The sequence below is a fragment of the Microbacterium longlingense genome (assembly GCF_058349825.2).
In genome coordinates, this window is sequence record NZ_JBYRJA020000001.1 from 563,615 (window position 1) to 621,285 (window position 57,671).

51 protein-coding genes (2 of these 51 running past the window's edge) are annotated in these 57,671 nt (G+C 71.2%); 22 read left to right on the forward strand and 29 right to left on the reverse strand.

Annotated features, from left to right (window positions below; all coding sequences use genetic code 11):
• The 4 genes from AC3RXY_RS02620 to recQ all read right to left on the reverse strand — a co-directional run.
• On the reverse strand, window positions 1-139 hold the start of the coding sequence (locus AC3RXY_RS02620; protein WP_498224357.1) for an Ig-like domain-containing protein. Its footprint begins 5,912 nt before the window's first position; 139 of the gene's 6,051 nt are visible here — the first part of the coding sequence; its start codon is at window positions 137-139; its stop codon lies beyond the left edge, outside the window.
• A 197-nt stretch (window positions 140-336) separates the two neighbouring features.
• Window positions 337-2,097, reverse strand: a complete 1,761-nt coding sequence (locus AC3RXY_RS02625; RefSeq protein WP_491509321.1) for a glycoside hydrolase family 3 protein — start codon at window positions 2,095-2,097, stop codon at window positions 337-339.
• A 209-nt stretch (window positions 2,098-2,306) separates the two neighbouring features.
• Window positions 2,307-4,331, reverse strand: coding sequence for an acyl-CoA dehydrogenase family protein (locus AC3RXY_RS02630; RefSeq protein WP_491509322.1), 2,025 nt, complete (start codon window positions 4,329-4,331; stop codon window positions 2,307-2,309).
• Window positions 4,332-4,715: 384 nt separating this feature from the next.
• Entirely contained in the window at window positions 4,716-6,776 is a 2,061-nt protein-coding gene (recQ, locus tag AC3RXY_RS02635; RefSeq protein WP_491509323.1) for a DNA helicase RecQ, read from the reverse strand.
• Window positions 6,777-6,939: 163 nt separating this feature from the next.
• On the opposite strand from recQ, the gene AC3RXY_RS02640 reads away from it, so the two are divergent.
• Both AC3RXY_RS02640 and AC3RXY_RS02645 read left to right on the forward strand, forming a co-directional pair.
• Window positions 6,940-7,242, forward strand: a complete 303-nt coding sequence (locus tag AC3RXY_RS02640; RefSeq protein WP_491509324.1) for a GNAT family N-acetyltransferase — start codon at window positions 6,940-6,942, stop codon at window positions 7,240-7,242.
• A gap of 3 nt (window positions 7,243-7,245) precedes the next feature.
• Window positions 7,246-8,166, forward strand: coding sequence for a pirin family protein (locus tag AC3RXY_RS02645; protein WP_491509325.1), 921 nt, complete (start codon window positions 7,246-7,248; stop codon window positions 8,164-8,166).
• A gap of 121 nt (window positions 8,167-8,287) precedes the next feature.
• On the opposite strand, the gene AC3RXY_RS02650 is transcribed toward AC3RXY_RS02645, so the two are convergent.
• Window positions 8,288-9,454: an acyl-CoA dehydrogenase family protein gene (locus tag AC3RXY_RS02650; RefSeq protein WP_491509326.1), complete on the reverse strand. Its 1,167-nt coding sequence runs from the start codon at window positions 9,452-9,454 to the stop codon at window positions 8,288-8,290.
• A 165-nt stretch (window positions 9,455-9,619) separates the two neighbouring features.
• Between AC3RXY_RS02650 and AC3RXY_RS02655 the strand changes: the two genes are divergently transcribed.
• On the forward strand, window positions 9,620-10,678 hold the full coding sequence (locus AC3RXY_RS02655) for an Rv2578c family radical SAM protein (protein ID WP_491509327.1): 1,059 nt from the start codon (window positions 9,620-9,622) through the stop codon (window positions 10,676-10,678).
• A gap of 46 nt (window positions 10,679-10,724) precedes the next feature.
• Here the strand turns inward: AC3RXY_RS02655 and AC3RXY_RS02660 are convergent, their stop codons facing one another.
• Window positions 10,725-11,366 (reverse strand): hypothetical protein, encoded by a 642-nt coding sequence (locus AC3RXY_RS02660; RefSeq protein ID WP_491509328.1) that lies wholly within the window; start codon window positions 11,364-11,366, stop codon window positions 10,725-10,727.
• A gap of 156 nt (window positions 11,367-11,522) precedes the next feature.
• Window positions 11,523-13,463: a DEAD/DEAH box helicase gene (locus AC3RXY_RS02665; RefSeq protein WP_491509329.1), complete on the reverse strand. Its 1,941-nt coding sequence runs from the start codon at window positions 13,461-13,463 to the stop codon at window positions 11,523-11,525.
• Window positions 13,464-13,744: 281 nt separating this feature from the next.
• Here AC3RXY_RS02665 and AC3RXY_RS02670 point away from each other — a divergent pair, with 281 nt between their 5' ends.
• Complete coding sequence (locus AC3RXY_RS02670) at window positions 13,745-14,686, forward strand: aldose 1-epimerase family protein (RefSeq protein WP_491509330.1); 942 nt, start codon at window positions 13,745-13,747, stop codon at window positions 14,684-14,686.
• Window positions 14,687-14,723: 37 nt separating this feature from the next.
• Here the strand turns inward: AC3RXY_RS02670 and AC3RXY_RS02675 are convergent, their stop codons facing one another.
• Window positions 14,724-17,909, reverse strand: a complete 3,186-nt coding sequence (locus AC3RXY_RS02675; RefSeq protein ID WP_491509331.1) for an efflux RND transporter permease subunit — start codon at window positions 17,907-17,909, stop codon at window positions 14,724-14,726.
• 47 nt (window positions 17,910-17,956) lie between these two features.
• Entirely contained in the window at window positions 17,957-18,550 is a 594-nt protein-coding gene (locus AC3RXY_RS02680) for a TetR/AcrR family transcriptional regulator (protein ID WP_491509332.1), read from the reverse strand.
• 63 nt (window positions 18,551-18,613) lie between these two features.
• Here AC3RXY_RS02680 and AC3RXY_RS02685 point away from each other — a divergent pair, with 63 nt between their 5' ends.
• Window positions 18,614-19,078: a YbaK/EbsC family protein gene (locus tag AC3RXY_RS02685; RefSeq protein ID WP_491509333.1), complete on the forward strand. Its 465-nt coding sequence runs from the start codon at window positions 18,614-18,616 to the stop codon at window positions 19,076-19,078.
• A 69-nt stretch (window positions 19,079-19,147) separates the two neighbouring features.
• On the opposite strand, the gene AC3RXY_RS02690 is transcribed toward AC3RXY_RS02685, so the two are convergent.
• Window positions 19,148-19,936 (reverse strand): MerR family transcriptional regulator, encoded by a 789-nt coding sequence (locus AC3RXY_RS02690; protein ID WP_491509334.1) that lies wholly within the window; start codon window positions 19,934-19,936, stop codon window positions 19,148-19,150.
• Between the two features lie 197 nt (window positions 19,937-20,133).
• Between AC3RXY_RS02690 and AC3RXY_RS02695 the strand changes: the two genes are divergently transcribed.
• Together AC3RXY_RS02695 and AC3RXY_RS02700 are read left to right on the forward strand one after the other, a co-directional pair.
• Entirely contained in the window at window positions 20,134-21,117 is a 984-nt protein-coding gene (locus tag AC3RXY_RS02695; protein WP_491509335.1) for a DUF4097 family beta strand repeat-containing protein, read from the forward strand.
• Window positions 21,114-21,728, forward strand: a complete 615-nt coding sequence (locus tag AC3RXY_RS02700; RefSeq protein ID WP_491509336.1) for a PadR family transcriptional regulator — start codon at window positions 21,114-21,116, stop codon at window positions 21,726-21,728. The genes AC3RXY_RS02695 and AC3RXY_RS02700 overlap by 4 nt, the downstream gene beginning before the upstream one ends.
• Window positions 21,729-21,822: 94 nt before the next feature.
• On the opposite strand, the gene AC3RXY_RS02705 is transcribed toward AC3RXY_RS02700, so the two are convergent.
• Entirely contained in the window at window positions 21,823-22,362 is a 540-nt protein-coding gene (locus tag AC3RXY_RS02705; RefSeq protein ID WP_491509337.1) for a universal stress protein, read from the reverse strand.
• A 153-nt stretch (window positions 22,363-22,515) separates the two neighbouring features.
• Between AC3RXY_RS02705 and AC3RXY_RS02710 the strand changes: the two genes are divergently transcribed.
• The gene (locus AC3RXY_RS02710; RefSeq protein ID WP_491509338.1) at window positions 22,516-22,704 is read left to right on the forward strand and encodes a DUF3073 domain-containing protein; all 189 of its coding nucleotides are present in this window, start codon (window positions 22,516-22,518) and stop codon (window positions 22,702-22,704) included.
• A gap of 152 nt (window positions 22,705-22,856) precedes the next feature.
• Here AC3RXY_RS02710 and AC3RXY_RS02715 read toward each other — a convergent pair whose 3' ends face one another.
• The 5 genes from AC3RXY_RS02715 to AC3RXY_RS02735 form a co-directional block, all read right to left on the reverse strand.
• Window positions 22,857-24,098, reverse strand: a complete 1,242-nt coding sequence (locus AC3RXY_RS02715) for an MFS transporter (RefSeq protein ID WP_491509339.1) — start codon at window positions 24,096-24,098, stop codon at window positions 22,857-22,859.
• Entirely contained in the window at window positions 24,095-25,570 is a 1,476-nt protein-coding gene (gene purF / locus AC3RXY_RS02720; RefSeq protein ID WP_491509340.1) for an amidophosphoribosyltransferase, read from the reverse strand. The genes AC3RXY_RS02715 and purF overlap by 4 nt, the downstream gene beginning before the upstream one ends.
• Before the next feature lie 6 nt (window positions 25,571-25,576).
• The gene (gene purM, locus AC3RXY_RS02725) at window positions 25,577-26,683 is read right to left on the reverse strand and encodes a phosphoribosylformylglycinamidine cyclo-ligase (protein WP_491509341.1); all 1,107 of its coding nucleotides are present in this window, start codon (window positions 26,681-26,683) and stop codon (window positions 25,577-25,579) included.
• A gap of 70 nt (window positions 26,684-26,753) precedes the next feature.
• Window positions 26,754-27,068 (reverse strand): potassium transporter Trk, encoded by a 315-nt coding sequence (locus AC3RXY_RS02730; protein WP_491509342.1) that lies wholly within the window; start codon window positions 27,066-27,068, stop codon window positions 26,754-26,756.
• A 126-nt stretch (window positions 27,069-27,194) separates the two neighbouring features.
• Entirely contained in the window at window positions 27,195-27,563 is a 369-nt protein-coding gene (locus tag AC3RXY_RS02735; protein WP_491509343.1) for a sterol carrier family protein, read from the reverse strand.
• 145 nt (window positions 27,564-27,708) lie between these two features.
• Between AC3RXY_RS02735 and AC3RXY_RS02740 the strand changes: the two genes are divergently transcribed.
• From AC3RXY_RS02740 to purD, 3 genes are read left to right on the forward strand one after another with little or no spacing between them, the layout of a single operon-like run.
• The gene (locus AC3RXY_RS02740; RefSeq protein ID WP_491509344.1) at window positions 27,709-28,605 is read left to right on the forward strand and encodes a ribokinase; all 897 of its coding nucleotides are present in this window, start codon (window positions 27,709-27,711) and stop codon (window positions 28,603-28,605) included.
• Window positions 28,606-28,661: 56 nt separating this feature from the next.
• Window positions 28,662-29,330: an NUDIX hydrolase gene (locus AC3RXY_RS02745; protein ID WP_491509345.1), complete on the forward strand. Its 669-nt coding sequence runs from the start codon at window positions 28,662-28,664 to the stop codon at window positions 29,328-29,330.
• A gap of 56 nt (window positions 29,331-29,386) precedes the next feature.
• A complete protein-coding gene (gene purD / locus AC3RXY_RS02750; protein WP_491509346.1) occupies window positions 29,387-30,670 on the forward strand; it encodes a phosphoribosylamine--glycine ligase in 1,284 nt (427 codons plus the stop codon).
• A gap of 179 nt (window positions 30,671-30,849) precedes the next feature.
• On the opposite strand, the gene AC3RXY_RS02755 is transcribed toward purD, so the two are convergent.
• The gene (locus AC3RXY_RS02755; protein ID WP_491509347.1) at window positions 30,850-32,370 is read right to left on the reverse strand and encodes a DHA2 family efflux MFS transporter permease subunit; all 1,521 of its coding nucleotides are present in this window, start codon (window positions 32,368-32,370) and stop codon (window positions 30,850-30,852) included.
• A 380-nt stretch (window positions 32,371-32,750) separates the two neighbouring features.
• On the opposite strand from AC3RXY_RS02755, the gene AC3RXY_RS02760 reads away from it, so the two are divergent.
• Together AC3RXY_RS02760 and AC3RXY_RS02765 are read left to right on the forward strand one after the other, a co-directional pair.
• Complete coding sequence (locus AC3RXY_RS02760; protein WP_491509348.1) at window positions 32,751-33,617, forward strand: phosphoribosylaminoimidazolesuccinocarboxamide synthase; 867 nt, start codon at window positions 32,751-32,753, stop codon at window positions 33,615-33,617.
• 196 nt (window positions 33,618-33,813) lie between these two features.
• Entirely contained in the window at window positions 33,814-35,151 is a 1,338-nt protein-coding gene (locus tag AC3RXY_RS02765) for a uracil-xanthine permease family protein (RefSeq protein ID WP_491509349.1), read from the forward strand.
• A gap of 147 nt (window positions 35,152-35,298) precedes the next feature.
• Here the strand turns inward: AC3RXY_RS02765 and AC3RXY_RS02770 are convergent, their stop codons facing one another.
• Complete coding sequence (locus tag AC3RXY_RS02770; protein ID WP_491509350.1) at window positions 35,299-36,711, reverse strand: GH1 family beta-glucosidase; 1,413 nt, start codon at window positions 36,709-36,711, stop codon at window positions 35,299-35,301.
• Window positions 36,712-36,819: 108 nt separating this feature from the next.
• Here AC3RXY_RS02770 and AC3RXY_RS02775 point away from each other — a divergent pair, with 108 nt between their 5' ends.
• The 8 genes from AC3RXY_RS02775 (at window position 36,820) to AC3RXY_RS02810 (ending at window position 46,251) form a co-directional block, all read left to right on the forward strand.
• On the forward strand, window positions 36,820-37,335 hold the full coding sequence (locus AC3RXY_RS02775) for an adenine phosphoribosyltransferase (RefSeq protein WP_491509351.1): 516 nt from the start codon (window positions 36,820-36,822) through the stop codon (window positions 37,333-37,335).
• 183 nt (window positions 37,336-37,518) lie between these two features.
• Window positions 37,519-37,767, forward strand: a complete 249-nt coding sequence (gene purS / locus AC3RXY_RS02780; RefSeq protein WP_491509352.1) for a phosphoribosylformylglycinamidine synthase subunit PurS — start codon at window positions 37,519-37,521, stop codon at window positions 37,765-37,767.
• Complete coding sequence (purQ, locus tag AC3RXY_RS02785) at window positions 37,764-38,471, forward strand: phosphoribosylformylglycinamidine synthase subunit PurQ (RefSeq protein ID WP_491509353.1); 708 nt, start codon at window positions 37,764-37,766, stop codon at window positions 38,469-38,471. Before purS ends, purQ begins: the two co-directional genes overlap by 4 nt.
• Window positions 38,472-38,735: 264 nt before the next feature.
• Entirely contained in the window at window positions 38,736-39,737 is a 1,002-nt protein-coding gene (locus tag AC3RXY_RS02790; protein ID WP_491509355.1) for a 2-hydroxyacid dehydrogenase, read from the forward strand.
• A gap of 69 nt (window positions 39,738-39,806) precedes the next feature.
• Window positions 39,807-41,462: a glycoside hydrolase family 13 protein gene (locus tag AC3RXY_RS02795; RefSeq protein WP_491509356.1), complete on the forward strand. Its 1,656-nt coding sequence runs from the start codon at window positions 39,807-39,809 to the stop codon at window positions 41,460-41,462.
• A 127-nt stretch (window positions 41,463-41,589) separates the two neighbouring features.
• Window positions 41,590-42,612, forward strand: coding sequence for a LacI family DNA-binding transcriptional regulator (locus tag AC3RXY_RS02800; RefSeq protein WP_491509357.1), 1,023 nt, complete (start codon window positions 41,590-41,592; stop codon window positions 42,610-42,612).
• A 137-nt stretch (window positions 42,613-42,749) separates the two neighbouring features.
• A complete protein-coding gene (locus tag AC3RXY_RS02805; RefSeq protein ID WP_491509358.1) occupies window positions 42,750-44,003 on the forward strand; it encodes an amidohydrolase in 1,254 nt (417 codons plus the stop codon).
• A 58-nt stretch (window positions 44,004-44,061) separates the two neighbouring features.
• Window positions 44,062-46,251 carry an MMPL family transporter gene (locus tag AC3RXY_RS02810; protein ID WP_491509359.1) on the forward strand — a complete coding sequence of 730 codons (2,190 nt, stop codon included), beginning with the start codon at window positions 44,062-44,064 and terminating at the stop codon, window positions 46,249-46,251.
• Window positions 46,252-46,327: 76 nt separating this feature from the next.
• On the opposite strand, the gene AC3RXY_RS02815 is transcribed toward AC3RXY_RS02810, so the two are convergent.
• Window positions 46,328-46,990, reverse strand: a complete 663-nt coding sequence (locus AC3RXY_RS02815) for a GTP pyrophosphokinase (RefSeq protein WP_491509360.1) — start codon at window positions 46,988-46,990, stop codon at window positions 46,328-46,330.
• Window positions 46,991-47,060: 70 nt separating this feature from the next.
• On the opposite strand from AC3RXY_RS02815, the gene AC3RXY_RS02820 reads away from it, so the two are divergent.
• Window positions 47,061-47,828, forward strand: coding sequence for a hypothetical protein (locus tag AC3RXY_RS02820; protein ID WP_491509361.1), 768 nt, complete (start codon window positions 47,061-47,063; stop codon window positions 47,826-47,828).
• Between the two features lie 217 nt (window positions 47,829-48,045).
• Here the strand turns inward: AC3RXY_RS02820 and AC3RXY_RS02825 are convergent, their stop codons facing one another.
• The 10 genes from AC3RXY_RS02825 to AC3RXY_RS02870 all read right to left on the reverse strand — a co-directional run.
• The gene (locus AC3RXY_RS02825; protein WP_491509362.1) at window positions 48,046-48,978 is read right to left on the reverse strand and encodes a siderophore-interacting protein; all 933 of its coding nucleotides are present in this window, start codon (window positions 48,976-48,978) and stop codon (window positions 48,046-48,048) included.
• Complete coding sequence (locus tag AC3RXY_RS02830) at window positions 48,968-49,768, reverse strand: ABC transporter ATP-binding protein (protein WP_491509363.1); 801 nt, start codon at window positions 49,766-49,768, stop codon at window positions 48,968-48,970. Before AC3RXY_RS02830 ends, AC3RXY_RS02825 begins: the two co-directional genes overlap by 11 nt.
• A complete protein-coding gene (locus tag AC3RXY_RS02835) occupies window positions 49,765-50,775 on the reverse strand; it encodes a FecCD family ABC transporter permease (protein WP_491509405.1) in 1,011 nt (336 codons plus the stop codon). Before AC3RXY_RS02835 ends, AC3RXY_RS02830 begins: the two co-directional genes overlap by 4 nt.
• Window positions 50,776-50,897: 122 nt before the next feature.
• Window positions 50,898-51,959 (reverse strand): FecCD family ABC transporter permease, encoded by a 1,062-nt coding sequence (locus tag AC3RXY_RS02840; RefSeq protein ID WP_491509364.1) that lies wholly within the window; start codon window positions 51,957-51,959, stop codon window positions 50,898-50,900.
• Between the two features lie 70 nt (window positions 51,960-52,029).
• Window positions 52,030-53,073 (reverse strand): iron-siderophore ABC transporter substrate-binding protein, encoded by a 1,044-nt coding sequence (locus tag AC3RXY_RS02845; protein ID WP_491509365.1) that lies wholly within the window; start codon window positions 53,071-53,073, stop codon window positions 52,030-52,032.
• A gap of 355 nt (window positions 53,074-53,428) precedes the next feature.
• A complete protein-coding gene (locus tag AC3RXY_RS02850) occupies window positions 53,429-54,238 on the reverse strand; it encodes an ABC transporter ATP-binding protein (RefSeq protein WP_491509366.1) in 810 nt (269 codons plus the stop codon).
• Entirely contained in the window at window positions 54,235-55,329 is a 1,095-nt protein-coding gene (locus AC3RXY_RS02855) for a FecCD family ABC transporter permease (protein ID WP_491509367.1), read from the reverse strand. The genes AC3RXY_RS02850 and AC3RXY_RS02855 overlap by 4 nt, the downstream gene beginning before the upstream one ends.
• On the reverse strand, window positions 55,326-56,369 hold the full coding sequence (locus tag AC3RXY_RS02860; RefSeq protein WP_491509368.1) for a FecCD family ABC transporter permease: 1,044 nt from the start codon (window positions 56,367-56,369) through the stop codon (window positions 55,326-55,328). Before AC3RXY_RS02860 ends, AC3RXY_RS02855 begins: the two co-directional genes overlap by 4 nt.
• 21 nt (window positions 56,370-56,390) lie before the next feature.
• Window positions 56,391-57,290, reverse strand: coding sequence for a siderophore-interacting protein (locus AC3RXY_RS02865; RefSeq protein WP_491509369.1), 900 nt, complete (start codon window positions 57,288-57,290; stop codon window positions 56,391-56,393).
• Window positions 57,287-57,671: the end of an ABC transporter substrate-binding protein gene (locus AC3RXY_RS02870; protein WP_491509370.1), read on the reverse strand. It continues 602 nt past the right edge of the window; 385 of the gene's 987 nt are visible here — the last part of the coding sequence; its start codon lies beyond the right edge, outside the window; its stop codon occupies window positions 57,287-57,289. The genes AC3RXY_RS02865 and AC3RXY_RS02870 overlap by 4 nt, the downstream gene beginning before the upstream one ends.

The window sequence follows — 57,671 nt, forward strand, 5'->3', positions numbered from 1 at the left end:
TCGTGACCCACACACCGCCGTCGTTCAGATCGAGCTCTGCGGTGGGGCGGCCCTCGTAGGCGAACGCGAGCGTGGTGAGCGCGACGGAGGCGACGACCACCCCGGCCGCGGATGCGAGAACACCCCTCCGGTTTCGCATCCACGCATACGCGTTCACAACGGGACCCCCCTCCCCGGCATGCATTGCCCCGGTGAGACCGGTCGCGTCGGCCCCGGAAGGGCGTCGGCAGGCGACAGACATGCCACCGGCCAGTATATCGACGCCGTTTCGGCGGCCTCGATGGGGAGTTGTCCCCATCGAGGCCGCCGTCCGCTCGGCCGCTCAGCCGAGTCGGGTCACAACGTCAGCCCGTGACCGAAGCGGAACAGCGGGTCCGCGGTGTCGAAGGGCACGTCGGGGCGCGAAGCCTCCACCGCCGCCGTCGAGCGCGGCACGTCGAACGGCAGCCGTCCGCGCGCGGGCGAAGCCCCCGAGAGCACATCCAGCAGCGCCTCGGCGCTCGCGCCCCAGTTGGCTGTCACCGCTGCGGCGACCGCGACGACGGGCGCGAGGATCGCCGGGCGGTCGAGGAACACGTCGACGATCGTCGGCACGTGCGATGCGATCTCACGGATGTGCGCGAGCTGCTCATCGGGGAAGTCGAGCGGACCGGCGTGGAAGAAGTTCTCGAACGCCGTCGCCCGCTGCTCATAGGGCGCGTGGATGCGGAGGATGGCGACGTCCGCCTCCGCCGCGGTGGCGACGGGCGTGCCGTAGGCGGACAGCGCCTCCGCCGCGACACCCTCGGCGTAGATCCGCATGCCGGGGCGCAGCGGCAGCACGCCGTCGTGCGAGAGCACGGCGATCGACGCCCGCTGAGCCTCCTCGCCGGCCGCCCGGAACGGCGCGGAGCCCACGATCTCGTCAGCGGCGTCCGCGTCGACGAAGGGGTCGTCGAACAACCCGAGCTCGAACTTCTCGCGCAGCAGGCGTCGCACCGACACGTCCAGGCGTTCCTCGGAGACCTGTCCCGTGCTGACCAACTCCACAAGCAGCTCAGGGCACGCCTCGCCGCCGAACTGGTCGACGCCGGCCTCGATGCCCTTGCGCATCCGCTCCGACGGGCTCAGGTGCTCGGCACCCCAGGCGCGGGCGACATGCATATCGCCCATCACGGCCTGGTCGGTGAGAAGCCCCCAGTCGGTGCAGACGATGCCGTCGAAGCCGAGGCGCTCGCGGAGGAGGCCGGTGATGACCGAGTGGTTCAGGCCGAAGCCGACCTCCTCGTACGGCGTTCCCACCGGCATCCCGTAATAGGGCATGATCTGGCGCGCGCCGGCGGCGAGCACGGGCCCGAACGGCAGCAGATGGTGCTCGAACATGCCGCCCGGGTACACCTGCTCCCTGCCATAGGGGAAGTGCGGGTCCTCGCCGTCCTTCTGCGGGCCGCCGCCGGGGAAGTGCTTGACCATCGTCGCCACCGCGGCCGGCCCGAACGAGCTGCCCTGCAGGCCGCGCACATACGCCGCCCCCAGGCGCCCGGACAGGTCTGCGTCCTCGCCGAAGGTCTGGAGCTGACGTGACCAGCGCGGCTCCGTCGCGAGGTCGACCTGCGGATGCAGCGCCACGCGGATCCCGACAGCCAGGTACTCCTGCCGGGCGATGTCGGCGAAGCGCTCAACGAGCGCCTCGTCACCGGTCGCGGCCAGGCCGAGCGGCTCCGGCCACTTCGAGAACGGCCCGGCGAACAGCGCGGCACCCGGGTTGTCGGAGAACGCATGCCGCGGATCGCTCGAGATGGTCACCGGGATGCCGAGCCTGGTCGAGCGCGCGAGCTCCTGAAGGCGGTTGTGCCAGCGGGCGATGTCCCCCGCTGCCTCCGGCACGGTCAGCAGGTTGAAGTGGGTCATATGCCTGCCGAGCACGTACTCCTCGGTCGGCGGCAGGCCGAAGGCCGGGTCGCCGGCGGAGAGCTCGGCGTCGGGGCCCATCGTGATCATCGTGTGGAAGAAGAGCCCGGCCTTCTCCGCGACGGTCATCTCCGCCAGCAGCAGCTCGATCCGCTCGGCAGGGGGGAGGGTGGCATCCAGCCACGGGCGTTCGGCGACTTCTGTCATGATGGCTCCTTCGCTATCGATCCCAGAGATCCTACGGGATTCGCGCGGGTCGCGGATGAGCCGCCGGATCGGCACGGGAACCGACCGGCGCGTGCCGCGAACGACGAAGAACCGCCGCGCGGGCCCTGATCCGGCCGGATCGGGGCGGTGCACGGCGGTTCTCGCCGGGCGGGCGGGGGAAGCGGTTCGGGTTCCGACGCCCGCTGGTGCTACTTCTTCGCCTTCTTCTTCAGCTCCTTCTCGTGGACGGGCGCGGTGCCCGATGCCACGAGGTCGGCGTAGTACGCCCGCGCCTCGTCCTGACGCGTGCGCTCGATACCGCTCGCGATGGGGGCGCGCACGTGCTCCGGCTCATAGCCGAACGCCTCGACCAGGTCCAGGGCGTGCGGGCGCAGCCGCACGCACAGCCGGTCGATGTAGCGCGAGACCGATGCCGCACGCTGCGTCGACAGCCGGCCGTTGATGAGGTACCACGCGAGATGCTTCTCGATCAGACCGAGGCCGAACAGGTCGCGCAGCCAGGTCAGCACCTCGCGGGTGCTCTCGTCCTCGACCTCGTGCACGGCGTCGGTGAAGGCCTCCCACTGCAGCAGCTCGCCGTGAGCGCGGGCCGCCTCGATCAGCTCCGCCTGGTTCTCGTTGAACAGGTCTGCGGCCTCCTGGGCGCCGAGCTTCGCCGCGGGGCGCAGCCGGCCGGCGATGTCGGCGACCATCTGCTGCACGCGCCCGGCGAGCAGCTCGTGCTGGTCGTCCTCGCGCAGGCCGAGCTCGACCGACCGGGCGGTCGAGCCGAAGTCGGCGACCGTCTGGCCGAGCCGGCGCAGACCGGCACCGTGGAACACCTTCCCCGCCGTCTGGCCGACCGCGTACGCGGCGAGCGCCGCGGTGTCCTTGCCCTTGAACTGCTTGGCGTAGTCGCCCAGCAGACGCTTGCCGACCAGCTGCAGGAGCACGTTGTTGTCGCCCTCGAAGGTGACGTAGATGTCGAGATCTGCGCGCAGCCCCACCAGGCGGTTCTCGAACATGAACCCGGCGCCACCACAGGCCTCGCGGCACTCCTGAAGCGTGTCCAGGGCATGCCAGGTCGACAGCGGCTTGAGGGCGGCGGCGAGGGTCTCCAGGTCCTCACGGTCCTGCGGGGTGTCGGTGCGCCCGGAGAAGACGCCGTCGAACTTCTGCAGGAAGACGTCGTGCGCGAACAGCTGCGCGTACGTCGTGGCCAGCCGCGGCAGCAGACGGCGCTGGTGCTTGCCGTAGTCGAGCAGCACGACCTCCTCGCCCGTCGGGCCGTCGAACTGGCGGCGCTGGGTCGCGTAGGTGATCGCGATGTACAGGCCGAGCGCGGACGCCCATGACGACGATCCGTCGAGCGAGATGCGCCCCTGCACCAGCGTGCCGAGCATGGTGAAGAAGCGGCGCCCCGGGCTGTCGATCGGGCTGGAGTAGGTGCCGTCGGGAGCGACGTCGCCGTAGCGGTTGAGCAGGTTCGTGCGCGGTACGCGCACGTGGTCGAAGCTCAGCCGGCCGTTGTCGATGCCGTTGAGGCCGCCCTTGAGGCCGTCGTCCTCGCGGCCGATGCCGGGGAGGTCGTTGCCGTCCTCATCGCGCAGCGGCACGTAGAAGCAGTGCACGCCGTGGTTGACGCCCTTGGTGATGAGCTGGGCGAACACCGTCGCCGCGATGCCGTGCAGCGCGGCGTTGCCCAGATACTCCTTCGTCGCCGCGCGGAACGGCGTGTTGATGACGAACTCCTCGGTCTCCGGGTCGTATGTCGCCGTCGTGCCGACCGCGGCGACATCGGAGCCGTGCCCGATCTCGGTCATCGCGAAGGCACCGGGGATGGTGAGGTCCATGATGCCGGGAAGCCACTTGTCGTGGTGCTCATCGGTGCCCAGCTGCAGCACCGCGGCGCCGAACAGGCCCCACTGCACCCCCGACTTGATCTGCATGCTGGGGTCGGCCACGACCAGCTCCTCGAACCCGGCGATGTTGGCGCCGTTGTTCTCCTGGCCGCCGAAGCGCCGGGGGAAGGCCCGGTTGTGCGCGTTCTTCTCGACGAGGAGCTTCAGCTGACCGAGCACGCGCTCGCGGTGCGCGTCCTTGCCGAGCTCGTCGTCGCGCCAGAAGACCGGATCCTTGATCATCTCGCGGGCCGTGCGGCGGGTGTCGCCCCAGGTGCCCATGAGCATGTCGTTCACACGGGCGATGTCGATACGGGGGTTCGAGGCTGCCATGTCGTTCCTCTCAGGGGATGCTGGTGCGCATCGGTGCGCGCCCGGGACCGTGGACGCCGTGGCATCGGGACAGGGTCACCGGGGTTGACTCTACGGTAGGAGTCCTCCAACGCTGACGAAAGTCGACTGTGGGTCTTCGCCAACACCGCGCCGCGCCGCGGCGGGCTCCGATTGTCGGGTCACCACAGGATCAGCACCCAGAGGACGACACTTAGTCTCGCTCCGAGCGGGACTAAGTTCCTCATTGCGCTGCACTCCTGGACAGATCCAACGCGTCCCGCGCCGCCGAGTCACCAGGATTTTCAGGTCGGCGCGCCGCGCGGAGCGCAACACGCCGACCTGAAAATCCTGGTGACTCGGCAGGGACGCGGAGCGCTGCCGGCACTACTCCGCGTCCGCGATCACGCGCAGCACGGCCTCCCCGTAGGCCTCCCGCTTGCGTGCGCCGATGCCGGTGATGCCGTCGAGCTGATCGAGCGTCGTCGGCCGATGCTCGGCCAGGGCGCGCAGCGTGGCATCCGCGAAGACCACATACGCCGGCACGCCCTGCTGCTTGGCCTCGGCGGCCCGCCACGATCGCAGCGCCTCGAACAGCGGCCGATCGGCCTCCGTGAGCGCGTCCGCGGCCGACTTCCGCGCCGCACCAGAGCCAGACCCGCCCCGCGCCGGCCGGGTGATGACATCGCGCCGCAGCCGCACCGGGGTCGAGCCACTGAGCACGCCGGCGCTCTGCTCGCTCAGCGCGAGCGTGCCGTACTCTCCCTGCGCAACCATGAGTCCCTGCGCCAACAGCTGGCGCACGACACTGCGCCACTGCGCGTCGGACAGGTCGTCTCCGATGCCGTAGGTAGCCAGCGCGTCGTGCTTCATGCGCCGGATGCGCTCGGTCGATGCCCCGCGCAGGATGTCGACGATGTGACCGGCCCCGAACGACTGCCCCCGCTCGCGCTGGAGGCGCACGACGGTGGAGAGGAGCTTCTGGGCGGGGATCGTGCCGTCCCACACCTCGGGCGGCGCCAGGCAGGTGTCGCAGTTGCCGCAGCGGTCGGAGAGCTGGCCGAAGTAGGCGAGGAGGTTCTGGCGGCGGCAGTCGACCGTCTCGCACAGCGCCAGCATCGCGTCGAGATGCTGGCCCTGACGACGCTTGGTGGCCGCGTCGCCATCGCCCTGCTGGATGAAGCGGCGCTGCTGCACCACGTCGCCAAGACCGTACGCCATCCACGCGACGGAGGGCTCGCCGTCGCGGCCGGCGCGGCCGGTCTCCTGGTAGTAGCCCTCGACGGACTTCGGCAGATCGATGTGGGCGACGAAGCGCACGTCCGGCTTGTCGATTCCCATGCCGAACGCGATCGTCGCCACGACGACCACGCCCTCCTCGCGCAGGAACCGCGCCTGATGCGCCGCCCGCACGCCGGCGTCGAGCCCCGCGTGATACGGGATCGCGTCGATTCCCTCGCCGCGCAGGTACTCGGCGGTCTGCTCGACCGAGGAACGACTCAGCGCGTAGACGATGCCAGCTGCCCCCTCCCCCTGCGTGCGGATGAAGGAGATGAGCTGGCGCCGCACGTCGACCTTCGGGTCGATGCGGTACTGGATGTTGGGCCGATCGAAGCTCGCGACGAAGTGCCGCGCCCGCTCGAGATGCAGGCGCTCGGTGATCTCGCGGTGGGTCTCGGCCGTGGCCGTGGCGGTGAGCGCCATCCGGGGGACGCCGGGGAAGTGCTGCGGCAGGTCGCCGAGGGTGAGGTAGTCGGGACGGAAATCGTGGCCCCACTGCGAGACGCAGTGCGCCTCGTCGATCGCGACGACGCTCAGCGCCCCCCGCTTGAGCAGCGCGAGCGTGCCGGGGTTGGACAGGCGTTCCGGGGCGACGTAGATCAGATCCAGCTCGCCGGCGAGATAGTCGCGCTCGACCTGAGCGCGCTCCGCCGCCGACTGGGTGGAGTTGAGGTAGGCCGCCCGCACGCCATTGGCGCGGAGGGCGTCGACCTGGTCGTGCATGAGCGCGATCAGCGGGGAGACGACCAGGCCGGTGCCCTCGCGCACGAGTGCGGGGATCTGGTAGCACAGGCTCTTGCCACCGCCGGTGGGCATGAGCACGATCGCGTCGCCGCCCGCGACGACGTGATCGACGATCTCGGCCTGGTCGCCGCGGAACGCCTCGTAGCCGTAGACCGTGCGCAGCGCCTCCGCCGGCGTGGCGTAGCGCGACGGCGCGGCCGCCGGAGCGACGGGCGGCGCGGCAGCCGCACCCCGGGCGCCGCCGGCGTCCTCCGGCCAGGGCGCACCTCCGCCGCCGGCGAAGTCCGCGTCGGCGGGGGGTTCCGCCGGCCACGGTTCATCCCCCCACGGGTCTTCGGGGGGCACGTCGTCCCACGGGTCACCGGCGGGGTGGGCGTCGGCCCACGGATCGGCGGGAGGCCCAGCGGGGCTGTCGTGCGGCATCCATCCAGCGTAGCCAGCCCATCCGACGCCGATGCCCCCGCGCTCCCGCAGCGGACGATGGGCGCACCCGCAGCTCGGGCCGGAGAGCGCCGCAGGAATGACGGAGCCGCGGCGTTCTGGCGGGCGTAGCCTGGCATCACACCCACCGATGCGAGGAGGCCTCATGCCCGAGATCACCGTGAACCGCGACGACGACGCATCCCGCTACGAGGCGTTCTCGGACGGGGAGCTGGCGGGGTTCATCGACGTCGTCCACGCCGACGGCGAACTGCGCTACACCCACACCGAGGTCTTCCCCGCGTTCCAGGGGCAGGGCATCGCGGGCCGCCTGGCCGCGTTCGCCCTCGCCGACGGCGCATCGACCGGAGAGACCCTCGTCCCCCTCTGCCCGTACGTGGAGAAGTACCTGCGCGAGCACCCGATGGACGGCGTCGCCGTGCGCTGGCCGGACCGCGGCGCGGAGTAGGCCGTGCACGGCCCGCGGTCGGTGATGCTGGCGCCGCGCACGGTGCCGCTCGGCGGGGTCCGCGCGATGGACGTGCGCCGCACGCTGCCCAGCCGCGACCTGCCCACCGTCGGAGCGTGGTGTTTCCTCGACCGCTTCGGCCCCGACCGGGTGCGGATGCGCGTGGAACCGCATCCGCACATCGGATTGCAGACGGTCACCTGGCCGCTCGTCGGCGAGATCCGCCATCGCGACACCGTCGGCAGCGACGTGACGCTCCGCCGCGGCGCCCTGAACCTCATGACCGCCGGCCGCGGGATCGCGCACTCCGAGTACTCCGTCGGCGAGGCGGAGGTCCCGCTCGACGCCCTGCAGTTCTGGGTGGCGCTTCCCGAGGAGGCCTGCCAGGGCGCGCCGTCGTTCGAGCAGCACGACGATCTGCCGCGCGTCGAGCTGCCCGCGCAGGACGGCCCGCCCGCGACGGCCACCGTGGTGCTTGGCGCGTTCGCCGGGGTCCGCTCCCCCGCCACCGTGCACACCCCGATCGTCGGCGCCGAGATCGCGCTCGCCCCCGGTTCCCGGGTGCTGCTGCCGCTGCACACGGCGTGGGAGCACGCGGTCCTGCTCGTCTCCGGCGAGGCCCATGTGGCGGCCGAACCGCTGAACGAGGGCGACCTGCTGTTCCTCGGCGACTCCCGCGACCGCGTGGAGGTGATCAGCGAGGAGGGCGCGACGCTCTTCCTCCTCGGCGGAGAGCCCTTCGCCGAGGATCTGGTGATGTGGTGGAACTTCGCCGCCCGCACGCACGAGGAGATCGCCCGTGCCCGCGAGGACTGGGAGGCAGACACCGCCCGCTTCGGCCATGTGCCGGGCCACGGCGCGGAGCGCGTCCCGGCGCCCCCGCTCCCCGGCGTGCGGCTGCTGCCGCGCCACCGCCGCATCTGATCCGCGCGCTCAGCCCGCGCCGGGCGGCGAAGCGGTCACGGCCCGCCCCGCCACGACCCACCAGGAAAGGCCGATGGCACCAGGAGGACCTGGCGCCATCGGAAGAGCATCGAGCAGGGTGTCAGCCCCGCTTGCCCGCGATCTGACGACCGACGATGTCGCGCATGATCTCGTTGGTGCCGCCGTAGATGCGGTGCACGCGGGCGTCCGTGAAGGCGCGCGCGATCGGGTACTCCATGATGTAGCCGTAGCCGCCGTGGAGCTGCACGCCCGTGTCGAGGACCTCCCACTCGCGCTCCGTCGCCCAGAACTTCACCTTCGCGGCGTCCTCGGCGGTCAGCTTGCTGTCCTTGTAGGCGAGCATCGCGCGATCGATGTACGCCCACATCGCGTCGACGGTGGCGGCCATGTCGGCGAGACGGAAACGCGTGTTCTGGAAATCGACGATCCGCTCGCCGAAGGCCTCGCGGTCCTTGGTGTAGGCGACGGTCCAGTCGAGGGCGGCCTGCGCGGCGGCCGCGGCAGCGACGCCGATCGACAGGCGCTCGAGGGGCAGGTTCATCATCAGCTGGATGAAGCCGAGGCCCTCCTTGCCTCCGATGAGGTTCTCCTCGGGGACGAAGACATCGCTGAAGCTGAGCTCAGCGGTGTCCCAGCCGTGGAAGCCCATCTTGTCGAGCTTCTTGCCCTGGTCGAAGCCCTCCATGCCCTTCTCGATGAGGAGCAGGCTGAACGCGTCGGGGCGGTTGCCCTCGCCAGTCTTGACGAAGGTGACCACGACATCGGCCGTCGAGCCAGAGGAGATGAACGTCTTGGCGCCGTTGACGATGTACCCGCCGTCGACCTTCTTGGCGTTGGTCTTCACACCGCGCAGGTCGCTGCCCGCGCCGGGGTCGGTCATCGCGAGCGCGCCGAGCACCTCGCCGGTCGCCATGCGCGGAAGCCACTTCGCCTTCTGCTCCGGGGTGCCCATGTGCGCGATGTAGGGGACGGCGAGGTCGTCCTGGATGCCGAAGGCGCCCGCCAGGGAGCCGGCACCCGCGCCGATGACCTCTTCGTTGACGATCGCGCGGAAACGGTAGTCCTGCAGCATGCCGGCGCCGCCGAACTCCTCGGGGACGGAGAGCCCGATGAGGCCAGCCTCGCCCGCGGCGAGCATCGTCTCGCGGTCGATCTCACCGGCCGCGTCCCACGCGTCGCGCTTCTCGTTGCTGACGTAGCGCTCGATGAACTCTCGGACCATGCCCCGGAAGGCGTCGTGATCCTCGTCGTAGATGTCCCGTTCCATACAGGCCTCCTTGCCAGAGCGTGCTCCGCGGCGACGCCGTGCGAGCGGATTGTGAGATCGAGTCACAGTCTAGGCGACACTGGGTCCGATCGGGGACGCATCGGATATCGAATATATCTCCGGATTTTCTTGACAGTTCTCTCGGAGCTATGTTCGACTCGATGCATGAGGTGGCACGGGCAACGGATCGATCAGGCGGATACGGCGGCGCTGCCCGGCTTCGAGGAGCGCTCCGGCTTCGTCCGCTCCGTGCAGACACCGGAGTTCGCCGGCGTGACGTTCCACGAAGTGCTGGCCAAGTCGGCCCTGAACCACGTCCCCGGCGCCTCGCGCATGCCCTTCGCGTGGACGATCAACCCCTATCGCGGGTGCAGTCATGCGTGCGTCTACTGCTTCGCGCGCGGCACGCACACCTACCTCGAGCTCGATGCGGGGCGGGACTTCGACTCGCAGGTGGTCGTGAAGGTCAACGTGGTCGAGGTTCTCGAGCGCGAGCTGCGGCGGTCCTCCTGGCAGCGAGAGACCGTGGCCTTGGGCACCAACACCGACCCGTATCAACGCGCCGAGGGGCGGTACCGGCTCATGCCGGACATCATCCGGGCGCTCGCGGCGTCCGGCACGCCGCTGTCGATCCTGACCAAGGGCACCCTCATCCGCCGCGACATCCCCGAGCTGACCGCCGCGGCCGAGCAGGTCCCGGTCGACGTGCAGCTGTCGATCGCGGTCTTCGACGAAGACCTGCAGCGCGCGATCGAACCGGGCACCCCCACCGCTCAGGCGCGCCTCGACACGGTGCGCGTACTCAGCGATGCCGGGTTCCGCGTCGGTGTGTTCCTGATGCCGATCCTCCCCCATCTCACCGACTCGGTCGCGGCGATCGACCGGGCGCTGGGACGCATCGCCGCCGCGGGCGCCGATCACGTCGTCTACGGCGCCCTGCACCTGCGCCCCGGGGTCAAGCCGTGGTTCCTGCAGTGGCTATCGCAGCACCGTCCAGACCTGCTCTCGTCCTACCGGCATCTCTACCCGGGGGCATCGTCAGAGGCCCCGAAGGAGTACCGGCAGTGGCTGGGACGGCGCGTACGCCCCCTGCTGCGCGTGCACGGACTCGAGCGCCGCGGTGGCGACCCCATAGCGCACGCCGGGCCGTTGCGGGGCGAGCGCAGCTCCGCGGCGGCGCCCGGCCTGGCGGCGGAGAGCGCGCCAGTGCCCACCCTGTTCTGACGGGTCCGGAGCCGTTCCGACGGGTGCGGGCCCGGACGACGGCGGGCTATCGTGCGAGAACGGCACCGGGACGCCGCGCGCCCGCCGGGCGGGCGGCGGGAGCTGCCGACACGGCCGTGGCGCGGCGGGCGCGCAGCACGCCGCCGAGCTGACCGGCAGCGCAGAGCGCACCGGCCGCAGCCCAGACCGGCAGGACGCCAGGCAGCAGGCCGCCGAGCAGAGCGGGCTGGGCGAGGCCGACCAGGGCGACGATCGCGATCAGAGCCGCGATCAGAGCGGATACGGACCGCAGCAGCAGCGGCCCGGGGGCAGGGGCGGCGATCGGTTCGTCCAGGATGCTCGCCCACCACGCAGTGGAACGCACGAGCCGATGCCCGGTGCGGTGCAGCTGCCAGAGGACCAGCGCCGCCCAGACGGTGGCCGCAACGCCGATGCCCGCGATCAGGCCGTCGATGAGGGTGAGCTCGGCCGCCGGGTCGAGCAGCCAGAGCACGAGCGGTGCGACGCCGAGCGCCGCTCCCGCGAGCACCACGACGAAAGCGACAACACCCAGCAGCCAGCGCGAGGGGCGTGCATAGTCATCGCGCAGCACCCGCGTGGCGCGTGGTGCCTCGCCGACTGCGCCGTAGTGCGTCGTCGCCGAGGCGATCCACCGCTCTGACTCGTCGGTGATGAAGCGGAAGCCCATGTGCACATCCTGCCCCTCGGCAGGCCTCCGGCCCCTCAAGCGCCCCGGCGAGGCGCCCTCTCCATTCCCGCGAATTCACCAACTGTGCGCCGAATCCCCCCTGTGCGCGCCCACGGGATGGGTTCGGCGCACAGGAGGGTGGGTTCGGGGACGGGGCTAGCGGGTGAGGTCGGCTGCGGAGGGGACGCGACCGGCGATCTCGTCGATCACATCATCCCCGGGGGCGGCCTGGTCGAACGGCGCGTCGATCTCAGCGCGATCGAGCAACTCCGCCATGCGCCGCTGACGGTGCCGGGTGATGAGCGTCACCACCCGACCCTCCCGTCCGGCACGCCCGGTGCGACCGGCGCGGTGGAGATACGTCTTGTACTCGTCCGGAGCATCGGCCTGCACCACGAGGTCGATGTCGTCGACGTGGATGCCGCGGGCGGCCACATCGGTCGCCACCAGCACCTGCACGCGCCCGGACGTGAGCTTCTCCAGGTTGCGCGTGCGCTTGGCCTGGTTGAGATCGCCGTGGAGGGCGAGAGCGCGGATGCCGGCCTCGTCGAACTGCTCCGCGAGCATCTCGGCGTACGCACGGGTGCGGCTGAAGACCAGGGTCTTGCCGTCACGATCCACCAGGGAGGCCAGGATGTCGGCCTTGTCGCGGTGGTCGATCACGAGCACACGGTGGTCGATCGTCCCGGAGTCCTGATCCTCGTCTGCGACCTCGTAGACCGCCGGGTCCACCAGGAACTCATCGACCAGCGCCGCGACCTCCCGGTCCAGCGTGGCTGAGAACAGCAGTTTCTGCGATCCCTCTGCCGTGTGCCGCAGGATGCGCTGCACGGGCTCGAGGAACCCGAGCTCGCACATGTGATCAGCCTCGTCGAGCACGGCGATGCGGACCTCGGAGAGGTCGAGCTTGCCCTGCTTGTGGAGGTCTTCGATGCGGCCGGGCGTGCCGATCACGATGTCGACGCCCTTCTTGAGCGCTCCGACCTGACGCGCCTGGGGCACGCCCCCGTACACCTGCGTGGTGAACAGGCCGACCGAGCGCGCGATCGGCTGGATCGTGCGATCGATCTGCAACGCCAGCTCGCGGGTGGGCGCCAGGATGAGCGCGCGCGGTGCGCGGCCGAACTCACGGCGCTGCCCGGCCTGGGAGCGCAGGATCGACTCAACGAGCGGGGCGCCGAAGGCGATCGTCTTGCCGGAGCCGGTCCGGCCCCTGGCCAGCACGTCGCGGCCCGCGAGGATCGGAGCGATGGTCGCCGCCTGGATCGGGAACGGCGACGGCGCACCGAGCTCGCCCAGGGTGCGCACGATGTTGTCGCCGAGCCCCAGGTCGCCGAAGGACGCCCCGGAGAACTCCTCGGCGTTGACCGCCTCGGCCTGCAGGCGCTCGTGCACCACGTCGATCCGGTCGGCTTCCGCGCGCGCGTTGCGGTCGGCGTTCCAGTCGGAACGGTTCGGGCGGGTACCGCGATCGTCCCGACGCGGGCGGTCGTCGAACGTGCGGCCCGGACGGGCGGCTGCTGCCGCTCCGGTCCGGACACCGCGCGCCGGGCGGTCACCGCGATCGGCGGCGTAGCGCGGACGGTCTCCGCGGCCGCCGCGGTCGTCGCGGCGCGGCCGATCGTCGCGGTCGTAACGCTGTCGCTCATCGCGACGCTCGCGATCCTCGGAGAAGGCGCGTCGTTCTCCGCCGGGACGACGCTCGCCCCGGCCACCGGAGAACCGGCGGTCGTCGCGGTCGTAACGGGTCCGCTCGCCGCGATCGTCCCGCCGACGATCATCCCCGGCCGGGCGCCCGCCGGAGCGACGCGCCCCGGCAGGTGCATCCCGCCCGTCGCGGGGACCACGCCCGTCGCGTGCCTGAGAGCGGATGCCGCGGGCCTCGTCACGGCCGGCGCGCTCCTGCTCTGTCCAGCGGCGCTTGCCGGAGGACTGCTCGGGCTCGGCGCGGTGGCCGCGATGGCCGGGGCTCTTGCTGCCGGGCTTGCCGGACGACGCCTCGCCCGGCCGGCGCTTGGTCGCGCCCTTGCGCTCGCCGTACCGCGGGTCGTAGTTCTTGGGGGCCCGGCCGCCGCCGGGTCGCTTGTTCTTGGGCATGGATCTTCTCCGGTTCGTTCGCAAAGGAACAGCGCCCGCGCCGAGGCGGGCTTCCGGGACTCGTCCGAGCTCTCCGGGGCCATTCGCAGTGATGGTGTCGAGGCGTCCGCGGATGCGGCGCCCACCATCGGCCCCTGAGCTCACAGTGCGCATCGCGCGGCGCTCTGAGCCGACCCGCCGACTCTACCGATTCCGGCTGGGAGATCGCCCGGCCGCCGGTCGGTCGGCTCCCCCGGCCGGCGGGATCACGCGGCGCGGGCTGCGCGCCCTAACATGGCGGCATGTCGCACACGTCAGACCACGCCCCCACCGGCCGCCAGATCACCCTCCGCCGGGGCGGAGTCGAGGCGAGGATCACACAGGTGGGCGCTTCCCTGCGGAGCCTCGTCGTTGGTGGCACCGAGGTGGTGCCGGACTACCCCGCCGACATTCCGGCGCCGGCGTGCGCCGGGGTCGTGCTGGTGCCCTGGCCGAACCGGGTGCGGGACGGCGTCTGGACAGACGACGGCACAGAACGCGCCCTGGCGATCACCGAACCCGGTCTGGGCAACGCCATCCACGGACTGCTCCGCTTCGCGTCCTATGAGATCTCCGACGCGGGCGAGGACGCCGTCGTCCTGCGGGCCGCGATCGTGCCGCAGACCGGTTACCCCTACCTCGTCGACACGGCGGTGACCTACCGGCTCACCGCCGACGGCATCGCCGTCGAGCACGCCCTCACGGGCCGTTCGGCCACGCCGGCGCCGGTCGCCCTCGGCACCCACCCGTACGTCACGATCGGCGGCGCGGCGGCCCCCGATCTCACACTGCATATTCCGGCAGAGACATACTTCGAGACCGACGATCGGAAGCTCCCGGTCGGAGAGACGCCGGTGAGCGGATACACCGACCTGCGGGCGGGGCGCAGCCTGGCCGGCCTGGAGCTCGACACGGCGTTCGGGGCTCTCGCCCGCGACGCGGACGGCCTCGCTCGGAACACGGTCACCGCGGCGGACGGACGCTCGGTGACCGTGTGGCAGGGCGAGGGCCTCGACTACGTGCAGGCCTTCACTCCGGCTGCCTTCCCCGATCCCGAACCGGGACGCCGGCGTGCGGTCGTGGCCCTGGAACCGATGACCGCACCGGCTGACGCCTTCAACTCCGGTCGCGGCATCCGTCGTCTGGCCGAGGGCGAGACATGGACCCTGCAGTGGGGCATCTCCTTCCGCCCCTCCGGGCGCTGAAAGCGGCCGCAGCCCTCTCAGCGCCCGGACGCGCCGCCTAGGATTCGCCGCGCGCGCGGAGCTCCCGGCGGGAGGCCGGGTGACCGTCTCCGGCCGCGGCGACCGTCACCGGACGCTCCTCCGGGCCCTCCGGGGTCTCTCCGGCGCGCTCGGCCCGGCGCGCAGCGCGGCGCTCCTTGGCCCCCTCGACGAGGTTGTACAGCGTGGGCAGGACGATGAGCGTCAGCACCGTCGAGGAGATCAGACCGCCGATCACCACGATCGCGAGCGGCTGCGAGATGAAGCCGCCGTGGCCGGTGATCCCCAGCGCCATCGGGGTGAGCGCCAGGATCGTGGCGAGCGCCGTCATGAGGATGGGACGCAGTCGCTTCTCACCGCCGGCCAGGACGGCGTCATGCGTGCTGAGGCCGCGCTCCCGGTACTGGTTGACGAGGTCGACGAGCACGATCGCGTTGGTCACGACGATGCCGATGAGCATCAGCACGCCGATCAGCGACGCGACGCCGAGCGGAACCCCGGTGACGATCTGCAGCAGGATCGCCCCGGTCGCCGCGAACGGCACAGAAACGAGCAGCAGCAGCGGCTGGCGCAGCGACTTGAATGTCGCCACCATCACGACGTAGACGATGAGGATGGCCGCGAGCATCGCCAGACCCAGCTGGGAGAACGAGTCGGCCTGCTGCTCCGCCACGCCCCCGACCTCGGCGGTCGCCCCGTCCGGCAGGTCGGCCGCGTCGATCGCTGCGGCCACCGATGTGGTGGCCACGGCGAGGTCCGCGGCGACGGCCGGCACCGTGATGGTGGCCGTGCGCTGCCCCTTCTGGGTGGTGATCGAGGTCGGGCCCTCCCGCTCCTCGACGGCGGCGAGCTGGTCCAGGCGCATCGGCCCCGCCATCGTCATCACCGGCATCGCACGCAGCTCGTCGACCGTGACCGGCGCGTCGGCCGCGGCGATGTAGACGGTGAGCGAGGTGTCGCCGATCTCGACGCTGCCCGCCTGCTGCGGTCGCATGGTGTTGGACACCATCGAGCCGACCGCGACCTCGGACAGACCCGCCTGCGCAGCCTGAGCCCGGTCGACCACGACGGCGATGTAGGGCAGCGAGGCGGACAGGTTGTTGCTCACCTGACCGATGCCGTCCCGGCCGTCGAGCTCGTCGGTGATCGCCTGCGTCGCCTCGGCGAGCGCCTCGCTGGACGGTGCGGTGACGAGCACCGAGATGTCATTGGAGCCGAGGCCGGCGGCGGCCGCGACGGTGACCGTGCCCACGCCGTCGAGGTCCTTCACCGCGGCCTCCACGTCGGCGCGCAGCTTCTCCTGGTCGACGTCCGCGTCGGTGAGGACCGAGTAGGTCACCCCGGCGCCGCCGCTGAAGGCGTCCTGCAGCGCGGACCCGGACGACCCGACCGACACCTGCACGTTCTCGATGCCGTCGACGGTCTCGAGCGCCTCCTCCACGACCTTCGCCGCGGCGTCCTTGGCCGCCAGGCTCGCGGTCGGGCCGAGGTCCTGCGAGATCGTCATGGTGTTCTGCCCGGAGTCGCCGAGGAAGTTCACCTTCATCAGCGGCGCCATCGCGAGCGTTCCCACGAGAACGCCGATCGCGAGCACCATCGTCAGCGCCGAGTGACGCAGCGTCCAGGTGAGCACCGGACGATACGCCTTCTGCAGCCGCGTCGGCGGAGCGTCGGGGTGCTCCGGATCGATCACGTGGCCGTTGTCGTCGAGGAGTTCCTTGCCGGGGCGCAGGAACCAGTACGCCAGCACCGGCACGATCGTGAGCGACACCACGAGCGAGGCGACCATCGCGATCGTGACGGTCATCGCGAACGGCCGGAACAGCTCGCCCACCATGTCACCCACGAAGACGATGGGAAGGAACACCGCGACCGTCGTGATGGTTGAGGCGGTGATCGCCGCCGCCACCTCCCGGACCGCGAGCACGATCGACGAGAAGCGGTCGGCGTCCCCGACGAAATGCCGCTTGATGTTCTCGATGACGACGATCGAGTCGTCGACCACGCGGCCGATCGCGATCGTCAGCGCCCCCAGGGTGAGCACGTTCAGGGAGTAGCCGAACGCCTGCAGGCCGATGAAGGTGATCAGCACGCTGGTCGGGATCGAGATCGCCGTGACGAGCGTCGAGCGGATCGAGAAGAGGAACACGAGGATCACCAGCACCGCGAAGACGAGGCCGAGGGCACCCTCGGTCGCGAGGGTCTCGATCGACTGCTCGATGAACGGCGCGTGGTCGAAGATCACCGTGAACTCGGCGTCGGGGAAGCTGCTGCGCAGCTCGTCGAGCGCGTCGAGCACGCCGTGCGACACCTCGACGGTGTTGGCCGCGGGCAGCTTGGTGATCGCGATCGAGAGCGCTTCCTCGCCGTTCACGCGCGAGATCGAGCTGACCGGGTCGGAGTCCAGCGCCACGGTGGCGACGTCGGAGATCGTCACCGGGCCGACGAGCGCCGCCGCCTCCGGGGCGCCCAGCAGCGGGAGGGCGGCGATCTCGTCGACCGACGAGAGCTTCACGCCGGTCTGCACGGACAGCGTCCGATCGCCCTCGGTGATCTCCCCTCCGGGGAAGAGCACGCCGTTCTGCTGCAGGGCGGTGACGATGGTCTGGGTCGACATTCCCCGCGCGGCCAGGGCCGCGGTGTTCGGCGTGATCGTGATGCGCTGGCCGACGCCGCCGATGAGCATGGCCGTGTTGACGCCGTCGACGTCCTCGAGGGTGGGCACGATGACGCGGTCGATGTCGTCCTGCGCTGTCGCCTCGTCGGCGAAGCCCGTGACCGCCACCTGGATCACCGGGAGATCGTCGAGGCTGATCGACAACACCTGCGGGTCGACACCGTCCGGCAGCGATGCGGAGAGGCGGTTGATGGCCTGCTGCATCTTCTGCTCCGCCGTGGCGAGGTCGGTGCCGTAGCCGAACTGCGCCTGCACGATCGAGGCGTTGGTGGTGCTGGTCGCCGAGGTGGACTCCAGACCTGGCACACCCTGGATCGCGTTCTCGATCGGGGTGGACACGTCGTTCTCGACGACCTCGGGCGATGCTCCGGGATAGGTGGACATCACCATCAGGGCGGGCAGCTGGAGCGTCGGGATCAGCTCCTGCTTGAGGCTGGTGAGGGCGGTGCCGCCGAAGACGGCGGCGACGATCGTGACGAGGGCGATCAGCGCGCGGTTGCGCAGGCTGAGGACAGCGAGACGTGACACGGGGCTCTCTCGGTTGGGGTTCGGGGGCAGGGGGTGGTGCGGGTGCGTCAGGGAACGGCTGCGGGGTCGCCCGCGTCGCCGACGAGCAGCGCGGTCAGGCCGCGCCGGACGATCGCCGCGTCGACGGGTGCGTCCGCGATCAGGGCATGCCAGACGATGCCGTCGATGTAGAGCAGGGCGGTCATCGAGCGCTCTGCCCCGTAGTACGGCTCGAGCACCCCGGCGATCTGCGCCGACCATCCCCGCGCGAGACTGCGCAGGCTGGGATCGTGCACGGCGGCGGTCACGACGGCACGATCGGCCTGCATCGCGTGCGCGTCGGCAAGGGCCTGCACAAGAAGCGCGGTGAGCGCGTCGATATCGGCGTCGGTGGAGGCGATCGCCACGCGCAGGGCGTCGACGCGCTCATCCGCCTCCGCCGCGAGGTGCTGCAGCGCCTCGGCGCGAAGGTCATCCAGCGTGTCGAAGTACTGCGTGGTGGCGCCGAGCGGAACCTGGGCGCGGGCGGCGACCATCCGGTGCGTGATCGCGTCGACGCCGACCTCGGTGATCAGCTCGGCCGCGGCGGCCAGGATCTCCCGGCGGCGTGCCGCGGGGTCGCGGCGGCGACGCGGCTGATCCGCGGTCGTCGTCTGGCCCATGTGGCGCCTCCCACCTTCATGGACGTTTGTACATATTGTTTCTGTGCGGGTGCTGGGAGCAGGGTGCGCGCCACGGACATGCCCGCGGGAGCCGAGGTGGTCGAGATCGACGACGCCCTCGCCGACACCGCGGCATTCTGCGCCGCGTACGACGTCTCCCCGGAGGCATCAGCCAACTGCGTCATCGTCGCGGGCACCCGCGCCGGCGTCACCACGTTCGCCGCGGTGATGGTGCGGGCCAGCGAGCGCGCCGACATCAACAACGTGGTACGCCGTGCGCTCGACGCCCGCCGCATCAGCTTCGCCGCCCCCGAGGACGCGGTGCGGCTGACCGGCATGGAGTTCGGCGGCATCACCCCCGTCGGGCTCCCCTCCGACTGGCCGATCCTGGTGGACGAGCGCGTCGCGCACGCCGGCCCCGTCGTGATCGGGGCCGGCGTGCGCGGCGCGAAGCTGCTCATCGACGGCCGCGCGATCGCGGCCCTGCCCGGCGCCCGGGTGATCGATCTGGTGCGCCCCACCGCCTGAGCGCACCACCGCCTGTGCCGCAGCGCCGCCTGTGCCGCACCACCGCCTGCGCGGCAGCGCCGGCCCGGCCTACAGGTGCCGGTCTGCGAACACCCGGAGCGCGTCGCGCACGAATGCGGCACCCCGCGTGCCGTCGCCGTCAGCGCGGTCGGCACCCGTGGCGTAGACCACGGCGAAACGCGCGTCGGCGGCATACATCTCGCCGAGCCCGATCACATAGCCCTTCACGTCTGCGCCGTTCGCCGCCGGCGTGCCAGGGACACCGGCGAGCCACGCGACGTGGCGCCGCGCGATCTCCTGCGCCTCGTCGGATGCCGGGTCAATGCCGCCCTCGGCGGCCGCGACCCAGTCGCGTCCGAGGTCGGCGGCCTGACGCTGCCACGCCTCGCGATCACCATCCGCCATCCCGCGCCACCACGCGTCACTGTCGGCGTAGGCCTCCTTGCCCCAGCGCTCCTCGACCTCCTCGCGATGCTGCGTGTGGTCGAATCCGTCGAACATGTCCTCCGCCACGGGAGCACCTCCTTCGTTCAGCGATGCGAGAGTCGCGGCGACCGAGGCGATCTGACGCCCGATCCTGTCCTGCTCGGAGCGCAGCCACTCCAGGTGCGCCGCGAGGGCGGACGCCTCACTGCGTTCCCGATCGATCACTGCCGCGATCTGCCCGAGACCGAGACCGAGCTCGCGCAGGAGCAGGATGCGCTGAAGTCGCACCAGGGCGGCGCTGTCGTAGTGCCGGTAGCCGTTCGTGCCGACGCGCGACGGCGGCAGCAGGCCGATGGCGTCGTAGTGCCGCAGCGTGCGGCTGGTCGTGCCGGCGAGACGCGCGACCTCCTGGATCGACCAGTCCGCAGCCATCGCATCTCCTGCCCGCGCTTCCGCATCGTCGGGCCGCGATCTGCGCCCCGCTGCCGACCACGCTAAGGATTGACGCTACGTCACAGTCAAGGCGCCGGGCGGATTCCCCGCGTCACCCCTCCTCGATCGCGATATATCGTGTTACGCTCTCAACGCGATATATCGCAACTACTCCCCGAGAGAGTCAGGAGACAGACATGGCCGAGAAGTGGCTGATCGCCCCGGGCGACACCCGCGTGATCGACATCCCCGCAGCCCGCCGCCTCAAGATCGGCCTCGCCCGCGGACAGGTCGACGTGATCGCGCACGACGAGCCCGGCGTACGCATCGAAGTGCACGACGTCACCGTGAAGGGCCTGCGGGTCGAGGCGGACGCCGACGAGATCGAGATCGACCACCCCCAGCTCGGGTGGGACAACTTCCTCGAGGTGTTCCGCAACTTCGGACGCGGCGGCCCCAGCGCCGAGGTGAGCGTGGCCGTGCCGCGGGACATCGCCCTCACGCTGGGCGTGGTGAGCGCCGGAGCCCTCGTGGTGGGCCTCGACGGCGACGCACGCCTGAACACGGTCTCCGGCGAGCTGATCATCGACACCCACACCGGCGACATCACCGTCAACTCCGTCTCGGGCGACGTGCATGTGCGCGAGATCACCGGCGACGTCGTGTCGAACAGCGTCTCGGGCGACATCACGGTGACCGGCCGGGTGGGCCGGACCATCGTCGACACGGTTTCGGGCGCTGTGGTGCTCGACGCGGACGGACCAGCGTCCGAGGTGATCGTCAACACGATCGGCGGCGGCACCACGCTGCGCCTCGACCACGATCTCAGCGCCAACTACGTGGTGCGCACCGTGAGCGGGCGCCTGCTCATCGACGGTGTCGATCGCGGCTCGTCCGGCCCCACCAGCTACACCGGCAACACGGGCGGCCTGGATGGGACGTTCGCCGACGTGAAGATCAACACGGTGTCGGGCGACGTCACGGTGCTGCGCCACGCGGCGACCGGCACGGCCGGCACCTCCGCGGCGGTGGATGAGGCCGATGAGATCGCCTCCGCCGACGTGGAGGCCGCCTGCGACAACCTCCTGGATGATTCGGTCGACGACCTGCCCCGCGACGCGGGCGACGCCGGCGACAGCCACGACGCTGGCGGACACGACGCGGACGGAGCAGACCGATGACCCCCGCCGTCTTCTCCCACGGCGACCTCCGGCTCTACCTGCTCTCGCTCCTCGCCGAGGGCCCGCAGCACGGCTACGGCATCATGCAGGCGCTGACGGAACGCACCGGCGGAACCTACACGCCCAGCGCAGGCACCATCTATCCGCGGCTGGCCCGCCTCGAGGAGGAGGGCCTGGTGACGCGCACGGCCGAGGGGCGCACGGCGGTGTACACCATCACCGATGCCGGCCGGGCCGAGCTCGACGCTCGCGAGGGCGACATCGCCGGGATCGAGGCGGGGCTGACCGATTCGGTGCGGCTGATCGCGAGCGGCGTCCGCCAGAGCGTGCAGGACGCCATGCGCAGCCTCCGCGCCGATCTCGCTGCGGCGGCGGATGCCGACCGCACCTCGTCGAAGACGTCGCGGACCACCACCGACGACCCCCGGGTGCGCAGTCGCGAGCAGCTGCAGCGGGCCGATGCTGCGCTGACCACGTTCCGGGCGCAGCTGCGCGCCGACCTGCGCTCGCACGTGGCGCGTGGCGGCGAGCTCACCCCGGCGATCGTCGACGAGCTCGAGGGAGCGCTGTCCGCGGTCTCCGATGGGGTGCGGCGGTCGATCACGGGCTGAGCCCGCGTGGTCCGGCCTGCCGCAGCGGGCCGGACCACCGAATCATCAGGATTTTCCGGCCCGCGGGCCGGAAAATCCTGGTGATTCGGCTGGATCAGTCGACCCAGACGGGGCGGTCGTCTGCGACGGGCTCGTCCTGCGGCACCACCAGGATCGAGCGATGCTGGCGGTGGGCCAGCCGCGCGGCGACCGACCCGGAGAAGAACTCGCGGATCGACTCCCCGATCCCCCTCTTGCGGGTGCCGACCACGATGAGCGGCGCATCGAGCCGGTTCGCGAGCGCCTTGATGGCCAGCGCCGGATCTCCCACCAGCTGCTGCACCGCCCACGCCACGCCGGCATCGGCGAGCACGCCCTCCGCATCGGCACGCACCCTGGCGAACTCCGCAGCACCCGAATCGATGTTCATGTCGATGGGTGCGGAGTGGACGTAGCCGTCGGGATCCTCATAGGTGATGAAGCGCGTCACGTCGACGTGCACGATCACCAGCGGCGCACCGAGCATCCGCGCATAGCGCACGGCCTCGCGCAGCACCTTGGCGGACTCGCCGGGCTGGACGCCCACCACCACCGCGCCGTGGAGGTCGCGATCGCGGGTCAGGACGTCGTCTGCTTCGGGGGTCTGATCGGGCATGGCAGCCTCCATATTCCACTCCGGGCACGCACTCGACCTGGTGTTCTGCTCGCGTGCTATTCTGAATGCTATTCTTACCGGCCGGAAGCCGGTCTCGGGAACGCACACGGGCCTTCGGGAGTCCGCTGCTCAACTCTTAAGGGGGTCTCGCGCATGGGGCGTGGCCGTCAGAAGGCGAAGCACACCAAGATCGCTCGAGAGCTCAAGGCGTACAGCCCTGCGGTGAACTACGCAGCGCTTGAGCGCGAGCTCGCATCGCCGCACGATGAGGACGATCTGTACGTCGACAAGTGGGCAGACCAGTACGCCGACGAAGACGAGGACGAGCTCTCGAACGCATGATCGGATGCCCTGGCATCCGACCCTGACTCGTCCGCTCCTCCCGTCCGGCGTTCGTCGAACCCGCGTTCGTCCCGTCGCACCCGCGGTGCGACGGGACGAACGCTGTCGTGCGCCGGCAGCCGGCCGCGACAGCGACCGCTCCACGATGAGCGTCACCAGGCGCCGTGGCGACGCTCCCAGGCCTTCTCGACCGTCTGATCGGTCGTCGCGATCCATCCCACGGGGATCGACACCGCCAGCAGCAGCCCCAGGATGAGCAGGGGCATCTCCCAGCTTCCCAGCGCGTCGTGGATCACGCTGAACAGCAGCGGGAACCCCGCAGCCACCCCGTAGCCGAAGCTCTGCACGAAACCGCTCAGCGATGCCGTGACCGCCGGCGTGCCCGCGCGAATGCCGATCAGCGTCAACGAGAGCGGGAACAGCCCGCCGCTGATGCCGAAGACCGCGATCCACAGCGTGGTGGCGGAGCTCGGCCACCAGAGCAGCGCCGCGATGCCGAGGAGACCGCTGATGCAGCCCACGACCAGCAGCGCCCTGGCACCTCGGAATCGCACCGTGAGCACCGGGACGACCAGCGCTAGCGGGACCGACGCCACGATGAACACCGACAGCAGCAGACCGGCGTGGGCCGCGTCCACCCCGGCCCGCTCGCGGAGGATCGCCGGCAACCAGGAGAACATCGCGTAGGCGCTCGACGCCGACGCCGCGAAGACCACGGTGATCGACCACGCCAGCGGCATGCGCAGCAGACGGCGGAAGACATCGCCGGCCGGCACGGCGATCGCGTCGGCATCCGCGGCGTCCCGCCCGCGCAGCACGAGCGGAAGCCACGGGATCACGGCGGCCACGGCGAACACACCCCAGAGGCCGACCGACACGCGCCACCCCGCGGCATCGGCGATCGGCACCGCGAACAGCGGCGGCAGCAGACTCGACACCGCCAGCATGAGGGAGTACATCGTCATGACGAGCCCGATGCGATCGGGGAAGTGCTTCTTCACCAGCGGCGGCAGGAGGATGTTTCCGATCCCGGCGCCGAAGAACACCAGCGCGGTCGTCACCAGCAGGCCGACCGCATCCACGGCGAACGCCCGCATGAGCATGCCCGTCGCGGTGACGCCCATCGCGATCGCGATGGTGAGCTCGAGTCCGAGCCGGCGCTCGATGAGCGGTGCGACCAGCCCGCACAGCATGAACGCGACCGGGGGCGCTGAGGCGATCAGCCCCGCGACGATGGCCGGGACGCCGAACTCCGCATCGACCCGGTCGAGCAGCGGCGACAGCGCGGCCACCGCGGAGCGCAGCGAGAACGAGGTGAGCACGATGCCCAGCAGGGCGAGCAGCCGCCCGTGTCCGGTGGGCCCGACCAGCAAGCGTGATCGCGCCGCGGTCATGACGTCTGCGTGCCCTCCACCCAGGCGAGGTACTCGTCGTCGACCGTACCGGTGACGTAGCGGCCGTCGAAGCAGCTCATGTCGAGGTCGTCGATGTCGCTGCCATCGCAGATCGCCGCCTTGAGGTCGTCGATCTCCTGATAGACCAGATGGTCGCAGCCCAGCGCCTCGGCGATCTCGGGGATCGTGCGGCCGTGCGCGATGAGCTCCTGACGGGAGGGCATGTTGATGCCGTAAACGTGGGGGTGCCGCACCGGCGGCGCCGCCGAGGCGAACGTCACCGAGAGCGCCCCGGCATCGCGCGCCATCTGGATGATCTGCTGGCTGGTGGTTCCGCGCACGATCGAGTCGTCGATGAGCAGGACGTTCTTGCCGCGGAACTCGCTGGACATCGCGTTGAGCTTCTGTCGCACGCTCTTCTTGCGCACCGCCTGACCCGGCATGATGAAGGTCCGGCCCACGTAGCGGTTCTTGTAGAAGCCCTCGCGGTACTCGATCCCGAGCTTGCGGGCGACCTCCATGGCCGCCGGCCGAGACGAGTCGGGGATCGGCATGACGACGTCGATCTTCTCGCGCGGCACATGCTTGGCGATCGTGTCGGCGAGGCGGTCGCCCATGCGCAGCCGCGACTCGTACACCGAGATGCCGTTGACGATCGAGTCGGGGCGCGCAAGGTAGACGTACTCGAACGCGCAGGGGGCCAGCCGCGGATCGCTCGCGCACTGCTTGGAGAACAGCTCGCCCTCGTTCGTGATGAACACGGCCTCGCCGGGGGCGATGTCCCGCACGATCTCGTAGTCGCCGTTCTCCAGCACAAGCGATTCGCTCGCCACGATCCACTCGTCCCCGGCCGGATGGTCCTCGCTGGCCTCGCGCCGCCGGTGACCGAGGATGAGCGGACGGATGCCGTAGGGGTCACGGAAGGCGAGCAGGCCGTAGCCGGCGATGATCGAGATCACCGCATAGGCTCCCTCGATGCGCTCCTGGGTGCGGGTGACGGCGTCGAAGATGCGCTCCGGGTCGAGATCGACCGGGGATGTGGTCTCCTGCAGCGCTCCGGCGAGCACGTTGAGCAGCAGCTCGGTGTCGCTCGAGGAGTTCAGGTGCCGGCGGTCGATGCGCTCCATGTCGGCGGTGAGCTCACGGGTGTTGGTGAGGTTGCCGTTGTGGATCAGCACCAGGCCGTACGGGGCGTTGACGTAGAACGGCTGCGCCTCCTCCTCGCTCGACGCGGTGCCCTTCGTGGCGTAGCGCACGTGGCCGAGGCCGACGTTGCCGAGGAGGGTGCGCATGTCGCGGGTGCGGAAGGCCTCGCGCACCATGCCGTGCGCCTTCGCCATGTGCATGACGCCGCCGGGCTCGGCCGTGGCGATGCCCGTGGCGTCCTGCCCCCGGTGCTGCAGCAGGAGGAGGGCGTCATAGATGTCCTGGTTGACGGGAGCGTTCCCGACGATTCCGACGATGCCGCACATGGGGGGTCAGTTCGCTCCGTCTGCGTAGGTCCCGATGAGGCGCACGGCGCCGCCGTCGACGCCCTTCGCCCCCTGTTCGAAATCGCCCTCCGGTCGCGGGCCGGTGTGCACCGTCGCGACCTGCCAGGTGTCGATGCCTGCCGCGGTGAGCGTGCGCGCGATCTCCTGCGCCGCAGCCTGGTCGACGACGGCGAGGAAACCGATGCCCAGGTTCCAGGTGCCCTCGCTCGATTCGAGCGTGGTTCCGGCGATGTCGCTCAGCACCCGGAACACCGGCAACGGCGACCAGGTGGCGCGATCGACCTCTGCCCAGCTGCCCTGCGGCAGCACCCGGGCGAGGTTGGCGGCGATGCCGCCGCCGGTGACATGGCTGAGAGCGTGCACGGCGTCGCCGTGGGTCTCGATGGCGGCCAGCAGCGGGGTCGTGTAGAGGCGGGTCGGCACGAGCAGCGCCTCGCCCCACGTCGTGCCGAGGTCGTCGGCACGATCGCCGTATCCGATGCCGGAGCGGGCGAGGATGTGCCGCACGAGCGAGAAGCCGTTCGAGTGGATGCCGCTCGCAGCCAGGGCCAGGACGACGTCGCCGTCGCCGACGCGCTCGGCGCCCAGCATCCGGTCGGCCTCGACGACGCCGGTCGCCGCACCTGCGACGTCGTAGTCGTTCTCACCGAGCAGGCCGGGGTGCTCTGCGGTCTCGCCGCCGACGAGAGCCGTTCCGGTGAGGGAGCACGCCTCGGCGATGCCGCGGACGATCTCGGCGATGCGCTCGGGGAAGACCTTGCCGCACGCGATGTAGTCGGTCATGAAGAGCGGCTTCGCTCCCACCACCACGATGTCGTCGACGACCATGCCCACCAGGTCGTGCCCGATCGTGTCGTGCTTGTCGATCGCCTGGGCGATGGCCACCTTGGTGCCGACGCCGTCGGTGCTGGTCGCCAGCAGCGGGCGCCGGAAGCCGAGGAGAGCGGACGCGTCGAAGAGCCCGGCGAACCCGCCGACCCCTCCGGTGACCTCGGGGCCGTGCGTGGCACGGACAGCGGACTTCATCAGCTCGACAGCGCGATCGCCCGCAGCGGTGTCGACGCCGGCCTCGGCATAGGTGTGGGATGACACCAGACAAGAGTACCGCCGGGCATCGAGCCGGGTGCACGCCCCCGGGCCGGAGCACGCACGCCCGGGACGTTCAGTCCCCGGGAACGATGATGCGCTGGTGGTCGACGCGTACGCGGCGCCCGCGCGAACGACGGTCGAGGATCACGGCGATCATGCCGAACAGCGCGATGCCTGCGGGAACGGTCCACAGCAGCAGGAAGCCGAACACCTGCATCGGCGGGTAGACGACGTCGAGCACCGGCGATGGGTCGAACGTGCCGGCGAAGGTGAGGATCACCGCCACGAGAAGCCCGACCACCACGCCGATGCCGAGGAAGACGCCGTACTTCGGTGCCCGGCGCACGGTCGCGTCGACGCCTGCGGGGGGCTGTGGTGCGGCGTTCATGTCGCCCATTGTCTCATCATCGCCTCCGACGCCCTCCCAGGTGCCCCGCCCGGCCCTGGGCACCGGTCCGTGCGGGGGCGGGACGTCCGGCAGGTGCCGTCCGGTCCAGGACGGGGCGCCGATCGGTCAGGGGCGGAGCGGCAGCAGATCGGACAGGTCCGCCCGCACGCCGGACGCGACGATGCGGCCGGAGGCTGCGGCGTCTGCCCAGGTCTGGTCGCCGGTCGCGATCGCGATCCAGGTCGCGGCGTCGGTCTCGACCACGTTGGGCGGGGTGCCGCGGGTGTGCCGCGGCCCCTGCACCACCTGAACGGCGCCGAAAGGGGGAACCCGCACCTCCACGCTGTTGCCCGGCGCCTTCTCATCCAGGAGCTGCAGGAGGTACCGCACAGCGGTGGCGTACTCTGCGCGACCTGGTCGCTCGCCCGCGGCGAGCGCAGGCCGCACGACGGCGAGCGCCGCGCGCCCGTCCTCCGTGTCGATCTTGCGTCCCATCACCCCAGTCTCCCCCGCCGCGCGTCCCCCGCGCTGTACCGAGAGTCCACGTCGTTGGGGCGCGCACGATCGTTGCGGCGCGCACGGGGGCGGATTCGGCGCAGGGGGGGGGAGGACGAGGGCAGGGGCGGGTACGGTCGGGAGGGTGAGTCGGATCGTCGTCCTCGGCAGCGCCAACCTCGACCTCGTGGTGCGCCAGCCCCGCCTTCCGCATCCCGGCGAGACCATGTTCGGATCGTCCTTCGACACCGTCCCGGGCGGCAAGGGGCTCAACCAGGCCGTCGCGGCGGCGCGGGCACAAGGCGACGTGGCGTTCCTCGGCGCGGTGGGGGCGGATGCCTTCGGCGAGCGCCTGCGCGCTGCGCTCCACCACGAGGGGATCGACACCACCGGCCTGCGGACGGTGGAAGCGCCCACCGGCACCGCGCACATCGCCGTGGTCGACGGCGGAGAGAACGCCATCGTCGTGGTGCCAGGCGCCAACGCCGCGGTCGAGCGCCTCGATGCCGGGGCCCGGGCGCGCATCGCGGCGGCGCAATACCTGGTGGCACAGCTGGAGCGTCCGCGCGCCCTGGTCACCGCAGCCTTCGCCGCGGCGCGCGACGCGGGGGTGCGCACCGTCCTCACCCCGGCACCCGTGCCCGCCGACGGGCTCGACGACGCCCTGCTGGGCGACACCGACATCCTCATCCCGAACGCCGCAGAGGCCCGCGCGCTCGCCGGCCGCGATGACGACAGGGACGCCGCGACAGCCCTCAGCACGCGGTGCGGCCTGGTCGTGATGACGCGCGGGCCCCGCGGCGCCCTGGTCGCCCGGGACGGTGCCGTGCAGCACGAGGTCCCCGCCCGGTCGGTCGAGGCCGTCGACACCACCGGAGCCGGAGACACCTTCGCGGGCGTCCTGGTGGCGCGGCTGAGCCGGGGCATGCCCCTGGACGCCGCGATCCAGGCGGCCTCGGCCGCCGCGTCGATCGCGGTCACGCGGCCGGGTGCCTCCTCCTCGATGCCGGCGTGGTCCGAGGTGGCCGCTCTGCTCGCCTGAGCGGCGACTCGCCGCGGCCCGCCCCCTCGCGCCGCACGGCGTCGTAGGGTCGGAGCATGACCGCCCCCGACGACGCCCGCGCGCAGCTCATCGCGGCCGCCGCGGACCCGGGGTGGTCGTCGCACTTCCTGCCGCCCGTCGACGAGAGCACCGCGCGTGAGGCGTCCGTCCTGGTGCTGTTCGGCTCTCTCGACGAGATCCTCGCCGAGAACCCGGTGGGCGTCGTGCCCGCCGACCTCGACGTGCTGCTGCAGCGCCGATCCGCCACCGTCACCTCCCACCCCGGGCAGATCTCCTTCCCCGGCGGACACCGCGACCCCGAAGACGCCGATGCCGTCGCGGCCGCCCTCCGAGAGGCCGAGGAGGAGACCGGCCTTGACCCGACCGGCGTCGAGGTGCTCGCGACCCTCCCGTCGCTGCCCCTCATCGCCAGCAACCATCAGGTCACGCCCGTGCTCGCCTGGTGGCGTCGGCCCACCCGCGTCGCCGCCGTCGACCACGCCGAGACCGTCGAGGTGTTCCGCGTGCCCGTCGCCGAGCTCCTCGACCCCCGCAACCGCTTCACCGCCCGCCGCGAGGTCGCCGCAGGCCGGTTCTACCGCGGCGCCGGGTTCGACCTCGACGGCGTGATCGTGTGGGGCTTCACCGCGATGGTCCTCGACGGCCTGTTCACCGCCGCCGGATGGGCCATCCCCTGGGATCGTGGCCGGGAGCGCGACGTCTAGCACCGGTGCCGGCATCGCGTGCTCCGCGCGCCAGACGCCCCGGATAGGCTGACCGTGTGAAGATCCTCGTCCTCGGCTCCGGCGCCCGCGAACACGCGATCATCCTCGCTCTGCAGAACGAGGACGCAGGTCATGAGCTGTTCGCCGCGCCCGGCAACTACGGCATCGCGCAGGACGCGACCGTCGTCGACCTCGATCAGAACGACGGCGAGAAGGTCGCCGCGTTCGCGAACGAGCGGGCCATCGACCTCGTCGTCATCGGGCCGGAGGCGCCGCTCGTCGCGGGCGTGGCCGACGTGCTGCGCTCGCGCGGCATCCCGGTGTTCGGCCCCGGCCGCGAAGCCGCGCAGCTGGAGGGCTCGAAGGCCTTCGCCAAGCGCGTGATGGAGGCCGCTGGCGTGCCCACCGGCGGATCCCGCCGCGCCACCACGATCGAGGACGTCGCCGCGGCCCTCGACGAGTTCGGCGCGCCGCACGTGGTCAAGGCAGACGGTCTCGCCGCGGGCAAGGGCGTGATCGTCACCGCCGATCGCGACGCGGCTCTCGCCCATGCCGCCCAGTATCTGCCGGCCGGCCCGGTGCTGATCGAGGAGTTCCTCAGCGGCGAGGAGGTCTCGCTGTTCTTCCTGAGCGACGGCGACACGGTGCGTGCCCTCGCCCCCGCGCAGGACTTCAAGCGCGCGTACGACGGCGATGCCGGACCGAACACCGGAGGCATGGGAGCGTACTCTCCCCTCCCCTGGCTCGCCGAGCGCTTCGGCAGCATCGCGGCGTTCGTCGCCGAGGTCGAGGAGACGGTCGCGCTCCCGGTGGTGCGGCGGCTGGACGCCGAGGGCACCCCGTTCATCGGGCTCCTCTACGCCGGCCTCGTGCTCACCGCTGACGGCATCCGGGTGATCGAGTTCAACGCCAGATTCGGCGACCCCGAGACGCAGGTCGTGCTGCCGCGCCTGCAGACCCCGCTCTCCGAGCTCCTCTTCGCCGCCGCTTCCGGCACGCTCGAGGCGCAGCCGGAGCCGGTGTTCTCCGACGACGCGGCCGTGACGGTCGTGCTCGCGAGCGAGGGCTACCCGGAGCACCCGCAGACCGGGCGTTTCATCGCGGGGCTCGCCGACGCGGACGCGGTGGAGGGTGCTCGCGTGGTGCACGCCGCCACCTCCGCTCCGGACGCGCCGGGGGGAGACCCGGTGGCATCCGGCGGCCGTGTCCTCAACGTGGTGGCGACAGCGCCGGACTTCGCGCAGGCGCGGGCCAGGGCCTACGCGGCTCTCGACCGCATCCGCCTGGACGGCTCACACTTCCGTCACGACATCGCCGCCCGCGTCGCCGACGGACGGTAGCCGCCTGACAGGAGCCGCCTGACAGGAGCCGGTCGGGCTGAGCCTTCGCGAGAGACCCCTCGCTCCGCTCGGTCCGCCGAATCATCAGGATTTTCAGGTGCCGCGGCACCTGAAAATCCTGATGATTCGGCACGCGCGCGAGCGCGGTGGCCCCGGCGGCCTGATCTCAGGCCGCCGGCTCAGCGCGGTGGCAGCGCGGGGCGCGGCGTCGGCCGCAGGAACAGCGTCGAGAGCATCGCGATGAAGATCACGGCCGCGGGCAGCAGCATCGTCTGCGACATCGCCGCCGCGAACCCTTCGGCGACGCGCGCGGGGAGCGCTCCGGAAGCGCCCTCGGCCGGCGTACCGGCGGCACCGGGCAGATTGGCGGCGAGACGCGCCTGCATGAAGCCGGCGATCGCCGCAGAACCGATCACCGAACCCACCGTGCGCGTGGTGTTGTAGAGCCCGGCACCGGCACCCGCGTAGCGCGGATCCAGACGGCGGGTCGCGGTGGTGGCCAGCGGCCCCCACATGCCGGCGCTGCCGATGCCGTAGAGCGCCGCGGGGAACAGGAAGACCCACATGGGCGTGGTGGTGTCCATGATCGCCGCGTACCAGACGAGCGACCCGGCGACGCACAGCAGGCCGGGCACCAGGATCACCCGCGGGTCGACCCGGTCGAGAATCTTCCCGGCGATCGGCGACAGCACCCCAGACAGCACCGCCGTGGGGACCGTGAGCAACGCCGCTTGGGTCGGCGTGAGACCGCGGGCGAGCTGCAGGAAGAACATCAGCGGGAGCGCCATGCTCGTCACGGTGAAGCCGACGCCGGCGATGCTGACGTTGGACCATGAGAAGTTGCGGTCGCGGAAGATCGCCATCGGCAGGAGCGGTTCGCCGCGCGTGCGCATCTGCTGCCAGATGAAGAGCCCGAGCACCGCCACCCCGGCCACGATCAGGCCCCAGACGGAGATCGGCCCCCAGATCACGCCCCAGCCGTAGTGGTCGCCCTCCTGCAGGCCGAACACGATGAGGAACAGCGCCAGCGCGCTGAGCACCACGCCGACAACGTCGAAGCGATGCGGATGCGTCTCCAGGCGCGGCACGAGGATCAGCGCGAGCACGAACGCCACGACGCCGACGGGCAGGTTGACGAAGAAGATCCACTCCCAGCCGAGGCCGTCGACGAGCAGGCCGCCCAGGAGCGGGCCGACCAGGCTCGCCACCCCCGCCGTCGCACCCCACAGGCCCATCGCCGCGCCACGGGCATGCGCGGGGAACGTGCGCGTGATCAGGGCCATCGTCTGCGGATTCATGAACGCCGCGCCGAGCCCCTGCACGGCACGCGCCGCGATCAGCATTCCGAGGGAGTCGGACAGTCCGCACCACAGCGACGCCAGGGTGAAGATCGCCAGACCCACCAGGTAGGTCTGCTTGAGCCCGAACCGGTCGCCCATCCGGCCCGTGATCAGCAGCGGGACGGCGTAGGCGAGCAGATACGCGCTGGTGACCCACACCACGTTGTCGAAGTTGTTCGACGCCGGGTCGAGCGCGGCCTTGATGGCCGGGTTGGCCACCGAGACGATCGTCACGTCGACGAGGATCATGAAGAACCCGATCGCCAGCGCCCACAGGGCCGGCCAGGGGCTCCGGGGCCGGGAGGCACCCGTCGTGGTCGACCCCGTGTCGGTCGAGTCGGGAGCTGCAGACGCGGTCATGCACGCCCTTTCCGCATGTGTGAGGGATGCCCGTCGGCATCCGCGAGTCGGGCCCGCCGCGCTGGGCGGGCAAAGAGGTCAGAGGTGAGCAGGGCGGCCGGTCATGAACGGTGCGCGCCTGGCGTGAACGATCGCCGGGGACGGGCCGACGCGCTTCTGCGGTGCCCGCTCCAGAGCGGGGCATCGCCGGTGTTCGTCATGCGATGCTCCGTCCGAATGCCATGTCGTCCTCCGTCACTGCTCCACCCGCGACCCTACTCCGGCCCGCGGACATCGGGGCCGCCCGCCGACGCCCGCGGTCGCGCGAGGCACGAACGGCCGGAGAGCCCGCCGGGATCCCGGCCTTCCGGGTGCCCGGCCCGCTCGGGGATAATGGGCGGGTGAGCACCCCCACCGTCCCCGGCTGGACGCACGTCTACTCCGGCAAAGTCCGCGATCTGTACCGCCCGGAGGACCCGGCCGACGACCGGATGCTCGTCGTGGCGTCCGATCGGGTGAGCGCATTCGACCACGTGCTCTCCCCCGGCATCCCCGGCAAGGGCGCGCTGCTCACGCAGCTCAGCCGCTGGTGGTTCGACCGCCTCGCCGCGGAGGGCGTCGCGAACCACCTCGCAGACGGCGAAGCCCCGGGCGCCGTCGCCGACCACGCGATGGTGGCGGTGTCCCTCGACATGCTCCCGGTGGAGTGCGTCGTGCGCGGATACCTCACCGGGTCCGGCTGGGCGGAGTACACCGAGCACGGCACGGTGTGCGGCATCCCGCTGCCCGCCGGCCTGCACGACGGCGACCGCCTCCCGGAACCGCTGTTCACCCCGGCATACAAAGCGCCGCTCGGAGAGCACGACGAGAACATCTCCTTCGCGCGCACCGCAGAGCTCGTGGGAGCGGAGCGCGCCGCACAGCTGCGCGACCTCTCGCTGCGCATCTACCGCCGCGCCGCGGAGATCGCCGAGGAGCGGGGGCTGATCCTCGCCGACACCAAGTTCGAGTTCGGCACGGATGCGGCTGGCGCCCTCCGCCTGGCGGACGAGGTGCTCACGAGCGACTCGTCTCGCTACTGGGATGCCGAGGCCTGGCGCACCGGCACGACACCGGCCGAGCGGATGGCGAGCTTCGACAAGCAGATCGTGCGCAACTGGCTCTCGGCCAACTGGGACAAGCAGGGCACCCCGCCCGAGCTGCCCGCCGAGATCGTGGAGCGCACCGCCGCCCGCTACCGCGAGCTGATCGAGCGCCTCACCGCCTGACGCACTCCGGGCCGGCGCGCGGCGGTCCGCAGCGCGCCGGCCGCCGCACGAGCGGGTATCTCCTCGTGCGAGACGTGGCGGCCCATCGCCTCCCCCGCTCTCCCCGCGGCCTGTGCCGCTGCCGTCCGGGCGAGAGGCTGGCGCGCGGCCGGCCAGTAATGTTGGCGCAGCATTCATCAGACCCGAGGAGACCCCCATGCCCCTGTGGAAAGTGCACGGAGACGGCCGCACCGTCGCGCCCGGCGCCGTCGTCCGTCCCGACGAGCGACTCAGCTGGCCGGCCACCATCGCCATCGGCGTGCAGCACGTCGTGGCGATGTTCGGGGCGACGTTCCTCGTCCCGATCCTCACCGGCTTCCCCGTGCCGACAACGCTGCTGTTCAGCGGCATCGGCACGATCCTGTTCCTCATCGTCACGCGCAACAAGCTGCCCAGCTACCTCGGGTCGTCCTTCGCGTTCATCGCGCCGGTCACCGCGGCCACAGCCTCGGCCGGCATGGGATCCGCGCTCGCCGGCATCGTCGCGGTCGGCGTGCTGCTCGCGCTCATCGGCGTGGTGGTGCACACCGTGGGCGTCGGCTGGATCGACCGCTTCCTGCCGCCAGTGCTGGCCGGCACGATCGTCGCGCTGATCGGGTTCAACCTCGCCGGCGCCGCTCACAACAACTTCGCCAAGGCCCCGATCACGGCGACGGTGACGCTCGCCCTCACGATCCTGTTCGCCGTCGTGTTCCGCGGGTTCCTCGGCCGCATCTCGATCTTCCTCGGCGTCATCGCCGGCTATGTGTTCGCCAGCGTCCGCGGCGAGGTCGACTGGGCCGCGGTCGGCGAGGCCGCATGGTTCGGGCTGCCCACCTTCCACTTCCCCGACTTCGTCTCGCCCAGCACGTGGTCCGGCATCGCGATGTTCCTGCCGGTCGTCCTGGTGCTCATCGCGGAGAACGTCGGCCACGTGCGCGGCGTGGCGACCATGACAGAAGACCCGAAGATCAACGCGCAGACCGGGAAGGCGCTCGTCGCCGACGGCGTCTCGACCGCGATCGCCGGATTCTTCGGCGGCTCGGGAACCACGACCTATGGCGAGAACATCGGCGTGATGGCGGCGACCAGGGTCTACTCCACTGCGGCGTACTGGGTGGCCGGCTTCACGGCGATCCTGCTGGCGATGTCGCCGAAGTTCGGTGCCGTGGTCAACTCCGTTCCCGCCGGGGTGCTCGGCGGGGTGACCACCGCGCTGTACGGGCTCATCGGCATCATCGGGGTCAAGATCTGGGTGGACGGCCGCGTCGACTTCTCCCGCCCGGTGAACCAGTACACCGCCGCTGTCGCGCTCATCATCGCGGTCGGCGGCTTCACGATCTCGGGTGAGGGCGGGTTCGAACTCGGCGGCATCGTGATCGCCACCGTCGCGGCCATCGTGATCTACCACCTGGGCAACCTCGTCGCGCGGCTGCGCAAGACCGGCGCGGACGACGGCGGCCCGCTCGCACCGGTCGGCCCGCTCGGCGGCGACCCGGAGAACGCCGCTCGCTGATCCGCTGGAGACGCAGCTCCGGCAGAATCTCGGCCTGCGCACCCCGCTCGCGCGGGGTTGCGCAGGCCGCCGCGCAGCCGTCATCAGAATTGCCTGAGTCGGCGACGGCGGGTCTCGAGCTCGAGACCCGCCCTCGCCGCCGCGCGGCTACAGCGCGCGGTGCGCGATGATGCGCGCGTACTCCTGGCCGCTGTCCTTGATCAGGCGCTCCTGGGTGTCGTACTCCACCCGCACCAGACCGAAGCGCTTCTGGTATCCCCAAGCCCACTCATAGTTGTCCAGCAGGGACCAGTAGAAGTAGCCGCGCACATCGACGCCCTGCTCGATCGCATCGAGCGTGGCGTCCAGATGCGCCCGGAGGAACGCCACGCGCTCGGCATCGGGAACGCGATCGCCCGTCCGCACGTCGTCGTAGGCCGCGCCGTTCTCCGTGACGTAGAGGGGGATGCCCTCGGCGTACTCCTCGGCGACCCGCGCCAGCAGCCGCGTGAGCCCCTCCGGCTGCACCTCCCACCCCATGCCGGTGCGCGGCAGGCCCCGCTCGACCGCATGGATGCCCTCGTGCGAGGGATACGGCGACGCGATCGGGCGGTCGGTCGGGGCGTCGATCCGGGGCGGCGCGACCGCCGGGGCCGTGCCGCTGAGGAAGTCCCCCTGGTAGTAGTTCACCCCGAGCGTGTCCAGGGGCAGCGAGATCGTCGCGAGGTCGCCGTCGTGCACCGCTTCTGCCCACCGCGACACCGCTGCGGGATCGACCGCGCGGATGTCCCGCACCACGTCGGCCGGGTAGGCGCCCTGGAAGATCGGCTCGAGGAACCAGCGGTTGAACTGCCCGTCGATGCGTCGTGCCGCATCGACGTCGGCCGGGTCGAGCGGGTTGACCGGATCGGCCACGGTGAGGTTGAGCGTGAGTCCGAGCTTGAGCGTCTCATCGCGTCCGCGCAGCGCCTCGACCACGCGGCCGTGGGCGAGCATCAGGTGGTGTGCGGCCAGCAGGCCGTCGCCGATGCTCTGGCGCCCTGGGGCGTGCGCGCCGGCCGTGTAGGAGAGGAACGACGCGCACCACGGCTCGTTCAGGGTCGTCCAGATGCCCACGCGATCGCCGAGCGCATCGTGCATCGTCATGGCGTACTCGAAGAACCGGTCGACGGTCTCGCGCGCGGTCCACCCGCCCTTCTCCTCGAGCGCCTGCGGCATGTCCCAGTGGTAGAGGGTGAGCCAGGGCAGGATGTCGTTCGCCAGCAGTTCGTCGACGAGGCGGCTGTAGAAGTCGACGCCCTGCTGGTTGACGGCACCGCCGTCGGGACGCACGCGCGACCACGACGTGGAGAAGCGGTAGGTCTGCAGGCCGAGGCGCTTCATGAGAGCGACATCGTCCGCGTAGCGGTGATAGTGATCGCACGCGACGTCGCCGTTGTCTGCGTTGATCACGGCGCCGGGCACCCGCGCGAAGGCGTCCCAGATGGAGGCTGTCCTGCCGTCCTCGAACGCGGCCCCCTCGATCTGATAGGCCGCCGTGGCAGCACCGAACAGGAAGTCATCCGGAAACGTGCGTGTCATGCCGACAATCCTGACACCCGCGGGGCGCCGTCCGGCGCCCCGCCCTGTCGCCCGGGTGCACGTCTTCCCGTTCCGACGCCGGTGGCGTCTTCCCGTTAGGGTTGTGCGGTGAACCCTGATCTCGCCCGCGCCGAAGGCCTCATCCGAAACATCCCGGACTACCCGGCGCCGGGGGTGCTGTTCCGCGACATCACCCCGCTGCTGGCCGATGCCGCCGCGCTGCGCACCACGATCGACGCGCTCCTGGAGCCCTTCCAGGGCCAGTTCGACGTGGTAGCCGGAATCGAGGCGCGCGGGTTCATCCTCGCCGGAGCCGCTGCGATCGCCGCCGGCGTCGGGCTCGTCCCGATCCGCAAGGCCGGCAAGCTGCCCCGCCCTGCCGCATCGGTCGACTACGCCCTGGAGTACGGCACGGCGACCGTCGAGATGCACGACGACCTTCCGGCCGGCACGCGGGTGCTGCTGATCGACGACGTGCTCGCGACCGGCGGAACGCTCGCCGCGGGCCGCCAGCTGATCGAGCGGCTCGGCTCGCACGTGACCGGGGTGACGGTGCTGTTCGAGATCGCCGAGCTCGGCGGACGCGCGGTCGTGGGCGACCTCCACACGGTCTTCCGCGTGTAACCGGGCTCCGCCCCGCCCCTTCCCCCATTCCGGCAAAACCGCCGCCGCTCTGCCCCCGGCCCCCGATCTGGGCAGTTTCGGCTGTTTCTGCCTGAGTTCGGGAACGGCCACCGACCGCTCGGGCATCGGTCGCGCGGCCGGTAGACTGGGCTGACCCTCCTCCCGCGACTCCTGGAGCCCTTCATGCCCACCATCGTCGTCGACGTCATGCCCAAGTCCGAGCTGCTCGACCCGCAGGGGAAGGCCGTCTCCGGAGCGCTCGCGCGCCTCGGCGTCGACGCCTTCAGCAACGTGCGCATCGGCAAGCGCTTCGAGCTCACCGTCGAGGGCGAGGTCACCGACGCCGTGCTGGCCGAGGCCCGTCGCATCGCGGACGAGGTGCTCTCCAACGCCGTGATCGAGGACGTCGTCGGCGTCGAGGTCGTCGAATGAGCGTCCGCATCGGCGTCATCACCTTCCCCGGCTCCCTCGACGACCGCGATGCCGAGCGCGCCATCCGCCTCGCCGGCGCAGAGCCGGTGTCGCTCTGGCATGGCTCGCACGACCTCGAGGGCGTCGATGCCCTCGTGCTGCCTGGCGGCTTCAGCTACGGCGACTACCTGCGCAGCGGAGCGATCGCGGCCCTCTCGCCGATCATGACAGAGGTCACAGACGCCGCAGCCCAGGGCATGCCGATCCTCGGCATCTGCAACGGCTTCCAGATGCTGGTCGAGGCGCACCTGCTGCCCGGCGGCCTGATCCGCAACGACCACCAGCACTTCGTGCGCCGCGACCAGCGCCTCATCGTCGAGAGCACGGACTCCGCTTGGACGAGCGAGTTCACCCCTGGCGAGGAGATCGTCATCCCGCTGAAGAACGCCGAGGGCGGCTACATCGCGGACGCCGAGACGCTGGACCGCATCGAGGGTGAGGGCCTGGTGGCCTTCCGCTACGCCGGGGTGAACCCGAACGGGTCGTTGCGCGACATCGCCGGCCTCCGGAACGAGCGCGGCAACGTCGTCGGCCTCATGCCGCACCCGGAGCACGCGACGGAGCTCGGCTTCGGCCCGAACACCTCGGTGCGCATGCGTTCCGGCCAGGACGGCCTGCGCTTCTTCACGAGCGCGATCTCGGCTGTCGCCGCGGTCGCGGCCTGACGCCGCTGCGGCCCCGCCCGCTCAGCCGGACGCGGGCGGCCACAGTCCGATCAGCACGGCGATGATCAGCGCCGTCACCGGCTCCTGGGCCATGCTCATCACCGTCTGCCCGCGACGGCATCGGGGGCGATGAAGCTCACCACCAGGGCGACGATGATCGGTCGCGCTGCGGGGTCGGATCTCGCGCCACGAGCACTCGGGCTGGCGCGTCGCCGGCACCGGTGTTCTGCGACCGGCGCCATGCGCGCTGGGTAGGCTCGATGCATGGCCGACACCTTCGCGAACGACGCCGCAGACGCCCCGCGGGAGACCGCCGACACGACCGCGGAGGGCGCTGCTCCGCCGATCGTGGTCACCCTTCCCACCCCGGGTCTGCGTGACGCCGTCGGGCCGGCGCCCGCGGGCGTCGAGCTGCTGCTGTGGGACATGCGATCGCCCGCGCCCCGCGAACGCATCGACATCGCGGTGACGCCGTATGCGCCCCTCGGCGACATCGTGACCGCGATCGGCGACACCGACATCGGCCTGCTGCAGAGCCAGTCGATCGGCTTCGACGACGTGGTCGGGCGCCTGCCGGGCGGCTACCGCTTCGCGAACGCGGCGAGCGTGCACGAGGCGTCGACGGCCGAGCTCGCCGTCGGCCTGATCCTCGCCTCTCAGCGCCGCATCCCGACCTTCGTGCACGCCCAGGACCGCGAGGAGTGGGTCTCGCAGCGCTCACCGAGCCTCGCCGATCGCCGGGTGCTGGTGCTCGGCGTCGGCGGAGTCGGCATGGCGATCGCGATGCGCCTGGAGCCTTTCGAGGTGCAGCTGACGATGGTCGGCCGCCGGCAGCGCAACATCTGGCACGAGCGCCTCGGCCGCATCGACGTGCGCGCCACGGACGAGCTCCCCGCCCTCCTCCCGCAGACGGACATCCTCGTGCTCGCCCTGCCGGGCGGCGCAGAGACCCGACACATCATCGGCGAGCGCGAGCTTTCGCTCCTGCCCGATGATGCGCTCGTGGTGAACGTCGGCCGCGGCCCCGCGCTGGACACCGAGGCGCTCATCGCGCAGAACGGCCGCATCCGCGCCGCCCTCGACGTGGTCGACCCCGAGCCCCTGCCGGCCGGGCATCCGCTGTGGTCGGCACCCGGTGTGCTGATCGTGCCGCACGTGGGTGGTGCCACCAGTGCGATGCGACCACGCGTTGTCAAGCTCGTGCGGGCGCAGATCGAGCGTCTGCGCGCCGGTCAGGACCCGCTGAACGTGGTGATCGACGGCTGACCGCCGCCGGCGGTCGCGCTGATCTGGTCACCCCTCCCCGACTGCAAGCGCTTGCAGTACGCTGATCGCATGTCCCAGCTTGAGCAGATCGCCGCCCCCGGTTCGGAGTGGTGGCGCACCGCCGTCATCTATCAGATCTACCCCCGTTCCTTCGCCGACTCCAACGGCGACGGCATCGGCGACCTCCCCGGTGTGACCGCGCGCCTCGACGCCCTCCAGCAGCTCGGCATCGACGCGATCTGGCTCAGCCCCTTCATGACCTCACCGCAGAAGGACGCCGGCTACGACGTGGCCGACTACCGTGACGTCGACCCGATCTTCGGCACGCTCGCCGACTTCGACGAGATGCTCGCCCAGGCGCACGAGCGGGGCATCCGCGTGATCATCGACCTGGTCCCCAACCACTCCTCGAGCGCCCACCGGTGGTTCCAGGAGGCCCTCGCCGCCGCTCCCGGCAGCCCGGAACGCGCGCGGTACATCTTCCGCGACGGCACGGGAGAGAATGGCGAGCTCCCCCCGAACAACTGGCAGAGCGTGTTCGGCGGCGGCATGTGGGAGCGCGTGACCGAGGCGGACGGCACGCCCGGCCAGTGGTACCTGCACATCTTCGACCCCAGCCAGCCGGATTTCGACTGGACCAACCCGGAGGTGCAGGAGGAGTTCCGCAGCATCCTGCGCTTCTGGCTCGACCGCGGGGTGGACGGGTTCCGCGTCGACGTCGCTCACGGCATGACCAAGGCCGCCGGTCTTCCCGACTACACCCCGCCGAGCAACGCCGACTCGATGGGCGGAGACCAGGACGACGTGCCGTACTGGACACAGCCCGAGACCCACGAGATCTTCCGCGACTGGCACACCGTGCTCGCCGAGTACGACGGTGACCGTGCGCTGTGCGGCGAGGCGTGGCTGCCCACCATCAAGCGCACCGCCGAGTACGTGCGTCCGGACGAGATGCACCAGACCTTCAACTTCGCGTATCTGTCGACCCCCTGGGACGCCGAGAAGCTGCGGTCGGTGATCCGCGAGTCGCTCGAGGAGTTCACCGCGGTCGGCGCACCAAGCACCTGGGTGCTGTCGAACCACGACGTGGTGCGTCACACCACCCGTCTCGCGGCCGAGCACATCCCCCAGGGCGACGGCATGGGACCGCGTACGCCGGGCAAGCCGGACTTCGCGCTCTCGCTCGCCCGCGGACGCGCCGCAACCGCCCTCATGCTGTCCCTGCCCGGCTCGGCATATCTCTATCAGGGTGAGGAGCTGGGCCTTCCCGAGGCGATGGAACTGCCGGACGAGAGCCGCCAGGACCCGACGTGGTTCCGCACCGACGGCGAGCGCTACGGCCGCGACGGCTGCCGTGTGCCGCTGCCCTGGGAGGCCGACGCCCCCGCCTTCGGGTTCAACACCACCGGTGCGTCGTGGCTGCCGCAGCCGGCGGAGTGGTCCGCGCTCGCCCGCGACGTGGAAGAGGCCGACCCCGCCTCCACGCTCTCGCTGTACCGCCAGCTGCTGCGCCTGCGACGCGACCACGACCTCGCGAGCGGATCGCTGGTGTGGGAGGACGCCGGATCGGATGCGGTCGCCTTCCGCCGCGGCGACATCCACGTGGTGGCCAACCTCGGCTCCGCTCCGATCGAGCTGCCCGCCGGCGCGACGTTCCTGATGCAGAGCACCGCGTTCGAGGGGACGGACCTGCCTGCCGACACGACCGTCTGGTACACGGTCTGACCCTCCCGCTGATGCGCCGGCCCCGTCCCCGCTCCGCCGACCCGGCGGAGCGCGCACCGCGTGCGGGAGACGGGGCCGGCGCGGAGCGCCCGCAGCCGGACCCCGGCGGGCGGGGAGGAGCGGCACGGTGGTGAGCATCGACGAGGTGGCGCGTCGGGCCGGCGTGTCCACCGCGACCGTCTCCCGCGCCCTCTCCGGGCGCGGGCAGGTCGCAGAGCGCACCAGGGCCAGAGTCGCGGCGGCGGCGGCGGAGCTCGGATATGTCGTCTCGCAGGCGGCCTCCGCCCTGGCCTCCGGCCGCACGCGCAACATCGGCGTGATCATGCCCTTCCGGGCGAGCTGGTTCTTCAGCAGCGTGCTCGACGGGCTCTCCACCGCGCTCCTCGGGCACGGATACGACATCACGCTGTACAACACGACGGCGGACGCCGGCATCCGCCAGGAGGTCTTCGAGACGTTCGTACGCCGGCAGCGCGTCGACGCGCTTGTCGCCGTGACGGTGAAGCTCTCCGGCGCGGAGACCGACCGGCTGCTCGACCTCGGGCTGCCGGTGGTCGCCGTGGGCGGTCCGAACCCCCGCATCGACACCCTCGCGGTCGACGATGTCGGGATCGCCGCGCTCGCGGTGTCGCACCTGATGCGGCTCGGGCACCGCCGCATCGGCCACATCGGCGTGCACCCGGGGTTCGACGCAGACTTCGCCGTCGGCGCCCAGCGCCGACACGGGTATGAGCGCACGCTGCGGCATGCCGGCATCCGCCCGGATCCGGCCCTGTTCGCCCCGGGAGACTTCACGATGGCGGGCGGCCACGCCGCCGCGATGCAGCTGCTGTCGCTCGCAGCCCCTCCCACCGCGCTGTTCGCGGCGTCCGATGAGATGGCGATCGGTGCGATCCTCGCGGCACGCGACCGGGGGATGTCCGTTCCGGGCGATCTGTCGGTGATCGGGGTGGACGGCCATGAGCATGGGCCGTTCTTCGGGCTCACGACGATCGACCAGTTTCCCGCCCAGCAGGGCGCGCGCGCCGCAGCGGCCGTTCTGGCCAAGCTCGGCGAGGCCGCTGCCGCAGCGCCGGGCCCGCTGCCGGTGGCGCTGGTGGAGCGGGCGAGCACGGCCGCACCGCGGGGCACCGCACCCCCCGCGTCCTAACTCAGGCGAAGTCAGCACCCCGGCCCGGGATCCGCCGTTGGCGGGCCTCCGGCGCTGTCTGCGCCTGAGTTGGGACACGGCGCTCGGGGAGACCGGGCCACGGAACCCCGCCGCCGACCTCGGTAGGCTTGATTCTCATGACCATCGACCTGGAAGCGCTGTACACCGACCTCCATCAGCATCCCGAGCTCGGCTTCCAGGAGACCCGCACCGCCGGTATCGTCGCGCGCCTCCTCGACACACTCGACAGCACGGACGGCGGGATGGAGGTGCTCGAGGGCATCGGCCGCACGGGCGTCGTCGGCGTGCTGCGCAACGGCAGCGGCCCCACCGTGTGGCTGCGGGCGGACATGGACGCGCTTCCGGTGTTCGAGGAGACCGGCGTGGCGTACGCCAGCACGGTCCGTGCCCGTGACGAGAAGGGCCAGGACGTGCCGGTGATGCATGCGTGCGGGCACGACATGCACACCACCGCGCTCGTGGGCACGATGGCGCGCCTGGTCGCCGACCGTGACTCCTGGTCCGGCACGGTCGTGGCGATTTTCCAGCCGGCGGAGGAGCTCGCCGCCGGCGCACGCGCCATGCTCGACGACGGGCTGCTGACGCGGGTGCCCCACCCCGACATCGTGATCGGTCAGCACGTCGCGTCCATCCCCACCGGTCGCATCACCATGCGCCCCGGCCCGCAGATGGCCGCCACAGACGCCATCACCATCACCCTCTACGGCCGGGGCGGTCATGGCTCCCGCCCGCATATGACCATCGACCCGGTGGTCATGGCGGCCGCGGTGATCATGCGGTTGCAGACGGTCGTCTCGCGCGAGATCGACCCGCGGGAGATGACCGTGCTCACCGTCGGCTCCGTGCACGCGGGGGTGAAGCACAACGTGATCCCGGACGAGGCGCGCATCGAACTGAGCCTGCGCTACCCGAATGACGAGGTGCGCGCGCGCGTGCTCGCCGCGATCGAGCGCATCGTCAAGGCCGAGGCCCTGGCCGCGGGGGCCGAGCGGGAGCCCGACATCACCTTCGACCTCACGCTGCCCGCGACGATCAACGATCCGGCGGCGACCGGCCTGCTGACCGAGGCCTTCGAGCGCGTGCTCGGGGAGGGCACGGTGATCGACACCGGCATGTCGCCGGGCAGTGAGGATGTGTCGTGGTTCGCCCTCGATGCCGGCGCACCGATCGTGTTCTGGCACTGGGGGGCGATCAACGCCGATGTCTTCGCCCACGCGGTGATCAACGACACGGTCACCCGCGATATCCCGACGCAGCACTCGGCCCGCTTCATCCCCGACCTCACGCCGACGCTGGAGGTGGGAGTCAGCGCACTGACCACCGCGGCACGCACCTTCCTCGCCGAGGTGCCCGCTTCGTCTGCCCGCTGAGCGGGGCCGGATCGCCGAAGTCGGCGACGTGGCGTAGCGTGGCCTGCGAGGAGGGCAAATGTCTCATGAGCAGCCCAATACGACGGACGTCGCACGCGACCGGCGGCGCCTCTGGCCGGGGCTGATCACCGCCCTCCTCATCGGGGTGTGGCTGACCGGTATGGCCATCGGCGGCCCGTACTTCGGCCGGGTCGGCGAGGTGTCGTCGAACGACCAGACCACCTATCTCCCGTCGTCCTCCGACGCCACCCAGGTGCAGCAGCTGCGGGGCGAGTTCGCCGATTCCGAGGCCATCCCCGCCGTGGTGGTGTTCGCGTCGGACACCGCGCTCACCGACGCGCAGCTCTCCACGCTGACCGACGCGGTCGCCGCCCTGCCAGAGCTCGACGGGGTCGCCTCCGACCTCTCCCCGCTGATCCCCTCGGAGGACGGCCGCGCCGCCCAGGCGTTCGTGCCGATCGAGGGCGGTGTGAAGGAGACCGTGGCCGCCGTCTCTGACGCGCTCAGCGCCTCCGTACCGGACGGCGTCGACGTCTTCGTCACGGGCCCCGCGGGCTTCACCGCGGATCTCGTCGCGGCGTTCTCCGGCATCGACGGCATCCTGCTCCTGGTTGCGCTGCTCGCGGTGCTGGTGATCCTGGTGCTCGTCTACCGTTCGCTGCTGCTGCCGATCGCGGTGCTCGGCACGAGCGTGGCCGCGCTGACCGTGGCGCTCCTGACCGTGTGGTGGCTGGCGAAGGCCGGTGTGCTGATGCTGAGCGGGCAGACGCAGGGCATCCTGTTCATCCTGGTCATCGGCGCCGCAACGGACTATTCCCTGCTGTACGTCGCGCGCTACCGGGAAGCACTGCGCGTGCACGAGCACAAGGGAACGGCCACGCGTGTCGCCCTGCGCGGCGCCGTCGAGCCGATCGTCGCATCCGGGCTCACGGTGATCGCGGGTCTGCTGTGCCTGCTGCTGAGCGATCTGAAGTCGAACAGCTCACTGGGCCCGGTCGCATCGATCGGGATCGTGTTCGCGATGCTCTCCGCGCTCTCGCTGCTCCCGGCGATCCTCTTCGCCTTCGGACGCGCGGCGTTCTGGCCGCGGCGCCCGCGCTTCGAGCCCGAGGTCGTCGCCGCGGAGAACGGCGTGCACACCGGCGGCCTGTGGGCACGGCTCGGCGGACTCATCCGGCGGCGACCGCGCGCGGTCTGGCTGCTCACCACGGTGCTGCTGATCGCCGGGGCCGCGGGCGTGACGCAGCTGAACGCGCAGGGCGTCGCGCAGTCGGAGCTCGTGCTCGGCGCATCAGAGGCGCGCGACGGCCAGGTGGCGCTCGGCGAGCACTTCCCGGGCGGCTCGGGCAGCCCGGCGTACGTGGTGGTCGCGGAGGACGCTCTGACCGACGCGGCATCCGTGCTGCTCGCATCCGGGGGCGTCGACAGTGTCTCGGTGATCGCCGCGGACTCGCCGTCCGGCACGGCTCCTGTGACCGCAGAGGGCGTGACCGCGTTCGGCCCGCCCGGGACCCCTGCCCCCGATCCGACCGTGGTCGACGGCCGGGTCATGCTGCAGGCGACCCTGACCGACGCCGCGGATTCCTCCGCCGCGGAGCAGACCGTGCGCGATCTGCGCGCCGCATACGCAGCGGACGGCATGGATGCCCTGGTCGGCGGCGTGACCGCGACGGCGATCGACACCAACGACGCGTCGATCCACGACCGCACGCTCATCATCCCGATCGTGCTGGCCGTGATCCTGCTCATCCTGATGCTGCTGCTGCGCTCGGTGCTCGCTCCGGTGCTGCTGATCCTCACGACCCTGCTGTCGTTCGGCACCGCGCTCGGGGTGGCGGCGCTCGTGTTCAACGGGGTGTTCCACTTCCCTGGCGCGGATCCCGCCGTCCCGCTCTACGGCTTCGTGTTCCTGGTGGCCCTGGGCATCGACTACAACATCTTCCTCATGACGCGCGTGCGCGAGGAGTCCCTGCGGCATGGCACCCGCGAAGGCGTGCTGCGCGGTCTGTCGGTCACCGGCGGCGTCATCACATCGGCGGGGCTCGTGCTGGCCGCGACCTTCGCCGCGCTGTCGGTGATCCCCATCCTGTTCCTGGTGCAGATCGCCTTCATCGTGGCGTTCGGCGTGCTGCTCGACACGTTCCTGGTGCGCGCTCTGCTGGTGCCAGCGCTGGTCTACGACCTCGGCCGAGCGGTGTGGTGGCCCTCCGCGCTGTCACGCCGTTCCGAGCCGCCGGCTCGTCGGTGAGTCCGTCCGGCGCCGCGGGCGTCGGACGGGCCGGGCCAGCGCTTGTTTCACTCGAGCGGCGGTCCGGGGCGGCGGATCACGCCTCGATGAGCGGCGTGCGATGGGCCTCGCGGTGCAATTGCTCCATCCGTGCGTCCAGCTCGGTTGCGGCGTCGGCCGCAGCCGAGAGCCCCTCGACCAGGCGCGGGGGAACGGCCTTGTCGAACTTGTAGTGGATCTTGTGCTCGAGGCTCGCCCAGAAGTCCATCGCGATGGTGCGGAACTGCACCTCGACCGGGACCGGCACCGCGCCGGTGGACAGGTAGACGGGCACCTCCACGATCGCATGGAGGCTGCGGTAGCCGTTCGGCTTGGGGTCGGCGATGTAGTCCTTCACCGCGCGGATACGCAGATCGGGCTGCCGGGTGAGCAGATCGAAGAGCTGGTAGACGTCCGGCACGAAACTGCAGGTGACCCGGACACCGGCGATGTCGGTGATGTGCTCGCGGATCGCGTCGAGGTCCGGCTCGATCCCCTTGCGCGCGACCTTCTCGATGATGCTGTCCGGCGACTTGACCCGGCTCTTGACGTGCTCGATCGGGTTGTAGTCGTGGTGATGACCGAACTCGTCGCGCAGAATCGAGATCTTCGTCTCGATCTCCCGCAGCCCGAATTCGTACTCGTGGAGGAATTTCTGGAAGGTGTCCCTCAGCTCACGCATCCGGGCAACGTCGTCGGCCCCCACCGCTACCGTGTCCATGCCCCGACGCTACGCGGTCGGGATTCGAACGGGCTGAGTGTCACCGACTCCGGCTGATACCCTTCCCGACGTGCCGGATGTCACTGTCGCCACCACCGCCGAGCGGGTGTCCGCTGCGCGCCGGACGCACCGTCGCGTGGCCGGCCGCGGGTTCGCGATCTTCATCGGGCTCGCCCTCCTGGCGGCGTTCGGCATGGTGCTGCTGGTCGTGGGAGGGCGACTGCCTGACCGCATGCCGGTGATCGTCGTGGCGGTGCTGATGGGGATCGGCGCCGGCCTGTGGGCCTGGACCAACCGGCTCCCCCAGCGGGCAGAGCGGTTCCTCTCGTCCGACGGCGTCACGCAGTTCCGGGTGAGCGACGATGCCCTTGCCGTCGGCGACATCGTGGTGCCGTGGGAGCGCGTCACGTGCGTGTTCGCGCGGGTGCGGGACGACACCGCCACGGCGGGCGGGCTGAGCACCCGCGGCCTCGCGCTGCGAATCGGCTCCCGGCTGCGGCGTCGACTCGAGGCCGACGGAGCGCTCAGCACGATCGACCTCATGGTCGGCGTCGTGGGACGCCTGTCGCTCGTCGATCCGCGCGGGCTGATCGACCCGCTCACCTCCCTCCCGCCGTCCGGCCTGGACAGCGGCCGGATCGATGTGCCCTTCGGCGCCTATCTCGATCGTGATGATCTCGGAGAGCTGCTCGCGGCGATCCGGGACCGTGCCGGAGACAGCGTTCCGTGCGGGATCGTCGCGGGCGGCGCGTTCGCGTGGGCTCAGGCCCAGACGGCCGCGGCCGACAGTCCGGAACGCATCCGCGCGCAGGCGGCAGAGCTGCTGGCGCGCGACTGACCGGCACGGGGCCGCGCGCGATGCGTGCGACCCCGGACGTGCCCGATGCTGCCCCACGAAGAGCCGGGGCCCGCTCGACGGAGGTCGACGCGGAGGGTGACCGTCCCCCGCGTTCCGAACTCAGGCAGAGCCGACGCGAGGCGGCCGAAAACCCGGTTTCTGCCGCCGTCGCTGGTTTTTTGCCTGAGTTGAGGAAAGCGCGGAATCCGCACCCGGCTCAGCCGCGCATCGCCACGCCGCGGCGCCAGTAGCCCATGAACGCCACCTGGCCCCGCGCGATTCCGAGATCCTTCACGAGGTGACGGCGCATCGTGGTCACCACCCCGCTCTCCCCGGCGATCCAGTAATAGCGATCGGCCGCAACGCGGTCCTCGCCCAGCTCCTCGCCGAGCCCGGAATACACCGGCGTCTCCCAGACGAGATCGTCGTCACCCTCGACATCGTCGATCGCGACGGTTGCCGCGGCGCCGCCCGCCCCGAGATAGTCGAGCACCGTGGGGATCAGCCGCGTGCCGTGCAGAGCGGCACCGCGGGGCAGCCAGTGCACCTCCACGCCGGCGGGTGCCGCGATCGGCAGCGCGTCATCGGCTGCGGGCACCTCGATGAACGCGATACCGCGCAGATCCGCCGGGGCGTCTTCCAGCACCCGTGCGATCGCCGGAGCGGCGGTCTCGTCGCCCACGAGCATGACCGATGCCGCATCTCCGGGCGAGTACTCGATTCCCCCGCGTCCGTCGCGGCCGCGCCGCGGGCCGACGAGGAACAGCTGATCGCCGGCCGTCGCCGCGCTCGCCCACAGCGACGCAGGCCCGGTGAGACCGGGTTCGAGGTGCAGCACGAAGTCGACCACGATCTCGGTGCCCGACTCGGAGGCCCGCAGCTCGCGGATCGAATAGGTGCGCATCGACCCGCGCTCCTCCTCCGGCACCGCGAGCCACGCCGACCACCAGTCACCGGCACCACGCGTCAACGGCGGGAGAGCGCCGGACGCGGGCGGGAAGATGAGCTTGATGCGCACGTCCTGCACGTCGCCGGGGGTTCCGATGGCGTCGAGGTCGGCGCCGCCGAAGGTGATCCGGACGAAGCTCGGCGCGACGCGCTCGACGGCGCGCACCTCGGCGAGGGCGAGGAGGTAGGTGTCAGCGGACATGATGCCTTCCGATGGGGGTGACGAGGGGCTTTCCCGACACGGGGTCTGTGGTGACGCGATTGGCGAGGCCGAAGACCTGCTCGACGATCTCGCTCGTGACGACCTCTTCCGGCGATCCGATGGCGTGCACGCGACCCGCCTTCATGGCCACGAGCTCATCCGCGTAGCGCGCGGCGAGGTTGAGGTCGTGCAGCACCATGACGATCGTGGTGCCGCGTGCAGCGCTCAGGTCGGTCAGCAGGTCGAGGACCTCTACCTGATGGGCCACATCGAGGTAGGTCGTCGGTTCGTCCAGCAGCAGGATGTCGGTCTCCTGGGCGAGCGCCATCGCGATCCACACGCGCTGTCGCTGCCCCCCGGAGAGCTCGTCGACGCTGCGGTCGGCGAGCTCGGCGGTGCCGGTGGCGGCGAGGGCATCCGCGACGACCTCGTAGTCGTGCGCGCTCCAGCGCGAGAGGACGCGCTGGTGCGGATGCCGTCCGCGCCCCACCAGGTCGGCCACGGCGATGCCTTCCGGCGCGACGGGCGACTGGGGCAGAAGGCCCAGCACCCTGGCGACCTCTTTGGTCGGCTGCGCATGCAGCGCCTTGCCGTCGAGCACGACCTGCCCGTCGGACGGCGCGAGCAGCCGCGCGAGAGCCCGCAGAAGGGTCGACTTGCCGCATCCGTTGGCCCCGACGATCGTGGTGATGCGGCCGGGCGCCACGGTCAGGTCGAGGTCTTCGACGATGGTGCGGTCGCCGTAGCCGAGCGAGAGACGTTCGGCGGCGAGCTGGTGAGACGCCGTCACAGCGATCCTCCCGAGCGGTTGGTGCGGATGAGCAGGGAGATCAGGTACGGCGCACCCAGGATGCCCGTGATGACGCCGACCGGATAGCGCGTGCCGAACGCGAACTGACCGACCAGGTCGCCGACCAGCACGAGCAGAGACCCCACGAGAGCCGACGGCACGAGGAGCGCAGCGCCGGGGCCGGTGATGCGCGCGGCGATGGGCCCGGCCATGAACGCCACGAACGCGATCGGTCCGGCCGATGCGGTGGCGATGGCGAGGAGCGAGACGGCCCCGAGGATGAACAGGATGCGCGTGCGCGTCACGCGGACGCCCAGGCCCGCTGCGGAGTCGTCGCCCAGCTGCAGCACGCTCATCGATCGGTTCGTGAGCAGCATCAGCGGCAGCATCACCACGATCACCACGCCCACCGGGACGACCCGCTCCCATGAGGCGTTGTTGAGGCTCCCGGTGAGCCACTGCAACGCGGACTGGATGTCCCATTGCGCGGCCCGCGAGAGGACGTAGGAGATCACGCTCTGCAGCATCGCGGCCACGCCGATGCCGATCAGGATGAGCCGGGTGCCGGCGAAGCCGCCCTTGTTGGAGAGCAGGTAGATCGCCATCGCGGTGACGAGCGCACCGGCGAGGGCCATCCCGGAGACCGCGAAGCCGTCGAACGACAGCACGACGATGCTCACGACCGCCGCGGCGCTCGCCCCGGCCGAGATGCCGATGATGTCTGGTGACGCGAGCGGATTGCGCAGCAGGGTCTGGAAGGAAACGCCGGCGACGCCGAAGCAGGCGCCGGTGAGCACCGCCAGCACCGCCCGCGGGAGGCGGAGCTCGCCGACGGTGAAAGACGCACCCGGCACGGTCTCCCCGAGGATCACCCGGATGATCTCCGTCGGCGTGTAGAAGGTGTTTCCCAGCATCAGCGCGAGCACGAAAGCGATCGCGACCAGCGCGGCGAGCACGATGCTCGCCGTAGCGTGGCGTCGCCGGCGGGCCAGACGTCCGGCGACGATCGAGGGGACGCCCGATGCCGCGGCGCCGGTTGTTCCTGGCGCTGCGGTTCTTCCAGGCGCTGCGGCGGCGCCGCACGGCACACGGGCCCCTGCCGGTCTGGTCTCGGCGTCCTCCGCGCGCTTCACAGTTCACGCACCTTCTGGCGCCGCACGATCCAGATGAAGAACGGCGCGCCGATGATCGCGGTGATGATGCCCACCTGGATCTCCTCCGCGGACGGCGCGATCACACGACCCACGATGTCGCTGGCGAGGAGCAGGGCGGCCCCGCCGATCGCGGAGAACGGCAGCAGCCAGCGGTGGTCGGTTCCGACGAGCAGCCGGCACACATGCGGCACGATGAGACCGACGAACCCGATGGGCCCGGCGAGCGCGGTCGCCGCCCCGGCGAGGACGACCGCCCCGACCGCGGAGACCAGACGGGTGCGGAAGACGTTCTCCCCCAGCCCGGCCGCCATGTCGTCGCCGAGCGCGAGGGAGTTCATCCCCCGCGCGCACGCGAAGCAGATCAGCGCGCCAGCGCCCAGGACGGGCAGCCCCAGCAGCAGGCGATCTCCATCGATGCCGCCGACGCCGCCGATCTGCCACGACTGATAGGCGGTGAGGATGTCGACGCGCGGCAGCAGCACGGCGCTGATGAGGGATGCGAACGCCGCAGATGTCGCCGCCCCGGCGAGGGCGAGCTTGAGGGGGGTCGCTCCCCCGCGCCCGAGCGAGCCGACGGTGTACACGAACGCGGCGGATGCCGCAGCGCCCGTGATCGCGAAGAACATGTAGGCGTAGGGGTGGCTGATGTGGAAGAACGCGATGCCGACGACGATCGCGAAGGATGCACCGTTGGTGACGCCGAGGATGCCGGGGTCGGCGATCGGGTTGCGGGTGACCGCCTGCATCGTGGCGCCGGCCAGCGCGAGGGCGGCGCCGACCAGGATGGCGACAGCCGTGCGCGGGATGCGCTTGGTCACCGCCGCCGCGCCGACGGTGTCGGAATGACCGGCGAGCGCCGAGAGGATGTCGTCGGGGGAGACCGACAGCACCCCGAACGAGACGGACAGCACGCTGAGCACGGCGATGGCACCGACGCCGGCCAGCAGCCAGGCGGTGCGCACCGCGACAGGCCGCCGTAGCTCGGCGGCGCCGGGTACGGGCGGTTTTCGGGTCCCGGGGGCTGTCGCGGTCATCATGTCCTGCTCCCCGTCGCGACCCCGGGTGCCGCGGCCGCGGCCGTGGCACCCGGGGTCGCCGGGGCGGTGCTCACTTCTCGAGCGGACCGGCCAGGAGGGCGAAGTAGTCGTCGATGCCCCACGGGATCGACAACGGCGAGGGGTTCGCGGAGGCGGCGAGCGGCGTCTCGTTCGGCAGGATCGCGATGCGCCCCTCGGCGATCGCCGGGATCTTGGACAGCAGTGCGTCGCCCTGCAGGATGGGCAGGACCGTGTCATCGCCGTAGGTGACGAACACGTCGACGTCGGCGAACTTCCCCGCTTCCTCGGCCGAGACCGACGTGTAGAACTCGGTGGTGCCTGCGCTGGCCTCGGCAACAAGGTCGGGAGTCGGCAGGCCGAGGCTCTCCAGGAAACCGGGGCGCGTGTCGTGGCTGGTGTAGAACCCGATCTGGCTGAGGTCGTTCGGGTTCAGGTAGGCGAACATGACCTTCTTGCCCTCGAGGGCGCTGTGCGCCGCGAGCGCGTCGGCGACGAGACCGTCGAGCTCCTCGATGAGCGCCTGGCCCTCGTCCGCGAGGCCGATGGCGGCGGAGTTCAGCCGGATCATGTCGTGCACGGACGTGCCCCACTCCACCTCGGGGTAGGCGACGACCGGGGCGATCTTCGACAGCGTGTCGTAGTCCTCCCTGCTCAGACCGGAGTACGAGGCGAGGATGACGTCGGGGTGGGTGTCCGCGACGGCCTCGAAGGGGATCCCGTCGGTTTCGTCGAACAGCACGGGCGTCTCGGCACCGAGCTCTGCGAGCTTGTCCTCGACCCACGGCAGCACGCCGTCGCCGTCGTCGTCGCCCCAGGTGGCCTTGCTCATGCCGACCGGGACGACGCCGAGCGCGAGGGGGACCTCGTGGTTGGCCCAGGCGACCGTCGCGACGCGCTCTGGCTTCTCGGGGATGACCGTCTCGCCGTAGACGTGTTCGATGGTGAGGGGGAAGGTCCCGTCGGAGACGGCTTCCGTGCCGGTCGATCCGCCGGAGGCGGCGTCCGGCTTGTCGGCGGCGGGCGTCGAGCATGCGGCGAGGCCGAACGCGAGCGCGGCGGCAGCGCCGACGGCGAGGATGCGGGAGAAGCGCACGGGCGTTCCCTTCTGAGAGTGGATCAGGTGTGCCAGATCGCTCGCGGACGCTCGGGTCACCGCGCCGATCGGCGGAGGCCGACCGCGATGAGGCCCGCTTAAGCTACCAGAGATTGAGGCTAGCCTCACCTAAATGTCGCGTTTTGTATCCTGCCGGCCCGACGAGCCCGAGGTCCGCCAGGATGGCCGTCGCGACGGGGCCGATCACCGGTGTCACGCGGCGGATCCAGCGCTGGAACACCGCGGATGACGTCGGTAGCGGCCGGGGCCATCCTCTGCCGCCGCCCTCCGGTTCCCGCCCGCGGGAGCCCGGCTCGCATCTGCGAGCGGGGCGCGCGCCACGCGAAGGCCGGCGCTACTCCTGCGGCACGGGGACCACGAGGGGGGTGCCGGTGTGCGGGTCGGGGATGATCGTGCAGGGCAGCCCGAAGACGTCTGCGACGAGCTCGGCCGTGAGCACATCACGGGGGACACCGGCCGTGACGATCTCGCCGTCGCGCATCACGATGAGGTGGTCGGCGTAGCGGGCGGCCTGATTGAGGTCGTGCAGCACGGCCACCAGCGTGCGCTCCCCCGCGCGATGCAACCGGCGCAGCAGGTCGAGCAGCTCGTACTGATGGGCGATGTCGAGGAACGTCGTCGGCTCGTCCAGCAGCAGCAGCGGCGTCTGCTGCGCGAGCACCATGGCCACCCACACGCGCTGGCGCTGCCCGCCGGAGAGCTCCTCCACCAAGCGTCCGGAGAGCTCGGCGGTGTTGGTCGCGGCGAGCGCCTCGGCCACCGCCACCTCATCGGCGCGCGTCCACTGCCGGAAGACGCCCTGATGCGGATGCCGGCCACGGGCGACGAGGTCGGCGACCGTGATGCCCTCCGGCGCGATCGAGGTCTGCGGCAGCAGGCCGAGGCGCCGGGCGACCTCCTTCGGGGCATATGAGGCGATGGCACGGCCGTCCAGGAGCACCGAACCGGCCGCCGGTGTCAGCACGCGCGCGAGGGCACGCAGGAGCGTCGACTTGCCGCATGCGTTCGGCCCGATGATGACGGTGAACGATCCCGCGGGAATCTCCACGGACAGGCCATCGGCGATCACCCGCCGGTCATAGGAGAGCGTCACCTCCTCGGCGCGCAGGGGCGCGGCGTCCAGCGACACGGCATCCGCGATCATCGCCGTCTCCCTTCTCTGATCAGGAGCCAGACCAGGTAGAGGCCGCCGAGGGCGACCGTGACGATGCCGACCGGAAGCTGGGTCGGCGCGAACAGGCGCTGGGCGATGAGGTCGCTGGCCGACAGGACGAAGGCCCCCATCGCTGCCGAAGCCGCCAGGGTGACGCCCGCAGAGCGGGTCAGCCGCCTGGCGAGCTGCGGTGCGGCGAGGGCGACGAACGCGATCGGCCCCGCCGCAGCCGTCGCGGTCGCGGTGAACGCCACCCCGACGCCCACCAGCCCCAGCCGCGTCCGGTTGCCGCGGACGCCCAGGGCGGTTGCGGCGTCGTCCCCCATCTCCAGCAGATGCATGCGCCGCGCCAGGAGGGCGGCGCACACCCACAGCATCGCGGTGATCCACACGGCGGGGACGGCCTGCTCCCAGCCCACCAGATTGAGCGAACCCGCGCCCCATGCTCCCGCCGCGATCGCGACGTACAGGTCGGCGTTGAGGATGATCCAGGTGTTCAGCGACATCAGCATCGCCCCCACGCCGATCCCCACGATGATGAGCCGGAACCCCTGAAAGCCGCGCCGATAGGCCAGGATGTAGACCAGGAAGGCCGTCGCCAGGCCACCGCCGATCGCGGCGCCCGCCACTGCGAGGTACCCCGTGCCGATGGTCGTGATCACCAGCAGCGCCCCGGTGTACGCCCCCGCGTCGAAGCCGATGATGTCTGGGCTCCCGAGCGGGTTGCGCGTGAGCGACTGGAAGATGGCACCGCCCGCCCCCAGCCCGGCCCCGAGCGTGAGCGCGAGCAGCACCCGCGGCAGGCGCCATTCGAGAACGACCAGCTGCGAGCGCGCGTCGCCCTGGCCCACCAGCGTGGCGATGACATCGGGAATCGGCACGATCGCATCACCCGTGCTGAGGCTCACCACCGCGACGACCAGGGAGGCCAGGAGAAGACCCGCCACCACGACGGCGTGACGCACCCCGAAGCGCACCCCGTACCGGCCGCGCCTGCTGCGCACCGTGACGGCCCGGTAGCCGGGCGCCACGCGCGTATCGGCCGGGGTCCCCTCCACGACGGCGGGCCGCGCACCGGTCACAGCGCGCTCGCCTTCCGCCGCCGCACGAGGGCGATGAGCACCGGTGCCCCGATGAATGCCGTCACGATGCCGACCGGCAGCTCTCCGCTGTGCAGCACAAGCCGGCCCAGAATGTCGCTCCCGAGCACCAGCACCGGGGCCGCGACCGCGCTGCCGACGAAGATCCAGCGCTGATCCGGCCCGCTGAACCAGCGCACGACATGCGGCACCATCAGCCCGACGAAACCGATGGGCCCCGCCGCGGCGGTCGCCCCCGCGCACAGCAGCGTCGCGGCGATGATCGCCACCACCCGCGTCGCCACCACCCGCGAACCGAGAGCGGCCGCGAGCTCGTCTCCGAGGGCGATCGCGTTGAGCGGTTTGGCCACGAACAGCGCCAGCACCAGTCCCACCACGATGAACGGCACGATGCCGGTCATCAGGTCGGCCGGAACGCTCGCGATGCTGCCGGCGTTCCACCCGCGCATCTTGTTGAACACGTCGGGCAGCAGCAGGCTCACGCCCGAGGTGATGCCGCCGAGGAACGCGCCGATCGCCACGCCGGCGAGCGTGATGCGCAGGGGGTCGGGGTCGCCGCGTCCCGCCGTGCCGATCATGTACACCGCGATGGTCGTCACGACAGCGCCCGCGAAGGCGAACCAGATGGTGCCGCTCAGCGATGTCATCCCGAACGCCGCCGCACCCACCGCCACGGCGAAAGCCGCTCCGGCGTTGACCCCCAGGATGCCGGGGTCCGCCAGCGGGTTGCGCGTGAACGCCTGCATCAACGCCCCCGCCACGCCCAGCGCTGCGCCGACGAGAACGCCGAGCATCGTGCGGGGGATGCGCATGTCGCGCACGATCGTCCCGGCGTCGCCCTGCGCACCGCCGAGCGCGGCGATCACCTCGCCGAGGCCGAGGCGCTGCGACCCGATCGCCAGGCTGAGCAGCACGCACACCCCGAGCACGGCGAGGGTGACGGCGAAGCCGAGCGTCCGCCGCCGGCGCAGCGCGGCGATCGTGCGCACGGCGGGAGCCTCCGCCGTGCCGGCGAGGGTCACGGTCACACGCTTCTCAGACCCTCAGAGTCCGAGCGACTCGAGGGTCGCCTCATACTCGTCGGTGACGTCCTCGACGTCGCGGGTGTCGTCGTCCCACATGCTGCGCAGGCGATCGTGCACCTCGGCCGGCAGAGCCTCGTACCTCTCGGTCCACTGCTCGGCGTTCTCGGTCCAGTAGCCGACGACCTTGTACGCGCTCGTGGGGAGCTTGAGCTCGTGCCGCAGATAGCGCCGGACCCCGCGGGTCACGCGCGTCTCGCCCGCGACCCAGATGTATCCGGGCCCGGCGGGCAGGTCGCTCGAACGCACGATCTCCTCGACGCGGCTCTGACCGTGCCCGTTTCCGCCGTACACCCAGGTGAGCTCGACCCCCGGGGGCAGGGCGACGGACTGCTCGTCCTCGGGGCCGGAGACCTCGAGGACGACGCGCGAACGCACCGTCGCCTGCTCGGCGAGGCGAAGTGCGGCGGGAAGGCCCGTCGCGTCGGCGACGAGGAGCTGCCACACGATGTCGTCCGGGGCCGCGTACAGCCCGCGCGGCGTGTTCACGCCGACGACGTGACCCGGCTGTGCGCCCAGCGCCCATGCCGCGGCGATCCCGCCCTCGTGCACGACGAAGTCGATGACGAGGCGCCCGCCCGCGGCGTCCCACGCACGCACCGTGTACGTGCGCACCTGGGTCTCCGCCCCGTCGGGGAACTCCCAGTAGCCGTCGTCGGTGGGCGTGGGCAGCACCGGCTCGTCATGGCCGGACGGCGGGAGGAAGACCCGGAGATACTCGTCTCCCACACCGGACGACACGAAGTCCGCCAGCCCAGGACCCCGGAAGACGATGCGCACCATGCCGGGGGTGAGCCGGACGACCTCGTCCACCACAACGCGGTGGACGAGGTTGAGGCCCGCACGCGCCGCGCCGCTCACGGGAGCAGCGCCTCTGCGACCACCTCGAGCAGTGCGCTCTGCCCGCTCGGCGAGCCGTAGCTCATCTCGTAGTTGTAGCCGAACACCTGCTTGTTCACCACGAACGGCAGCCCCGTCCACAGCGGGTTCGCCTTCAGGGCGTCCTCGTCGGTGATCAGGCCGGAGCCGTCCTCGTTGACACCGGTGAAGATGACGTCGATGTCGGCGAGCTGGCCCAGCTGCTCCATGCTCAGGGCCCGGCCGATGTTGTCGACCGTGCCGTCTCCGTCGCCGTCGGCGAGCGGGCTGATCTCCAGGCCCAGATCGGCGAAGATCAGGCACGAGATGCTGTAGCAGCCGATGTTGATCTGGCCGTCCCAGAACGACACGTCTGCGACCGTC

Coding starts and splice junctions, on each gene's coding strand:
- AC3RXY_RS02625 (WP_491509321.1), bottom strand. CDS start 2,097: ATGACAGAAGTCGCCGAACGCCCGTGGCTGGATGCCACCCTCCCCCCT.
- AC3RXY_RS02630 (WP_491509322.1), bottom strand. CDS start 4,331: ATGGCAGCCTCGAACCCCCGTATCGACATCGCCCGTGTGAACGACATG.
- recQ (WP_491509323.1), bottom strand. CDS start 6,776: ATGCCGCACGACAGCCCCGCTGGGCCTCCCGCCGATCCGTGGGCCGAC.
- AC3RXY_RS02640 (WP_491509324.1), top strand. CDS start 6,940: ATGCCCGAGATCACCGTGAACCGCGACGACGACGCATCCCGCTACGAG.
- AC3RXY_RS02650 (WP_491509326.1), bottom strand. CDS start 9,454: ATGGAACGGGACATCTACGACGAGGATCACGACGCCTTCCGGGGCATG.
- AC3RXY_RS02655 (WP_491509327.1), top strand. CDS start 9,620: ATGAGGTGGCACGGGCAACGGATCGATCAGGCGGATACGGCGGCGCTG.
- AC3RXY_RS02660 (WP_491509328.1), bottom strand. CDS start 11,366: ATGGGCTTCCGCTTCATCACCGACGAGTCAGAGCGGTGGATCGCCTCG.
- AC3RXY_RS02665 (WP_491509329.1), bottom strand. CDS start 13,463: ATGCCCAAGAACAAGCGACCCGGCGGCGGCCGGGCCCCCAAGAACTAC.
- AC3RXY_RS02670 (WP_491509330.1), top strand. CDS start 13,745: ATGTCGCACACGTCAGACCACGCCCCCACCGGCCGCCAGATCACCCTC.
- AC3RXY_RS02680 (WP_491509332.1), bottom strand. CDS start 18,550: ATGGGCCAGACGACGACCGCGGATCAGCCGCGTCGCCGCCGCGACCCC.
- AC3RXY_RS02690 (WP_491509334.1), bottom strand. CDS start 19,936: ATGGCTGCGGACTGGTCGATCCAGGAGGTCGCGCGTCTCGCCGGCACG.
- AC3RXY_RS02695 (WP_491509335.1), top strand. CDS start 20,134: ATGGCCGAGAAGTGGCTGATCGCCCCGGGCGACACCCGCGTGATCGAC.
- AC3RXY_RS02700 (WP_491509336.1), top strand. CDS start 21,114: ATGACCCCCGCCGTCTTCTCCCACGGCGACCTCCGGCTCTACCTGCTC.
- AC3RXY_RS02705 (WP_491509337.1), bottom strand. CDS start 22,362: ATGCCCGATCAGACCCCCGAAGCAGACGACGTCCTGACCCGCGATCGC.
- AC3RXY_RS02710 (WP_491509338.1), top strand. CDS start 22,516: ATGGGGCGTGGCCGTCAGAAGGCGAAGCACACCAAGATCGCTCGAGAG.
- AC3RXY_RS02715 (WP_491509339.1), bottom strand. CDS start 24,098: ATGACCGCGGCGCGATCACGCTTGCTGGTCGGGCCCACCGGACACGGG.
- purF (WP_491509340.1), bottom strand. CDS start 25,570: ATGTGCGGCATCGTCGGAATCGTCGGGAACGCTCCCGTCAACCAGGAC.
- AC3RXY_RS02730 (WP_491509342.1), bottom strand. CDS start 27,068: ATGAACGCCGCACCACAGCCCCCCGCAGGCGTCGACGCGACCGTGCGC.
- AC3RXY_RS02735 (WP_491509343.1), bottom strand. CDS start 27,563: ATGGGACGCAAGATCGACACGGAGGACGGGCGCGCGGCGCTCGCCGTC.
- AC3RXY_RS02745 (WP_491509345.1), top strand. CDS start 28,662: ATGACCGCCCCCGACGACGCCCGCGCGCAGCTCATCGCGGCCGCCGCG.
- AC3RXY_RS02755 (WP_491509347.1), bottom strand. CDS start 32,370: ATGACCGCGTCTGCAGCTCCCGACTCGACCGACACGGGGTCGACCACG.
- AC3RXY_RS02765 (WP_491509349.1), top strand. CDS start 33,814: ATGCCCCTGTGGAAAGTGCACGGAGACGGCCGCACCGTCGCGCCCGGC.
- AC3RXY_RS02770 (WP_491509350.1), bottom strand. CDS start 36,711: ATGACACGCACGTTTCCGGATGACTTCCTGTTCGGTGCTGCCACGGCG.
- purS (WP_491509352.1), top strand. CDS start 37,519: ATGCCCACCATCGTCGTCGACGTCATGCCCAAGTCCGAGCTGCTCGAC.
- purQ (WP_491509353.1), top strand. CDS start 37,764: ATGAGCGTCCGCATCGGCGTCATCACCTTCCCCGGCTCCCTCGACGAC.
- AC3RXY_RS02790 (WP_491509355.1), top strand. CDS start 38,736: ATGGCCGACACCTTCGCGAACGACGCCGCAGACGCCCCGCGGGAGACC.
- AC3RXY_RS02795 (WP_491509356.1), top strand. CDS start 39,807: ATGTCCCAGCTTGAGCAGATCGCCGCCCCCGGTTCGGAGTGGTGGCGC.
- AC3RXY_RS02805 (WP_491509358.1), top strand. CDS start 42,750: ATGACCATCGACCTGGAAGCGCTGTACACCGACCTCCATCAGCATCCC.
- AC3RXY_RS02810 (WP_491509359.1), top strand. CDS start 44,062: ATGTCTCATGAGCAGCCCAATACGACGGACGTCGCACGCGACCGGCGG.
- AC3RXY_RS02815 (WP_491509360.1), bottom strand. CDS start 46,990: ATGGACACGGTAGCGGTGGGGGCCGACGACGTTGCCCGGATGCGTGAG.
- AC3RXY_RS02825 (WP_491509362.1), bottom strand. CDS start 48,978: ATGTCCGCTGACACCTACCTCCTCGCCCTCGCCGAGGTGCGCGCCGTC.
- AC3RXY_RS02840 (WP_491509364.1), bottom strand. CDS start 51,959: ATGATGACCGCGACAGCCCCCGGGACCCGAAAACCGCCCGTACCCGGC.
- AC3RXY_RS02850 (WP_491509366.1), bottom strand. CDS start 54,238: ATGATCGCGGATGCCGTGTCGCTGGACGCCGCGCCCCTGCGCGCCGAG.